The 56892-nt window shown below is 52.5% G+C and carries 59 protein-coding genes (2 of these 59 cut by a window edge); 27 read left to right on the top strand and 32 right to left on the bottom strand.

Annotation, left to right across the window (positions count from 1 at the left end; all coding sequences use genetic code 11):
* The 12 genes from KNP79_RS11280 to recX form a co-directional block, all read right to left on the bottom strand.
* Positions 1-781, bottom strand: the 5' portion of a protein-coding gene (locus KNP79_RS11280; RefSeq protein ID WP_138859911.1) for an ABC transporter substrate-binding protein. 290 nt of this gene lie to the left of the window's left edge; only the first 781 of its 1071 coding nucleotides appear in the window; its start codon is at positions 779-781; its stop codon lies off the left edge, out of view.
* On the bottom strand, positions 778-1578 hold the full coding sequence (locus KNP79_RS11275) for an ABC transporter permease (protein ID WP_034780992.1): 801 nt from the start codon (positions 1576-1578) through the stop codon (positions 778-780). Before KNP79_RS11275 ends, KNP79_RS11280 begins: the two co-directional genes overlap by 4 nt.
* Positions 1575-2396 carry an ABC transporter permease gene (locus KNP79_RS11270; protein WP_034780994.1) on the bottom strand — a complete coding sequence of 274 codons (822 nt, stop codon included), beginning with the start codon at positions 2394-2396 and terminating at the stop codon, positions 1575-1577. Before KNP79_RS11270 ends, KNP79_RS11275 begins: the two co-directional genes overlap by 4 nt.
* Positions 2383-3489, bottom strand: a complete 1107-nt coding sequence (locus tag KNP79_RS11265; RefSeq protein ID WP_034780995.1) for an ABC transporter ATP-binding protein — start codon at positions 3487-3489, stop codon at positions 2383-2385. Before KNP79_RS11265 ends, KNP79_RS11270 begins: the two co-directional genes overlap by 14 nt.
* Positions 3490-3502: 13 nt before the next feature.
* A complete protein-coding gene (locus KNP79_RS11260) occupies positions 3503-4042 on the bottom strand; it encodes a helix-turn-helix domain-containing protein (RefSeq protein WP_215192396.1) in 540 nt (179 codons plus the stop codon).
* A gap of 165 nt (positions 4043-4207) precedes the next feature.
* Complete coding sequence (locus KNP79_RS11255; RefSeq protein ID WP_214797572.1) at positions 4208-4477, bottom strand: YfhJ family protein; 270 nt, start codon at positions 4475-4477, stop codon at positions 4208-4210.
* Positions 4474-4788, bottom strand: a complete 315-nt coding sequence (locus tag KNP79_RS11250; RefSeq protein WP_138859914.1) for a YfhH family protein — start codon at positions 4786-4788, stop codon at positions 4474-4476. The genes KNP79_RS11255 and KNP79_RS11250 overlap by 4 nt, the downstream gene beginning before the upstream one ends.
* 70 nt (positions 4789-4858) lie before the next feature.
* Positions 4859-6037 carry an RNA-splicing ligase RtcB gene (locus KNP79_RS11245; protein ID WP_034781001.1) on the bottom strand — a complete coding sequence of 393 codons (1179 nt, stop codon included), beginning with the start codon at positions 6035-6037 and terminating at the stop codon, positions 4859-4861.
* 9 nt (positions 6038-6046) lie between these two features.
* The gene (locus KNP79_RS11240) at positions 6047-8092 is read right to left on the bottom strand and encodes an ABC transporter ATP-binding protein (RefSeq protein ID WP_215192394.1); all 2046 of its coding nucleotides are present in this window, start codon (positions 8090-8092) and stop codon (positions 6047-6049) included.
* A 22-nt stretch (positions 8093-8114) separates the two neighbouring features.
* Positions 8115-9839: an ABC transporter ATP-binding protein gene (locus tag KNP79_RS11235; protein ID WP_214797574.1), complete on the bottom strand. Its 1725-nt coding sequence runs from the start codon at positions 9837-9839 to the stop codon at positions 8115-8117.
* 316 nt (positions 9840-10155) lie between these two features.
* A complete protein-coding gene (locus KNP79_RS11230) occupies positions 10156-11793 on the bottom strand; it encodes an L-lactate permease (RefSeq protein ID WP_052090274.1) in 1638 nt (545 codons plus the stop codon).
* A 49-nt stretch (positions 11794-11842) separates the two neighbouring features.
* Positions 11843-12655, bottom strand: coding sequence for a recombination regulator RecX (gene recX / locus KNP79_RS11225; protein WP_214708787.1), 813 nt, complete (start codon positions 12653-12655; stop codon positions 11843-11845).
* A gap of 158 nt (positions 12656-12813) precedes the next feature.
* Here recX and KNP79_RS11220 point away from each other — a divergent pair, with 158 nt between their 5' ends.
* From KNP79_RS11220 to KNP79_RS11200, 5 genes are all read left to right on the top strand, one after another.
* Positions 12814-13722 (top strand): TIGR01777 family oxidoreductase, encoded by a 909-nt coding sequence (locus tag KNP79_RS11220; protein ID WP_215192392.1) that lies wholly within the window; start codon positions 12814-12816, stop codon positions 13720-13722.
* Positions 13723-13735: 13 nt separating this feature from the next.
* Positions 13736-14887: an amidohydrolase gene (locus KNP79_RS11215; RefSeq protein WP_034781007.1), complete on the top strand. Its 1152-nt coding sequence runs from the start codon at positions 13736-13738 to the stop codon at positions 14885-14887.
* Between the two features lie 201 nt (positions 14888-15088).
* On the top strand, positions 15089-15655 hold the full coding sequence (locus KNP79_RS11210; RefSeq protein ID WP_034781009.1) for a GNAT family N-acetyltransferase: 567 nt from the start codon (positions 15089-15091) through the stop codon (positions 15653-15655).
* A gap of 169 nt (positions 15656-15824) precedes the next feature.
* Positions 15825-16514, top strand: a complete 690-nt coding sequence (locus tag KNP79_RS11205; RefSeq protein ID WP_021067764.1) for a response regulator transcription factor — start codon at positions 15825-15827, stop codon at positions 16512-16514.
* The gene (locus KNP79_RS11200) at positions 16511-17896 is read left to right on the top strand and encodes a sensor histidine kinase (RefSeq protein ID WP_214797575.1); all 1386 of its coding nucleotides are present in this window, start codon (positions 16511-16513) and stop codon (positions 17894-17896) included. The genes KNP79_RS11205 and KNP79_RS11200 overlap by 4 nt, the downstream gene beginning before the upstream one ends.
* A 24-nt stretch (positions 17897-17920) precedes the next feature.
* On the opposite strand, the gene KNP79_RS11195 is transcribed toward KNP79_RS11200, so the two are convergent.
* Complete coding sequence (locus KNP79_RS11195; RefSeq protein ID WP_034781013.1) at positions 17921-18208, bottom strand: hypothetical protein; 288 nt, start codon at positions 18206-18208, stop codon at positions 17921-17923.
* A 127-nt stretch (positions 18209-18335) separates the two neighbouring features.
* Between KNP79_RS11195 and KNP79_RS11190 the strand changes: the two genes are divergently transcribed.
* Positions 18336-18545: a hypothetical protein gene (locus tag KNP79_RS11190; protein ID WP_251131397.1), complete on the top strand. Its 210-nt coding sequence runs from the start codon at positions 18336-18338 to the stop codon at positions 18543-18545.
* 27 nt (positions 18546-18572) lie between these two features.
* On the opposite strand, the gene KNP79_RS11185 is transcribed toward KNP79_RS11190, so the two are convergent.
* The 3 genes from KNP79_RS11185 to KNP79_RS11175 form a co-directional block, all read right to left on the bottom strand.
* On the bottom strand, positions 18573-18980 hold the full coding sequence (locus KNP79_RS11185) for a cytidine deaminase (RefSeq protein WP_034781016.1): 408 nt from the start codon (positions 18978-18980) through the stop codon (positions 18573-18575).
* 95 nt (positions 18981-19075) lie between these two features.
* Positions 19076-20452 (bottom strand): 23S rRNA (uracil(1939)-C(5))-methyltransferase RlmD, encoded by a 1377-nt coding sequence (gene rlmD, locus KNP79_RS11180; protein ID WP_034781018.1) that lies wholly within the window; start codon positions 20450-20452, stop codon positions 19076-19078.
* Entirely contained in the window at positions 20449-20658 is a 210-nt protein-coding gene (locus KNP79_RS11175; RefSeq protein WP_016510454.1) for a hypothetical protein, read from the bottom strand. Before KNP79_RS11175 ends, rlmD begins: the two co-directional genes overlap by 4 nt.
* An 85-nt stretch (positions 20659-20743) precedes the next feature.
* Here KNP79_RS11175 and yfkAB point away from each other — a divergent pair, with 85 nt between their 5' ends.
* The 3 genes from yfkAB to KNP79_RS11160 are packed head-to-tail and all read left to right on the top strand — an operon-like array spanning position 20744 to position 23286.
* Positions 20744-21850: a radical SAM/CxCxxxxC motif protein YfkAB gene (gene yfkAB, locus KNP79_RS11170; RefSeq protein WP_214797577.1), complete on the top strand. Its 1107-nt coding sequence runs from the start codon at positions 20744-20746 to the stop codon at positions 21848-21850.
* A gap of 53 nt (positions 21851-21903) precedes the next feature.
* Entirely contained in the window at positions 21904-22098 is a 195-nt protein-coding gene (locus KNP79_RS11165; RefSeq protein WP_021067771.1) for a hypothetical protein, read from the top strand.
* Between the two features lie 45 nt (positions 22099-22143).
* Positions 22144-23286 carry an MFS transporter gene (locus KNP79_RS11160; RefSeq protein WP_138859923.1) on the top strand — a complete coding sequence of 381 codons (1143 nt, stop codon included), beginning with the start codon at positions 22144-22146 and terminating at the stop codon, positions 23284-23286.
* 41 nt (positions 23287-23327) lie between these two features.
* Here KNP79_RS11160 and KNP79_RS11155 read toward each other — a convergent pair whose 3' ends face one another.
* A complete protein-coding gene (locus tag KNP79_RS11155) occupies positions 23328-23630 on the bottom strand; it encodes a hypothetical protein (RefSeq protein WP_128123764.1) in 303 nt (100 codons plus the stop codon).
* A gap of 138 nt (positions 23631-23768) precedes the next feature.
* Entirely contained in the window at positions 23769-24704 is a 936-nt protein-coding gene (locus tag KNP79_RS11150) for a DMT family transporter (RefSeq protein ID WP_034781029.1), read from the bottom strand.
* A 199-nt stretch (positions 24705-24903) separates the two neighbouring features.
* Between KNP79_RS11150 and KNP79_RS11145 the strand changes: the two genes are divergently transcribed.
* The 4 genes from KNP79_RS11145 (at position 24904) to KNP79_RS11130 (ending at position 29377) form a co-directional block, all read left to right on the top strand.
* Complete coding sequence (locus tag KNP79_RS11145) at positions 24904-26811, top strand: heavy metal translocating P-type ATPase (RefSeq protein WP_215192390.1); 1908 nt, start codon at positions 24904-24906, stop codon at positions 26809-26811.
* Positions 26812-26930: 119 nt separating this feature from the next.
* Positions 26931-27857, top strand: a complete 927-nt coding sequence (locus KNP79_RS11140) for a carbohydrate kinase family protein (protein ID WP_034781033.1) — start codon at positions 26931-26933, stop codon at positions 27855-27857.
* Positions 27858-27923: 66 nt separating this feature from the next.
* A complete protein-coding gene (locus KNP79_RS11135; protein ID WP_034781346.1) occupies positions 27924-28361 on the top strand; it encodes an NUDIX domain-containing protein in 438 nt (145 codons plus the stop codon).
* A gap of 68 nt (positions 28362-28429) precedes the next feature.
* Positions 28430-29377, top strand: coding sequence for a YihY/virulence factor BrkB family protein (locus KNP79_RS11130; RefSeq protein WP_034781035.1), 948 nt, complete (start codon positions 28430-28432; stop codon positions 29375-29377).
* A 41-nt stretch (positions 29378-29418) separates the two neighbouring features.
* Here the strand turns inward: KNP79_RS11130 and KNP79_RS11125 are convergent, their stop codons facing one another.
* On the bottom strand, positions 29419-29970 hold the full coding sequence (locus tag KNP79_RS11125) for a beta-class carbonic anhydrase (protein ID WP_034781037.1): 552 nt from the start codon (positions 29968-29970) through the stop codon (positions 29419-29421).
* Between the two features lie 19 nt (positions 29971-29989).
* Positions 29990-30889, bottom strand: a complete 900-nt coding sequence (locus KNP79_RS11120) for a 1,4-dihydroxy-2-naphthoate polyprenyltransferase (protein WP_214797579.1) — start codon at positions 30887-30889, stop codon at positions 29990-29992.
* A gap of 166 nt (positions 30890-31055) precedes the next feature.
* On the opposite strand from KNP79_RS11120, the gene KNP79_RS11115 reads away from it, so the two are divergent.
* The 6 genes from KNP79_RS11115 to menC are packed head-to-tail and all read left to right on the top strand — an operon-like array spanning position 31056 to position 38159.
* The gene (locus KNP79_RS11115; RefSeq protein ID WP_034781040.1) at positions 31056-32441 is read left to right on the top strand and encodes an isochorismate synthase; all 1386 of its coding nucleotides are present in this window, start codon (positions 31056-31058) and stop codon (positions 32439-32441) included.
* A complete protein-coding gene (gene menD / locus KNP79_RS11110; RefSeq protein WP_214797580.1) occupies positions 32438-34087 on the top strand; it encodes a 2-succinyl-5-enolpyruvyl-6-hydroxy-3-cyclohexene-1-carboxylic-acid synthase in 1650 nt (549 codons plus the stop codon). Before KNP79_RS11115 ends, menD begins: the two co-directional genes overlap by 4 nt.
* A complete protein-coding gene (locus tag KNP79_RS11105) occupies positions 34087-34863 on the top strand; it encodes an alpha/beta fold hydrolase (protein WP_214797644.1) in 777 nt (258 codons plus the stop codon). Before menD ends, KNP79_RS11105 begins: the two co-directional genes overlap by 1 nt.
* Positions 34864-35688 carry a 1,4-dihydroxy-2-naphthoyl-CoA synthase gene (gene menB, locus KNP79_RS11100; protein ID WP_021067784.1) on the top strand — a complete coding sequence of 275 codons (825 nt, stop codon included), beginning with the start codon at positions 34864-34866 and terminating at the stop codon, positions 35686-35688. It abuts the gene before it with no gap.
* Positions 35689-35737: 49 nt separating this feature from the next.
* The gene (menE, locus tag KNP79_RS11095) at positions 35738-37108 is read left to right on the top strand and encodes an o-succinylbenzoate--CoA ligase (protein ID WP_214823838.1); all 1371 of its coding nucleotides are present in this window, start codon (positions 35738-35740) and stop codon (positions 37106-37108) included.
* Positions 37092-38159: an o-succinylbenzoate synthase gene (gene menC / locus KNP79_RS11090; protein ID WP_214797582.1), complete on the top strand. Its 1068-nt coding sequence runs from the start codon at positions 37092-37094 to the stop codon at positions 38157-38159. The genes menE and menC overlap by 17 nt, the downstream gene beginning before the upstream one ends.
* Before the next feature lie 49 nt (positions 38160-38208).
* Here the strand turns inward: menC and map are convergent, their stop codons facing one another.
* The 5 genes from map to KNP79_RS11065 all read right to left on the bottom strand — a co-directional run bounded on the left by map (position 38209) and on the right by KNP79_RS11065 (position 43074).
* The gene (map, locus tag KNP79_RS11085) at positions 38209-38958 is read right to left on the bottom strand and encodes a type I methionyl aminopeptidase (protein ID WP_138859932.1); all 750 of its coding nucleotides are present in this window, start codon (positions 38956-38958) and stop codon (positions 38209-38211) included.
* An 11-nt stretch (positions 38959-38969) separates the two neighbouring features.
* A complete protein-coding gene (locus tag KNP79_RS11080; RefSeq protein WP_371743433.1) occupies positions 38970-40145 on the bottom strand; it encodes an EAL-associated domain-containing protein in 1176 nt (391 codons plus the stop codon).
* A gap of 53 nt (positions 40146-40198) precedes the next feature.
* Positions 40199-40450, bottom strand: coding sequence for a hypothetical protein (locus KNP79_RS11075; protein ID WP_034781064.1), 252 nt, complete (start codon positions 40448-40450; stop codon positions 40199-40201).
* A 100-nt stretch (positions 40451-40550) separates the two neighbouring features.
* Entirely contained in the window at positions 40551-42059 is a 1509-nt protein-coding gene (cshA, locus tag KNP79_RS11070; RefSeq protein WP_131485905.1) for a degradosome RNA helicase CshA, read from the bottom strand.
* Between the two features lie 163 nt (positions 42060-42222).
* Complete coding sequence (locus tag KNP79_RS11065) at positions 42223-43074, bottom strand: CvfB family protein (protein ID WP_034781077.1); 852 nt, start codon at positions 43072-43074, stop codon at positions 42223-42225.
* A 287-nt stretch (positions 43075-43361) separates the two neighbouring features.
* Here KNP79_RS11065 and KNP79_RS11060 point away from each other — a divergent pair, with 287 nt between their 5' ends.
* From KNP79_RS11060 to KNP79_RS11040, 5 genes are all read left to right on the top strand, one after another.
* Positions 43362-43511, top strand: a complete 150-nt coding sequence (locus KNP79_RS11060) for a hypothetical protein (protein ID WP_021067792.1) — start codon at positions 43362-43364, stop codon at positions 43509-43511.
* A 128-nt stretch (positions 43512-43639) separates the two neighbouring features.
* Complete coding sequence (locus tag KNP79_RS11055) at positions 43640-43882, top strand: hypothetical protein (RefSeq protein WP_215192388.1); 243 nt, start codon at positions 43640-43642, stop codon at positions 43880-43882.
* Between the two features lie 85 nt (positions 43883-43967).
* Positions 43968-44228, top strand: a complete 261-nt coding sequence (locus tag KNP79_RS11050) for a hypothetical protein (protein WP_034781079.1) — start codon at positions 43968-43970, stop codon at positions 44226-44228.
* A gap of 94 nt (positions 44229-44322) precedes the next feature.
* Positions 44323-45024, top strand: coding sequence for a lysophospholipid acyltransferase family protein (locus tag KNP79_RS11045; protein ID WP_034781080.1), 702 nt, complete (start codon positions 44323-44325; stop codon positions 45022-45024).
* Positions 45021-46913 (top strand): ABC-F family ATP-binding cassette domain-containing protein, encoded by a 1893-nt coding sequence (locus tag KNP79_RS11040; RefSeq protein ID WP_215192386.1) that lies wholly within the window; start codon positions 45021-45023, stop codon positions 46911-46913. Before KNP79_RS11045 ends, KNP79_RS11040 begins: the two co-directional genes overlap by 4 nt.
* An 86-nt stretch (positions 46914-46999) precedes the next feature.
* Here the strand turns inward: KNP79_RS11040 and KNP79_RS11035 are convergent, their stop codons facing one another.
* From KNP79_RS11035 to KNP79_RS11015, 5 genes are all read right to left on the bottom strand, one after another.
* Positions 47000-47635 carry a response regulator gene (locus tag KNP79_RS11035; RefSeq protein ID WP_034781089.1) on the bottom strand — a complete coding sequence of 212 codons (636 nt, stop codon included), beginning with the start codon at positions 47633-47635 and terminating at the stop codon, positions 47000-47002.
* Positions 47632-48660, bottom strand: coding sequence for a sensor histidine kinase (locus KNP79_RS11030; protein WP_034781091.1), 1029 nt, complete (start codon positions 48658-48660; stop codon positions 47632-47634). The genes KNP79_RS11035 and KNP79_RS11030 overlap by 4 nt, the downstream gene beginning before the upstream one ends.
* Complete coding sequence (gene liaF / locus KNP79_RS11025) at positions 48657-49349, bottom strand: cell wall-active antibiotics response protein LiaF (protein ID WP_034781097.1); 693 nt, start codon at positions 49347-49349, stop codon at positions 48657-48659. The genes KNP79_RS11030 and liaF overlap by 4 nt, the downstream gene beginning before the upstream one ends.
* 86 nt (positions 49350-49435) lie before the next feature.
* Positions 49436-50107, bottom strand: a complete 672-nt coding sequence (locus KNP79_RS11020; RefSeq protein ID WP_138859937.1) for a PspA/IM30 family protein — start codon at positions 50105-50107, stop codon at positions 49436-49438.
* A 22-nt stretch (positions 50108-50129) separates the two neighbouring features.
* Entirely contained in the window at positions 50130-50513 is a 384-nt protein-coding gene (locus KNP79_RS11015; RefSeq protein WP_034781108.1) for a lmo0954 family membrane protein, read from the bottom strand.
* 244 nt (positions 50514-50757) lie between these two features.
* Between KNP79_RS11015 and rsgA the strand changes: the two genes are divergently transcribed.
* Both rsgA and KNP79_RS11005 read left to right on the top strand, forming a co-directional pair.
* Positions 50758-51729 (top strand): ribosome small subunit-dependent GTPase A, encoded by a 972-nt coding sequence (rsgA, locus tag KNP79_RS11010; protein WP_215192384.1) that lies wholly within the window; start codon positions 50758-50760, stop codon positions 51727-51729.
* Positions 51730-51938: 209 nt separating this feature from the next.
* Positions 51939-53165: an NAD(P)-dependent malic enzyme gene (locus tag KNP79_RS11005; protein WP_215192382.1), complete on the top strand. Its 1227-nt coding sequence runs from the start codon at positions 51939-51941 to the stop codon at positions 53163-53165.
* A 39-nt stretch (positions 53166-53204) separates the two neighbouring features.
* Here the strand turns inward: KNP79_RS11005 and pflA are convergent, their stop codons facing one another.
* Entirely contained in the window at positions 53205-53921 is a 717-nt protein-coding gene (pflA, locus tag KNP79_RS11000; protein ID WP_021067805.1) for a pyruvate formate-lyase-activating protein, read from the bottom strand.
* A gap of 59 nt (positions 53922-53980) precedes the next feature.
* On the bottom strand, positions 53981-56227 hold the full coding sequence (gene pflB / locus KNP79_RS10995; RefSeq protein WP_034781115.1) for a formate C-acetyltransferase: 2247 nt from the start codon (positions 56225-56227) through the stop codon (positions 53981-53983).
* Positions 56228-56587: 360 nt separating this feature from the next.
* On the opposite strand from pflB, the gene KNP79_RS10990 reads away from it, so the two are divergent.
* Positions 56588-56892, top strand: partial view of a hypothetical protein gene (locus KNP79_RS10990; RefSeq protein WP_034781118.1) — the 5' portion only. It continues 118 nt past the right edge of the window; 305 of the gene's 423 nt are visible here — the first part of the coding sequence; its start codon is at positions 56588-56590; its stop codon lies off the right edge, out of view.

The raw sequence follows: 56892 nt of genomic DNA, 5'->3' as shown, positions 1-56892 counted from the left end.
AGAGATTCGTCCCTTCTTCCGGGATCACGTACGTCAACTCTTCGTTCTCGTACATAATCTCGGAAGCATCTCCAGACCAGACGACGGCCGCGGCCGCTTCGCGATTGGCCATGAGCATCTTGATTTCATCGCCGACGATCGCTTTGATGTTCGGCCAGAGCGTCTCGAGCTTTTTCTCCGCCTCGAGCAACTCGTCTTTGTCCGTCGTGTTGAGCGAGTAACCGAGCGAGTTCAGACCGAAGCCCATCACCTCACGAGTCCCGTCTGCGAGCAAGATGTCATTCTCGAGCGGCATGTCCCATAGGTCGTTCCATGACGTAATCTCACCGTCGACGAGCTCAGGGTTGTACACGATACCGACCGTTCCCCAGAAGTAAGGGACCGAGTACGTGTTACCCGGATCGAACGACTTGTCGAGGAAACGTGGGTCAATGTTATCGAAGTTCTCGAGCTTGTCATAATCGATCGGCAAGAGCAGGTCCTCTTCGATCATTTTACTGATGGCGTAATCCGACGGGACCGCAATGTCGAACGCCGTACCGCCTTGCTCGATTTTCGTGAGCATCGCCTCGTTCGAATCGAACGTCTGATAGATGACTTTCAAGCCCGTCTCTTCCTCGAACTCGCCAATCAAGTCTTCATCGATGTAATCGCCCCAGTTGTAGACGACAAGCGTGTTATCGCCGCCAAACCCTTGCGCCATATTGATTTGATACACCCAGAGCAAAAGAGCGGCACTGACGAGGACCGGCACCGTCAACATGATGACCAATTTTTTCATCGTCTTACCTCCTTCGCTTTACCACCGCGTTGGGCAAGTACATAATACCCAAGGACGAGAATGAGTGTGAACAAGAACAAGATGGCTGACAAAGCGTTAATTTCGAGCGAGATGCCTTGGCGAGCCCGTGAGTAGACTTCGACGGCAAGTGTCGTAAAGCCGTTGCCGGTCACGAAGAATGTGACGGCAAAGTCATCGAGCGAATACGTGAGCGCCGTGAAGAACCCGGCGAAGATGCCCGGTGTGATATACGGCAAGATGACTTTCGTCAACACGTCCCACGTGCTCGCGCCGAGGTCACGCGACGCATCGATGAGCGTCGGGCTCATCTCTTGCAGCTTCGGCAAGACCAAGATGACGACGATCGGCACCGAGAAGGCGATATGCGCCAATAGCACCGAGTAGAAACCGAGCTGAATCCCGAGCATCGTGAACAGGATGAGGAACGACGCCCCGATGATGACGTCCGGACTGACGATCAACACGTTGTTGAGCGACAAGAGCGACGTCTTCGTGAAGCGTTGCCGCGCCGTATAGATGGCGAGCGCGCCGATGACGCCGAGCACGGTCGAGATCGTCGCCGACAGCAGAGCGATGACGATCGTGTTCAAGACGATGACGAGCAGGCGGGTGTCGGTAAAGAGCGACTTGTACCAGTCGAGCGTGAAGCCTTCAAAGTTACTCATCGTCCCGCCACTGTTGAACGAGTAGACGACCAAGTAGATGATTGGTGCGTAGAGGATGAAGAACACCGCCATCAAATAGAGGTTGGCTAATTTAAATTTTTTCGGTTTCATCGACGCACCGCTCCTTTCGCGCCCCAGTCACGCGTGATGACCATGACGAGGACCATCGCCAAAATCAAGAACACGGCAATCGTCGAGCCCATGCCCCAGTTTTGCGTGACGAGGAATTGTTGTTCAATCGCCGTCCCGAGCGTGATGACTCGGTTTCCGGCGATGAGTCGGGTGATCATGAACAGTGACAATGCCGGGATAAAGACGATTTGAATCCCTGACTTCACGCCGTCGAGCGTGAGCGGGAAGATGACCCGGCGGAATGTCGTCCAGTTCGAGGCCCCGAGGTCACGCGACGCATAGACGAGCGACGGCGGGAGCTTTTCAATGGCGTTATAAATCGGCAAGATCATGAACGGGATGAAGATATAGACCGACACGAATACGAAACTAAAGTCCGTGAACAAAATCTGTTGTGTCCCGATGCCAATCGCCTCTAAAAATTGGTTCGTGATGCCATACGTCCCGAAAATTCCGAGGAATGCATAGGCTTTAAGCAATAAGTTGATCCATGATGGCAAAATGATGAGCAAAAGCCAAAGTTGCTTATGCTTTGTCTTCGTCAATAAATAGGCGGTCGGATACCCGATCAAGAGCGAGAAGAACGTGATCAAGAACGCATACCAGAAGGAAGACAACGTCATCGTCAAATATGTCGACGTGAAGAACATCTGATAGTTCTCTAAACTCAAGTTCCCTTCGATATCAAAAAACGAGTAATAGACGACGAGCAGGAGCGGCGCGATGACGAACAGCGCGATCCATAACCAATAGGTCGTCAAATAGACCGTCTTCGCGGTTTGACTAGTTTGATTCATGAGCGACCTCCTCATAGGACTCGAGACGACGGTCGAACTCTTCCTCCGTCTCCCCTAAGCGCATGACGTGAATCGCCTCGTCATCGAACGTGAGGCCGATTTTTGAGCCGACGACCGATTTTTTCGTTGAATGGACGAGCCATTCGTTCCCTTCTTGGTCATAGCAGCAAATCTCATAGTGGACGCCGCGGAACAGTTGCGAGTCGACATCGACGACGAGTTTCGCCGAGTCGACCGACGTCATCTCCAAATCTTCCGGACGGATGATGACTTCGACTTTTTCATTGCGATCAAACCCTTGGTCGACACAATCGAACGTCTTCCCGGCGAACGTGACAATGTTATCTTCTGGCATGACGCCCGGTACGATATTCGACTCTCCGATAAAATCGGCGACGAAACGGTTGATCGGCTCATCGTAAATGTCGGTCGGTGTCCCGCTTTGGACGATCTTCCCGTTATTCATGACGAAAATCTCATCCGACATGGCGAGCGCTTCTTCTTGGTCGTGCGTGACAAAGATGAACGTGATGCCGAGACGCTGTTGCAATTCACGAAGCTCATATTGCATCTCCGTCCGGAGCTTCAAATCGAGCGCCGAGAGCGGCTCATCGAGCAAAATGACTTCCGGTTCGTTGACGATGGCACGGGCGATGGCGACACGCTGGCGTTGCCCGCCTGACATCTCATCGATTTCACGTGACTCGTACCCTTTCAGGTTGACGAATTTGAGCGCTTGTTCGACTTTCGTCTTCACGTCCGCTTCTTTCATCTTTTTGATGCGCAGACCGAATGCGACATTCTCGAACACGTTCAAGTGCGGGAAGAGCGCATAGTCTTGAAACACAGTGTTCACTTGACGTTTGTTCGCTGGGACGTCGTTAATGCGCTTCCCGTTGAACTGGATGTCGCCTTCTGTCGCATCCGTGAAACCTGCGATCAGACGCAAAATCGTCGTCTTCCCACATCCAGACGGTCCGAGCAACGTATAGAATTTCCCTCGTTCAATCTCAAAGCTAATGTTTTCCAAGACGACGGTGTCATCGTAACGCTTCGACACGTTGTCAAAGCGGATAATCGTTTCTGGGTTCATTTCGGTTCCTCCCTTATAAATATGAATGGGTCGCGACGATCAAACATTCACTCTCGCCATCACAGTCGTTGACGAGCTGATGTGAATCCGAAGCGACGTAATATAATGTTTCTCCCGCTTTGGCGAAATACGTGTGATGGCCGAGCTTCAAGGCGACCCGCCCTGACAGGACGTAGACGAACGTCTCAGAACGGGAAGGCTCATAGCGCTTGAATTCCCCATGTTTGGAGAAGGTCAGCAAAATCGGTTCCATCTCTTTTTCGTTCGATTCCGGGATGAGCCATTCGGTCCGGTATTTTCGTTCCTCATCCACATACACGGTCCGGTCGTCTTCGCTAAAACTTACCTTTTGAAAGATCTCTTCATCGAAAAATTCTTTCGGTGAGCAACCTAGTACTTCTAACAAGTCGAATAATGTCTCAAGCGAAGGTGAACTCAAATCACGCTCGATTTGAGAGATATACCCTTTACTCAAATCCGTGCGTTCGGCCAGCTCTTCTTGCGTCAAGCCCTTCTTGACGCGGAGCCGTTTGATTTTTTGACCGACGTCCAAGTCACATTCCCTCCTTTCGGCCTCGTCTCAAGTTTAGTGAAAGATGATTCCAACTAAAGAAAGTTTATAAATACTTAACTATGAAACGAACTAATAGCGACCTTTATTATAACGGATTGTGAGTTGTTTGCAAGCAAAAAATCACGCCAATTATGGCGTGATTTTTCAATGAAGGTCGCGCTTTGACATCAAGTGCTTGAACTTCTCATTTTTCGTTTGAAACAAGTGGAGTTGCGGTCCGTACGCATCAATCTGTTGCACGACATACTGGAACGATTTTGCTTCTCCCGGATATGGTTCTCCGGCCCGGGCGAGTGTCGTCTCAAAGTCCTCCCACAGCACTTCGACCCACGTCAACGCCTCCACGTCGCTTAAGACATCATTTTTCTGTTTCAAGATGTGTGCCAAGCGCTCGTATTGTTCGGTCCGGTTCATGCGTTCACCTCCGACAGCTCCGAGAGCGGAATCGCATGCTCAGCCGTCTCGCCTTCGAATGTCCCCCAACCCATGACGCCGTTCACAAACTTCAATCGGAATGGACGGTCATTATAGTTGACGATATACGTCGCTCCCGGCTTGAACGAGTTCGGGTCGATCAAATAACTCTCAGCAATCGCAATTCGTCGCAAGACGACCTCAATCTCACTGACCATGCCCATCTGCTCGGCTTTCCGCTTCCGTTCATGGAGCGCCCGAATCTCTTGTTCGAGTTCATATTTTGATAAATCACTCAATCGTTTTTCCATTTCGCTCACCTCTCTTGTAGCGTATCAGATTTTTCGCGGAAAAGAAAAAGGCGAAACTGAATTCGCCCTTTCAGTTCGCCTTGAAGTTATACAGTGGTTTGATGACTTGATCAATCGTGACGGCCGGTTCGATATAGCGGACAATCTCTTTCATCGACTTATAGACGAACGGTGATTCGTCAATCGTCGACGGCCGGACCGAGCTCGACCAAACCCCTTCCATTGATCGTTTGAACTCTTTGAAGTCAACCCGTTTCCGCGCTGCCGAGCGTGACATGACCCGACCGGCGCCATGTGGACCCGAGTAGTTCCAATCCGGGTTGCCTTTCCCGGTACAGATGAGCGAGCCGTCGCGCATGTTCATCGGGATGATGACCCGCTCCCCGTTCCGCGCCGAGATGGCCCCTTTCCGAAGCATCATCGCGTCGTGATCGATATAATTGTGGACCGTATCGAATTGGTCGACGACGTTCCAGTTCATCGCCTCAACGATAACGTCGGTCATGGCGAGACGGTTGGCGGCCGCATATTGCTGTGCGATGCGCACGTCGTGCATGTAATCTTCCATCGCTTCCCCTTCGACGTAGGCGAGGTCGCGGAAACGATTCCGTGCCTCGCGCTCCGTCTCGAGATAGACCGAGATGTCCTGCTGCCGTCCCGTCGCCTTCATCCGTTCAATCTCGTCTCGAATGTCGACCGTCTTCATCATGTGCTCGACCGCCAACTGTTGATAATGGTCAGCGATTTGGACACCGAGGTGGCGTGAGCCGGAGTGGATGACGAGAAACGTGCGTCCGGCTTCGTCCCGGTTCACTTCGATGAAATGATTGCCCGAGCCGAGCGTGCCGACCGAGCGGAGGGCCCGGTCGAGCTTATAAGGCGCCCGCACATCCTCGAGTGGGAGCTCAGACGCGTACGGGTGTGCTGTATCCCGGATGTTCATCCCGCTCGGTACATATTGGCGGATGACGTCGTCGAGCCGTTGAAAGTCGATGCGCTTTACCTTGATTTCCGTACAGAGCATGCCACACCCAAGGTCGACGCCGACGAGGTTCGGCACGACCTTGTCGTGAATCGTCATCGTCGTTCCGACGACCGATCCTTTGCCGGCATGCATGTCCGGCATGATTCGAATCGAGGCGCCTCGCGTGAACGGTTGGTCGACGAGCGTTTGGATTTGGGCCCGCGTCGTATCGTCAATCCGTTCATTGAACACTTTGGCCCGGTTATGCTTTCCGATAATTTCCATAAGACCTCCTCAACTGATGGCTTGTTGTTTACTTTGCAACTCATGCATCCGGGCGTAGACCCCGCCATCAGCGATGAGTGATTGATGGTTGCCTCGCTCGATGATGTGACCGTGATCGAGGACGAGGATTTGGTCTGCTTCCCGTATCGTCGAGAGACGGTGCGCGATGACGAACGTCGTCCGCCCGTATGTGAGCGTCTTGAGCGCGTCTTGGATGAGCGCTTCTGTCTCCGAATCGACACTTGCCGTCGCCTCATCTAAGACAAGGATGGCTGGGTCGAAGACGAGGGCACGGGCGAAACTGATCAACTGGCGCTCTCCGCTCGAGAGCGAGGCGCCGCGTTCGATGACCGGCTCGTCTATTCCGTGTGGCAACTGTTTGACGAATCGCTCGGCTCCGACCGCCGTCAACGCTTGCCAAATCCGCTCGTCCGAGATCGTCTCGTCACCGAGCGTCACGTTCGTTCGAATCGAGCCCGTGAACAAGAACGGGTCTTGGAGCACGATACCGAGATGGGCGCGGACGGCTTGCGTCGGCAGTTTCGTCACGTCCATGCCATCAATGTTGAGCGTTCCTTCTGACGGGTCATAAAAACGCATGAGCAGGTTCATGATCGAACTCTTGCCGCTGCCCGTATGACCGACGAGCGCCACCGTCTCACCCGGTTCCGCATGGATATCGATGTGTTGAAGCACCGGTTTCCCGGCCTCATAGCTGAACGACACGTCCTCGAAGGCGACCTCGCCTTTAAAGCGTGCAATCCGTTCCGTGGACACGTCTTCCCCTTTCTCGTCGAGCAACTGGAACATCCGGTCTGCCGAGACGAGCGCTTGTTGGAGCGGGGACAGTTGGTTCATGATTTGTGTGACCGGCTCAAAGATCCGTGACACGTAATCGATATAGGCGTATAAAATCCCGAGCGTGAGCACGCTGCCCGTTCCAAGCGTCTGCGCACCGACGACCCAGATGAGTAAGGCGAGCGCCATGTTGCGGAAGAAGTTGACCAAGTTGTGCGACATGAGCGCATCCAGTTTGAGCAGTTTCCGTCTCGTTTGGAAGTTGTCGCTGTTTTTCTCGTTGAACTCGTCATAGACGAGATCTTCTTTGACGTACGATTGAATGATCGGCATCGTCTGGATGCTCTCATTCAATTGGGCGTTCATATCCGCGACGAGGGCACGGACACGGAAGTTGTTTCGGGTCGACAGGCGTTGGAACAGCTTAATCCAGACGATGACGACCGGGATGATGATGAGCGAGACGAGACCGAGGCGCACGTCCAAGAAGAACATGGCGATCAGGACACCAATCATCATGACGACGCTTTGGAAGACGCGTGCAAGCACGCCTAAATATAGGTCGCGAATCGTCTCAGTGTCATTCGTGACGCGGCTGACGATTTTCCCGATCGGTGTCTGGTCAAAGTAGCGGACCGGAATCGTCTGCAAATGTCGCATGACGTCGAGTCGCATCGTCTTGACAATCTTATGGGCCGATCGCTGGAGGAGCATCTGTTGCCCCCAGTTCAAACCGGCCGCGATAAGAAGCAAGACGACGTACAAGGCAGATAACATAAGCACGGCCTGAAGATCCGTCTCATAAAATTGAAACACATCGGTCGAGGAGAGCGGCACGATATTGTCGTACGTCGCTGATTCCTCGCTCCGTGTGATGGTGAGGACGCCGTCTTCGACTTCACGTACCCCACCACTCATGACAGCGTCTGGGACGAGATAGTATCCGTCCGTCGTCTGAACGATCGAGACAGGTCGGACGACGGTCTCTCCGTCGAGCCGTGTCTCTTTTTCATAGGAGTTGCCGTCAAAGTCGACACTCCCGCCTGACTCGACTTGAACCCAATCGCGCTCGATGGCGACGATATGGTCGTCGATGATAATTTTGGCGATATACGGTCCGGCTAGTTCGGCGCCGACCGCTAAAAATAGTAAGGTCAAACCGAGGAAAATCGAGCGTCTCACTTGTTTGGCATAGCCGACGAGTGAACGGATCGTTTTTTTCCTGCGGACTGGATCTAATTCGTATTGATCGATCATGAGAGATTCCCCCTTTCCCGGATTACTCCGACTCTCCTTGTCGAACGTATTGTTCATAATACCAACCGCGTCGTTCCATCAGTTGGTCATGTGTGCCCCGCTCTGTGACGCGACCGTCTTGCAGCACAAGAATCTGGTCGGCATGGGCGACAGCGGACAGGCGGTGCGCGACGATGAACGTCGTCTGTTCGGCCCGGCTCGTCCGGACCGAATCGATGATGCGTGCTTCCGTCTTGGCGTCGACCGCTGAAAGCGAATCGTCGAGCAAGAGGATCTCTGGGTCTTTCAAGAGAGCGCGGGCAATCGAGAGCCGTTGTTTCTGGCCACCCGAGAGCATGACCCCTTGTTCCCCGACGACCGTGTCGAGACCGTTCTCTAAATGCTCGATATCGGTATCGAACGCCGCAAGTCGAATCGCCGTTTCAAGGTCTTGTTCCGTCGCATCGTTTGAGCCGAACAAGATATTGTCACGGACCGTTTTCGAGAACAGCAAATGTTCTTGCGAGACGTAACCGCTCCAACCGCGCACGGTATCGAGTTTGATGTCGTGAATCGGGACCCCGTTGACGAGTAGCGAGTCATCGATTGGATACTCGCGGAGCATTTGACGCAATAGCGTCGTCTTCCCGGCCCCGGTCGGTCCGACGATGCCAATCGTCTCGCCACGCGACACGTGCAAGACGATGTCTTCAAGCGAGGCTCGGGTCGATCCTGGATATTGGAACGATAGTGATTTGAACGTGATTTTCTCCGGGACGCCGACTTCGACCGTGCCGGTCGAGACGACGTCCGGTGTCTCGTTCATCGTCGCCTCGATTCGTTCAAGGCTGGCCGTCCCCCGTTGCACGACGTTGATCAGTTCCCCGAACGCGTACATCGGCCAAATGAGCATCCCGAGATAGATGTTGAACGAGACGAGCTGTCCGAGTGTGATGTCGTTCGTGAACACGAGATACGTTCCGAACGACAAACCGATCAAATAGCTCAAGCCGACGAGCAGTTTAATGACCGGTTCGAACAAGACGTCGATTTTCGCGACGTGCATGTTTTTCGCCATCACGTCGTCGGTGATCGTGTCGAATTTCTTCGTGTCCGCCTCTTCTTGGACGAACGAACGGACGACCCGAAGGCCTGAAATCGATTCGACGACTTGGTCGTTCATCACGCCGAACGCGTCCTGTGCCGCTGTGAAGCGAGCATGGATTTGGCGTCCGAGCTTATTCATCGACCAGGCGAGAAGCGGCATCGGCAAGAGTGCGGCGAGCGTCAACTTCCAATCGATGAACACGCCCATGATTGTGAGGGCGATGAGCGTCATATTGAACGAGTCGACGAGCGTCATGACGCCGAACCCGGCCGTCCGTTCCACCGCCTTCAAATCGTTCGTCGCGAGCGCCATCAAATCCCCGGTGCGGTGCTGTTGATAGAAGCGCGGTGTCTGCCGGAGCAAGTGGCCGAAGAAACGGGCCCGCAATTTTTTCTCGAGCAGGAACGCCGTCCCAAACAGACGGGCGATCCATAGATATGAAAGGACGTATGATAAAACCATGATACTGAGCAATGATCCGACGATCATGACGAGACGTTCCGTCGTCAAGCTCCCTTCGCGGATGGCATCGATCGCCTGTCCGATAATCCATGGCGGCAGCATATCGACGACTCCGGTGATGATGAGCAGGATGATGGCGACGATATACGTCCGCTTCTGTCTTTTAATAAACCAATCTAGTTGTTTAATCAGTTTCATGACTGATTCCCCCTTCCGTCCTTTCCGCGCACGCAAAAAAAGCGCACGTCACCTGATTGTGCAACCAATCGGATGAAGTACGCTTCTGAGTCTTCAGTCTTTTGCATGGTCAGGGAAAGGACACTACCCCTATCCAGCTGCCAAATTACGCAGTCAAATACGAGTAGCCATATGATGTTGTGTGTGTGCGTTGTAGTGTTGGAATGTACTTCATCATGCTGGCTCCTCTCTGTTCATAGTTTGAAAATCTACTAAAACCTTAGCAGACTGTTCAGAAAATTGTCAATATTATTGTCGTAAATAATTTGTAACTTTTTTACAAGAAGAAGGTGGCGAGCATCAAGCCAACAAGGCCAGTCGCCGTCACGTAGTAAATCATCGGCATGAGCGTATAGCGAATGATCGTTCCTTCTTTCCCAAGAAGACCTGCGACCGAGGCGACCGCGACGACGTTCAACACACAAATCATGTTACCGGCGTTGGCTCCTGCCATCTGCATCGATAACGCGAGCGTCTCGTTCAAACCAACGGATTCGGCGACATTCGTCGTCAAACTTGAGAACATCATGTTTGAGAACGTGGCCGATCCGGAAACGAAGGCGCCGAGCGCCCCAATCCATGGTGCGACGAGCGGCCAGACACCGCCGAACGTATCGGCTGCAGCCGTGGCGAGTTCGACCGGCATCGAAGCCAGACCAGCTCCACCATTTTCTGAGTGAATGAAGATTCGAACCATCGGCACTGACGCAGCGAGCGTGATGGCCGTCCCGACGACACCGAGCGTCGTCGCTTTAAAGACCGAAGTCACTTGTGACCAGCTCATGTTGTGGAGGAAGAATGTCGCAATCATCGTCAAGATGAACATGAACCCTGGCGAATAGAACGGTTCCCACGACGTCGAGATTCCTTCGACCCCGATGATGTTTGGCAAGTCAATGCGGACGCTACGTGCCAATTCATTCAAGAATGGAACGGTCCGTGTCAACACGAGGAAAATCGTCAAAATCAAATATGGTGCCCACGCCTTCCACTGCGGAAGTTCACGTTTGCCTTTACCGACAGACGGCTTCTCAAGCGGCTGCTCGATCTCATCGGCATAACCGTCGAACGTCCACACCCGTTTTGGCATGAGGATCCCTTTGCGTGCCATTGCGACGAGGATGACGAGACCCGTCAACCCGCCGAGCATGCCCCCGAATTCAAATCCGAGGATGAGTGTCCAAATGTAGGCCGGGATACTGTAAACGAGTGCCGCGATAATGGCAATCGGGAACACTTCGAGCGCCGGCTTGATTGACTTCTCTTTACTGAAGAATCGGGTCAGCATCAAAATCAAGATAAACGGAATCAACAAACCGACGAACATGTCGATGAGTACCGTCTGTAAGACGACGCTTGTCAAAAACTCGATCGTTTCCGGTTGATTGACGTCAAGCGACAGCCCGTTCCCAATTCCGATTAAAGCTGGTGTGCCGACCGCACCGAACGTGACCGCCGAGACGTCGGCCGATAAAGCGATGACGACCGCTGCAATCGGCGGGAAGCCGAGGGCGATCAACAGTGGCGCCGCAACCGTAGCTGGTGTCCCGAAGCCCGAAGCACCTTCGATGAATGAGACGAACAACCAGCCGACGATGAGCACTTGAATCCGGGGGTCCGGTGTGATGTTAACGAATCCAGAGCGAATCGCGTTCATACCGCCGCCCTCTTTCATCGTATTCATCATCCCAATCGCACCGTACACAATCCAGACCGTCGTGACGGCGATCACGAGTCCTTGTAACGTCGCCGCCATAATCCGTGTCGCATCGAGTTGCCAGACGAAGAACGCCAGTCCTGCCGTCAATACGAGCGAGAGCGGCATCGCGACCGACGCCGGTAAACGCATAATGACCAATAATACGAGCACTGCCACAATCGGCATGAGTGCTGTAATCCATTCAAAAATCGTCAATGTAGACCCACCTTTTCAGATTTTTCCCCTACCGTAAATGAATCTCCCGTTATGACTCTTGTTCAGCGAGTCGATCTAAAGCCCGATCAATCACCTCATATGGAAAACCTTTGCGTCGAAGCTGCATCTTCATCCGCTGTTTCCGCTCATATGGGGCATATCCACTGAACTTCCGATTTAATTTTTCCGCCTGTGTCAAACAAGCCGAAAGTTCAACGTCCTCATCCTCGTTCTCCCAAAACGTGAGAATCGCCTCTGAAATGATATCAAACGTAAATCCCCTTTGCATCAGGGTTTGTTGAATTCTTTGTTGCACTTCTGTGGCAGAACGGCGATTTGTTTCCATTTGTTTCCTATTTACGAACTTTCCGGCCTTTTCAAGCTGGTCTTCGTGCGAAATTGCGCCGATGACTTCTTCAATGATGTCAGCGTCGATTCGAAGCTGGGTGAGTTCTCGTTTGATTTTGATCGGTCCGCTCGGACTCGTATTGAACTTCGTCTGGGTATAGGCTTTGGCAAATTCAGCATCGTTCAAGTAGCGCTGTTCGATCAATCGCTCGATGACGCGTTTGATGGCTGCCTCATCTATCTCTTTCTTCACGAGGTAGTCACGCACCTCTGAAACGGCACGCATTCGGTACGATAAATAATTGACGGCCGCTTTATATGCTTTTTGTTCTTCTTCGGCTTGAAGAACGTCACGGACGAAGTCGTCTTCGAGCTCCATCCCTTTCGTCAATTCATACTTAATGAAGACGTCGAGGTCGATGGCGAACGCAAACTCCTCACGCCCGTCCTTCTCGACGTACACGTTGAGCCGGTCTTTATTTTTCTTCTGGGTCGTAAACTTGGCAATTTTCACGAAATCCCTCCATTTCCTGCTTCTAACATATCACGTTCCCCTTTCGAGCAGGATTTTTGATAAGTTAGAAGAAAGGGTATTCACAATACGAACGGTCCGCTTTCTTTATGGAACCCATACCCGTTTTGAAATCGCTTCAATATACTGGAGGGAGACTTATGAAAATTGCAATCACCGGCGGAACCGGACTAATCGGTCGCCCGCTCGTCCGCGCGCTCGCCGAGGCCGGACATCAAGTCGTCGTATTGACGCGCCGCCCGCGCCCACGACAAGGAGGGATCTCGTTCGTTGAATGGTTGACGCCTGACAGCCATCCTGAGTCCGAGTTGCAAGACGTCGACGCCTTCATCCATTTGGCTGGCGCCTCCATCAACGATGGACGCTGGACACATAAACAGAAACAAGCCATTCTTCAAAGCCGAATCGACGGGACGAAAGAAGTCGTTCGGATCATTAAAAATATGAAACGCAAGCCGAGCGTCGTCATCAGCGGATCCGCCATCGGGATTTACGGGGAAGACCGTTCCATCACGTATTCCGAAGCGACCCCACTCCCGGACCGGACCAACTTCTTAGGAAACGTCTGTGTATTGTGGGAGAAAGAGGCGGCCCCGATCAAAGACATGGGAATTCGCCTCGTCACGATGCGGACCGGTGTCGTCTTATCGAATGACGGCGGTGCCTTCCCGCTCATGAAACTGCCGTACACGCTCGGTGTCGGAGGACGGCTCGGCTCAGGACAGCAATGGGTACCGTGGATTCATTTGGACGACCTCGTTCGCCTGTTTGTCCATATCATCGAGACGACTTCCATCGAAGGCCCCGTCAACGGCACGGCACCGACGCCCGTCACGATGAATGAGTTTGGAAAAACGCTCGGACGCGTGATGCATCGCCCGCCTTGGGCACCTACCCCAGCACCGCTCCTCAAGCTCGCGCTAGGAGAGAAGAGTGTCATCGTCCTTGAAGGGGCGAAAGTCGTCCCGACGAAAGCACTCAATCACGGTTTTCGCTTCCGTTACGAAACGTTAGAACCCGCTTTGAAACAACTACTTCATTTGATTTGAAAGGAGCTAGCACGTGAGTAATTTGTTAATTCGTAACGCCCACATTTATCCGATCACTGCCCCACATTTTTACGGAGATTTGCGCGTCAAAGACGGCAAAATCATCGAAATGGCAGACTTGCTGGACCCGCTCGACGGAGAAACGGTCATCGAAGCCGAAGGCAACTTCTTATTCCCAGGGTTTATCGATGCCCATACCCACCTCGGACTGTATGACGAAGGGACAGGTTCAGTCGGAAACGATGCAAACGAGACCGTCGAGGCGATGACGCCGCACGCTCGGGCCATCGACGGCGTCTATCCGCTCGATGAAGGGTTTCAAGAGGCGCTCATGGCCGGAGTCACTGCCGTTCAAGTCATGCCCGGCAGTATGAACGTCATCGGCGGGGTGACGAGTGTCATTAAAACGCACGGCCGCTTCATCGAGGACATGGTACTTCGGCGTTATGCCGGTCTCAAGCTTGCGCTCGGAGAGAACCCGAAGCGTGTCCACAGTATGGGGAGATCCGGTGAGTTGACCCGCATGGGGATCATGGGATTATTGCGTGAAGCGTTCCGGACCGTCGACTCGACGAAGACGATCGGCACGTTCGGCAGCCAGATGATTCAACTCGCCCTTGACCGCAAGATGCCAATCCGGGTCCACGCCCACCGCGCCGACGATATTTTATCGGTCGTCCGCTTCGCACAAGAGTTCGACCTCGATTATCGAATCGAGCACTGTACGGAAGGACATCTCGTTGCTGAAAAGTTACGCGAACTCGGTGTCAAACATGTCACCGTCGGTCCGACGTTCACACGTAAATCGAAAATTGAGCTCCAGAACAAAACATGGGAGACGTACCGAATTTTACATGAACACGATATGATCGTCTCGATTACGACGGACCATCCTTATACGCCCGTTCAATATTTAAATCTTTGCGCCGGTCTTGCTGCCCGCGAAGGACTTCCGGTCGACGTCGCACTCCGCGCCATCACGATCCATCCGGCCGAATCGCTTGGAGTAGACGACCGCATCGGCTCGCTCGAAATCGGCAAAGATGCCGACCTTGTCCTTTGGAGTCACTTCCCGCTCGACTACATGTCAAAGCCGATTATGACCATCGTCGATGGCCACATCGTTTACTCGACGAGCCGATCGAAAACACATCATGAGATGTGAGTGAGGCCAGTCGTGAAAGCGCTCTTATTATTTTTTTGTGAAGTTGCATTTTATTTACTTGCTTTTTCAAAAAAACTATATAAAATAATCTTGTAACTTCATAAAAGGGAGCAGCCAAGGCAAGTTCGAACAACGAAGCCAGAAGTATGCTTTCGTTACAACTATTCTTCAGCGGTCTGAAATAGGGGGAGGAATGTAAAGGTGCTCAAATTTCGTGAGCTTACCGACTGCGCGGAGTTGTTCGAACTGATGCAACACCCAGATGTCTTTCCGTATGTCCGTCAAAAGACGGTCCACTTTGACGAGTTTTTATTTAGCACGAAGCAAATCATCGAGCTAGAAGAGCAAGGAAACATCATCTCACGTACCATCACGAACGAGTTCGGTACCCCGATTGGGACGATCAGCTTGTTCGATGTGGAATCGGGCTATGGATTCCTCGGGACGTGGCTTGGCAAACCGTATCACGGCAAAGGTTACAATCAAGTCGCGAAAGAAGCGTTCTTCTCTGAACTTTTCTTCGAGCTTGACATGGAAAGTGTATTTTTAAAAATCCGTCAATCGAATGAGCGTTCGATCGCGGCAGCTGAGAAACTACCGTACGCTTTCTGCGCTAACGAGATCCGGTCTGAACTATTGACTGAAATCAACCAAGGGGACGTCGAATATGTCTTGTATGAAGTGTCGAAGTCGAGTTTCCAACTCTACTTGCACTCACTCCATGCGCCTGAATTCGACCATACCTATGAAGCACAGCTCGAAGCGTAAGCCAATTCTGACAAAGAATTGGCTTTTTTGTGGCGTTTTTGTGTGGATTTCATGAGGACAACTTTACGGCAATGAATATTTCTGTTCTAATTCGGAGAGATAGGTATGATAGAGGTATGAGGGAATTATCACACATCCTCGTTAACCGTTTTGTAAAGGAGAATGCCCAATGTCAGAACCAACGTTTCGCATCTTAGTGACCGATGATGAAGAACAAATGCGGGATTTACTCGTTTCGAACTTAGAGAAGGAAGGATATGAGACCGTCACAGCCACGAACGGCCTCGAGGCAATCGACTTATTGAAAGAACAGTCGTTCCACCTCGTCCTGCTCGACGTGATGATGCCTGAACTCGACGGCCTCACGGCGTGCATGCGCATCCGCGAGTTCTCGAACGTCCCGATTATCATGCTCACGGCCCGGTCAGAAGAACTCGACCGCATCCATGGCTTGAAGATCGGCGCGGACGACTATATCACGAAGCCGTTCAGTCCGCGCGAGCTGCTTGCCCGCATCGAAGCAACGCTTCGTCGGACGCATAACTTCTCGAAAGAACAAGAAGCGACGTTCGATACCGGAGTCTTGTCCATCGATATCGACGGCCGTGCGGTCAGCGTAAAAGGGAAAACGGTCAACTTGACCCGTAAAGAGTTCGATTTGCTCTACTTGTTCATCACGAATGAAGAGAAAGTCTTCTCACGTGAACAGTTGCTCGATCAAATTTGGGGCACCGAGTACCACGGTAACCTTCGGACGGTCGACACGCATATCAAGACGCTTCGCCTCAAGCTCGGTGAAGCAGGTGGCTACATTCAAACCGTCTGGGGGATCGGCTACAAGTTCGAGGCGACCGTATGAAGCAATACACGATCCGGAAGCGGATTTGGATCACCATCTGGACCGCTAGCCTCTTCTCCGCGTTCGTGTTCATCATCATGACGTTTTACTTGTACGACAAGTTCTATATTCAGACGCAGGAAGAACTGCTCATCAACCGCGGAGAGAAGCTCGTCACCATCTACAAGGCGGACGGCTTCTCTGACGCGTTTTCGGACAGTATGACGTACACGAACGAACTGACCGAGACGAAAGTGTTCCTCTCGTCGGTCAGGGAAGACAGTCTCGGCTCAGGCAAGACGTTTTTACGGGAACAAGACCTCGCCAAACTGCAAGACGGCTACGCGATCTCCGTCACCCGTAAACACCCGACCGAGGATGTGGATATCCTGATGTCCGCCTTCCCGCTCATCCGGGACGGCGAGCTCGATAATGCGCTCATCCTATATATGGAGTTAAGTAAAATCAGTGAGCCGTTCCAACCGATTCGGCTTATGATCACGTTCTTGCTCATCTTGATGATCGTGAACTTGCTCATCTTCGGGACGCAAATTATCGATACGATCATTCAGCCGCTCATACAAATGAAGCGAGCCTCGCAAGTATATGCCAAAGGCGACTTCTCGCACCGTATCCCGATTTATTACGATGACGAGATTGGCGAGCTCGCCGAGACGCTGAACCGGATGGCCGAGTCACTCGGTCTCGTCGAAGAGCAACGGAAAGAATTTTTGGCGAACGTCAGTCATGAATTGCGGACACCGTTGTCATATATTCGGGGCTATACGGAAATGCTCCAAGACCCGTCGCTCGACGAGAAAACGAAAAACCAATATTACGAGATCATCGAGAATGAGACGGAGCGCTTGCAACGGCTCGTCAATGACTTGCTCGACTTGGCCCAACTCGAACGCGACTCATATCCGATGACGAAAGAACCGGTCGTCTATTCGCAAGTACTCGAAGATGTGCTGTACCGTTTCGAGCCGATTGCCGGGGCGAAAGGCGTCACGATCGAGACGGACCTCGATTTCGACTTGATCATTCTTGGGGACCACGACCGGCTCGAGCAAGTCGTTGGAAACTTGCTCGATAACGCCCTTCGCTACACCGAAGCCGGGAAATCGATCCATGTGAAGACATATGCGACCACCGACAATGCCGTCACCGAGATTCGGGACGAAGGTCGGGGGATCCCGAAAGAGGATCTCGATCAATTGACGAAGCGATTTTACCGTGTCAATAAGTCCCGCACACGCGAAGATGGCGGGACCGGGCTCGGCCTCGCCATCGCCAAACACATCATGGAACGCCACGGCGGCTCGATGCACTTCACTTCAGAAGTTGGCAACGGAACGACCGTCACGCTCACATTGCCGCTCTTGCCGGATGAAGACATATAAAAAAGACAGCCGCGGCTGTCTTTTTTATATGTCTTTGCCTTTATAGGCGTCATCTGATTCATTCATGAGACGTTCCCGCTCGGCGTGCGTCTGTGGATAACCATTCGCTTGCCACTCGGCCCGATAGTTCGAATCGAGTTGAGTGAGGCCTTCCTCCGCCTCATCCTTATCCGAATCGACACTTTCCATCTTGTCCATCTTGCTCCATGTATCGTCATCTCGGTCCTGAGTCAAGAGTGCCGCCACTTTTGGTGCGACGAGCGCGGCCCCAGCTACCCCGAGTACGATTCCCATCAATACTTTCTTATCCATCCGAATACCCCTCCTTAGTCACTATGTACCGATAATTCCACTGTTCCGCAAAATCGAAACCCGTTTTCTAAAGCGTTTACACCCATTCAGGAAGTGGAATAACAGTCAAGACAAGGAGGCGATGAAGATGAAACAGTCAAAAGATACGTCCAAGCGACCGTTTGATAATCCGGATGCCGTCGATACGGACAAGGAGAGCATCTTCGACCAGGAAGGGATGGAAACGGTCGACCCGATCCCGGTAGAAGAGCTGAACCAGAAAGTGAAAGATGAAAAACATAAGCGGCACTCGAAGGATGACTCGGTCAGCGAGAAAAAATATGAGGGCAATAAATAAAAATGCGGACGAAATTCGTCCGCATTTTTATGTTAAATCGCTTGGCGAGAAGCCGTAAGGCAACATCTCTTCTTTCGTCATCACTTTCGTCTCCCCGGCCATGTTCGCGAGAATCAATGTAAAGTCGTCACTGGCAAACTCGGCGATAACTTGACGGCAAGCGCCACATGGCGAGATTGGTCCGTCCGTGTCGCCGACGACGACGACAGTCTCGATTGCCTTGCTGCCTTCCGATACCGCTTTGAATATGGCAGTCCGTTCTGCACACATCGACAAGCCGTACGAAGCGTTCTCGACGTTGCAACCCGAGATCTCTTTGCCGGTCTCGTCGATGACGACAGCCCCGACATTAAACTTCGAATAAGGAGTATAGGCGCGCGACCGTGCATCAATCGCTTTATGGACAAGCTCGTTCACTTTTTCTTGTGGGATCATCTGATGTTCCTCCGCTTCTTAACGTTTATCAAAGAAGTCTGACATCTGAACTATAACGTGAAAACATCGTTATTGCAAGCGTTTTCACAACCCCGTCAATACTTTTTCTTTTTCTTCTTCTCGAAGACGACAATTGACTCAACATGCGCCGTCTGCGGGAACATATCGTACGGCTGAATATAGTTGATCTTATAGTCGGCTTTCATGAGTTGATCCGCGTCACGCGCGAGCGTCTGCGGGTTACATGACACGTACACGATGCGTTTCGCTTTCGATGAAATCATCGCATTCAACAGTTGATGATCGACCCCTGTGCGCGGCGGGTCGACGACGATGACGTCTGGAATCCATCCGTCTTTCACCCAGCGCGGGATCCAATGTTCGGCCCGGCCTTCGACATAAGTCGCATGGCTGAAGCCGTTCTCACGCATGTGCGCGTTCGCATCTTCGACCGCTTCCGGGACGACTTCCATCCCACGGATCTCTTTTGCGTGCGGCGCGAGCCATAGCCCGATCGAACCGACACCGGCGTACGCATCGATGACGCGCTCTTCGCCCGTGAGTCCAGCCGCCTCGACGACTTCACGATACATGATTTCTGTCTGAGCCGGGTTGAGCTGGAAGAACGCGCGCGGTGACAAGTGGTAATGGACGTCATCGAGTTGCTCGTCCATCTTGTCTTGACCGGCGATATGGACCGTACGGTAACCGAAGATGACACCCGAACGGTTCGAGTTGATATTAATGTGGAACGATACGACGTTCGGTAACGCCATGATGCGATCGCTCAATTCATCTAAACGCGGGACGTCCTCGTTCCCGACGACGAGCACGACTTGGACATCATCTGTCTTGTAGCCTGAGCGGACGATGACGGTACGGGCGAAACCGACGTCACGGCGCGCATCGTATACCGGGATGTCGAGCTCGTTCAAAATACGGACGATGGCGTTGTTAATGTTCGTCGTGTCGCGCTGCTGTACCATGCAGTGTTCGATTGGCACGAGTTCGTTTGTGTTCGGTTTGTAGAGACCCGACACGATCTCGCCGCGACGCGTCGAGAGCGGGAATTGCGACTTGTTGCGGTAGTACCAAGGGTTGTCCATCCCTTTCGTCGCACGGATATCCGACTTGTCGACGTTCAGTTTCGTCTTCTGACGGAAGGCGTTGCGGACGATTTCTTCTTTATAGTCCATCTGTAGGCGCGGACTCATATGTTGAATCTGGCAACCGCCACACTCGTCATAAATCGGACACGGCGGTTTGACCCGGTCCGGTGAATCGTTGTCGCGCTTGATGACGCGTGCCTCGGCGTAGTTCCGTTCGACGCGCGTAATCTCGACTTTCGCCTTCTCGCCTGGTAATAAGTTTGGGATGAAGATGACCATCCGATCAATCGTCGCGATGCCCTCTCCGTTAATGCCTAGCCGTTCGGCTTGGGCGCTAGTGTATTCTCCTACGATCAGTTTCAATGTGTTTCATCCTTTCGAGATACTTGTTCTAAATCTTTGGCGTAACGTACGACTTTCGCACGTAAGGAATCAATATCAGCTAACAATCGATGCAAATCCTCTGGCGTCGTGAATTCGTCCAACGTATTGACTGATAAGCACAGTAATTCCGTTCTCGATTTTAACACGTTCATTTTTCCTGCCGTATCTGTTCGTGATTTACCCATCTCGTGATCGCTCCTTTGGTTCGTGACAAAGAGTTGTTATTATAGCATACTATTTCGTGTGACTTGATGAAAAGGTGGAATTGATATGCAAAACATCTCGACAACGTTTGATCCATGGGAAGCCTACCTCGATCAAACCGAGTTCGGTCGCCTCGTCCTTTCGAACGTCGAAGTGACGACGACCAAGCTATGCAATATGCGCTGCGAACATTGCGCGGTCGGCTATATGCTCGATCAGACGGAAGAACCTGAAGTCCCGCTCGACCTATTGATTTCGCGCCTTGATGAGATCGAGCATTTACGGGCGTTCTCCATCACAGGCGGCGAGCCGATGCTGTCGATGAAGTCGGTGCGGAACTACGTCGTCCCGCTCTTGCGTTATGCGAAAGAGCGTGGCGCCCGGACGCAAATCAACTCGAACTTGACGCTCCCACTCTCTCGCTACCATCTTATTACCCCTTACCTCGACGTTTTGCACATTTCGCATAACTGGGGCACAGACGCCGATTTCTTAGAGGGCGGTTTCGCGATGATGGACCGGAAACCGAGCGCGGAGGCACGTTTGAAGATGCTTCAGACGATGAAAGACAATGCCCGGGCGCTCACCTCCGAAGGCATCATCGTATCCGCCGAGACGATGATCAACAAGCGGACAATCCCGCACTTGAAAGAAATCCATGAAGAGATCGTCGCACTCGGCTGTCAGCGTCATGAAGTTCACCCGATGTACCCCGCAGATTTTGCTAGCGCGCTCGAGTCGGCATCGCTTGCCGACACCCGTCAGGCGATTCATGACCTGCTCGACGTCCGGGACGAGAACGTCTGGATGTTGTTTGGGACGTTGCCGTTTTATGCCTGCTCCGACGCGCCAGAGGACCGCGCCTTGTTGAAACGACTCCACGAGGCGAAGAACGTCACCGTTCGGAACGACCCAGATGGCCGCTCACGCCTCAACACGAATATCTTCGATGGCCAGATTATCGTCACCGACTTCGGAGACGAGCTCGGCACGCTCGGCACACTGTATGATACCTCGTTCCAAGACGCGTATGAGGCGTGGACGAACAGCAGTCTGAACGCCACACTGTCATGCCACTGCCCCGCCGTCAAGTGTCTCGGACCGAACGCGCTCGTCAAGCAAGCGTATTACCCGGACGTGAACTTTCAAGAACGTGTCGCCGAGCCGTTTTAATTGTTTCATTTCGGGAAATGTTCAGTATATAAACTGAATCGAGGTGTTTAAAGATGACAGCCATCTATGTATTCATGATCACCGTCATGGCCATCATCATTTTCGGTGGTGTGCTCAGCATCTTATTGACAGCCGCATTCGTTTCAGACAAAGTAGACCGTGATGAAGTATTCAGTCAAGGCAGTTGGGATGATGAACTCTTACACTTGAATCATGTACCTCAACCGATTGACGAACCAAAAAGCTGAGACCTTTCTCAGCTTTTTACTATGTAATGAATAATGAGGTGAACTATGCAACGGTTTCGGTTTTCGATTTTATTACTCGTCGTCTTTATTTCTGGTTTGATTCAAGGCGCGCTCATCCCGCTCTTGTCGACGCTCATCGAACGGGACGGCAACCCGGCCTGGTTGAACGGGTTGAATGCGACGATGCTCTACTTGGGCGTCATCGTCTCTGCGCCACTACTCGAACGGTTCGTCCGCAAGTACGGGTTTCGGCCGACCATCGTCCTCGGCATCGTCTTGACGGCGCTTGCCACGTTCTTCTTGCCGCTCTGGCCGTCACTGCTCATGTGGGCACTCATGCGTTTCGTCATCGGATTTGGGGATTCGGCGCTCCATTACGGATCCCAAGTGTGGGTCACGTCTGCGAGCGAGAAGCGAAGTCTTGGCCGGGCGATGGCGTATTACGGGATGGCGTTCAGCCTCGGATTCGCGGTCGGCCCGCTCATCGCCCCGCTCGTCGACCTCCACTTTTGGCTGCCGTTCCTCGTCTTGATCGTCTTCTGTCTCGCATCCTTGTTCTTGATCTTCAAGGTCGACAACGAGTACCCTGAGGCTGAGAAAGTGAAGACCGACTCGAAAGGACGCATCCGCCTCGTCCTCATCGGTGGCGGATATACACTCTTACCTGCTTTTACATACGGGTTCCTTGAGGCGAGCTTGAATGCCAACTTACCGATTTTCACGGTCCGCAACGACATCGGGCTGACGCAGACGAGTACGCTCATCACGACGTTCATCGTCGCCTCGATTATCGTCCAGTTACCGCTCGGCCGCCTCGCCGATCACTTCGGAAAGAAACGCATCCTGCAAATCGTGTTGACACTCGGCACGCTCGTCTTCGCCGTCGCCAACCTCGCCGTCGACCATTACGCCTGGCTGCTCGTCTTGTTCGCTCTTGCCGGGGCCGGTCTCGGCTCCACGTATTCGCTCGGTTTGGCTCATATGACAGAAGTGTTGCCACGTTCGTTGTTACCGACCGGCAATATGCTCTATAGCATCTCGTTCAGCGTCGGTTCGATCAGCGGACCGATGATTGGCGCGTTTTGGATTGCGTTACCGAAAGAAGTGTATTTCTTGATGTACACACTTATTCTCGGCATCTTGGCTGTGAGTCTGTTCACAGCGAAAGCGAAGCCAATCGACGCATAAAAGGGTGAGTCTCGACGGAGACTCACCCTTTTTCGTATCACTCATTCCTTGATTGGACCGAGACGAACGTCATTCCGTTCGAACGCGCGCATGAACACTTCATCGAGCGCGAACGGTTCTGTCTCTAGTGAGGCCAGCACGTCCGACTTGATTGTGACTTCAATGACGCGATCATTGATATGCCACTTCGTCTGGATGTCCTCCCCTTGCCTCGTGGCACGCGCGTCTACTTGGTCGTGATGCTCCTTCAATCCGCGACTTACGCACTTCATCACGTATTTGACGTACTCGTCCCGTGGTTGACGCGAGATGAGTATATTTCGGACAATCGGATTTCTTGCCATGGCACAATCCTCCCTTCTATCAGATTCGCACGCAAGTCTTTACAACGAAGACCGATTTTCAACTGAAAGAATTCAGAATTTTTAATATATTTTGCCATGGGAACAAGATTCCGTCAACCGTGCGTCAGCTTTGTTTGATCAACGGGCCGAACGGTTGACTCGCCCCTGGAAATAAGTCGAGAGATAGATGCCCGCGATGACGAACAATAATCCGACAAGCGCGTTCCACGGGATCGTTTCACCGAGTAAAACGCTCGATAAGACGACACCGAATAAGGGAACAAAAAACATATAAAGTGATACCCGGCTGACCGGATTATATTTCATGAGTGTGTTCCATAACGTGAACCCGATTGCAGACAAGAGCGCGAGATACAGCAAGAAGAAAAGCGTCGTGACTGTGTAAGGAAGGAACACATCCCCTGGCGCGAGCACATAGCCGACGACGAGAAGACCGAGCGAGCCGAAGACCATCGCCCAAGCCGTCATCGGGGCGACATCATGTGCGCGTGAGTAGTCTTTCGCAATCAAGTTCCCGAACGCCCCTGAGATCATCGCCATAATGAGCAAGATCTCGCCAATCCCAAATCCTATCTCTGCGTGCGCTGTCGGCCAGTTGGCGATGACGATCCCAGAGAACCCGAGTGTGAGGGCAATCCCCTTCAATCGGTTGAGACGATCATCCTCATAACGGAAATGGGCAAGCGCCATTTGGAAGAATGAGGTCGATCCCGCGATAATCGAACCTTGCACCCCGGTCGAGATGGAAAGCCCGATATAAAAGAACAAATATTGTAAGAATGTCAAAAATGCCCCTAAATGTGCATACGCCTTCAACTTTTCCGCGTTTAATCGAATCGGCCGTTTGAAGACGAGGCGGCTAATCACGAGCAAGAGCAGTCCGGACAATAAAAAACGTTCGCCGGCAAAAAACAACTGCTGGCCGTACTCGTGTTCTTGAATATCGAGCGCCTCGTAGCTCAGTTTAATGAACGGGAACGCGCTCCCCCATAAAAACGTGTTGAATAGCGCGAGGAACGTGACCGTCCAAGGGCGTTGAAATACATTCTGCATGACACAAAAACTCCTTAATCTTTTAGTTTGTGAGTTATTACGATTGGTGCTAAAATAGACTTACATGATAATCATTATAAATAAGGTTATGAGCCGAAACTAGTATTAAATCCAATCATATCAACAATAGATAATGATAATCATCCTCAATTATTATCATTTAACTGATATATATTCTCATTTAGAAAGAGGTGCTCACATGAACACATCAACCGTCACACAGGAAAAAAGCCACGTCTTCAAACGGGCCAACTGGTTCGAACATATCGAGCTCATCATGGCGCTCATCAGTGGTGTATTGATTGTACTCGCATATATCGCGGAAAGACAAGACGGAGCTCCTGCGCTCTACGTCACCCTCTATTTGACCGCCTTTTTAATCGGCGGATATGCCAAAGCGAAAGAAGGTCTGACCGATACGTGGGAAACCCGTTCGTTGAACGTCGAACTGCTCATGATCATCGCGGCCATCGGCGCCGCGGCCATCGGCTATTGGATGGAAGGTGCCATCCTCATCTTCATTTTCGCTTTGTCCGGTGCACTCGAGACGTACACGATGAACAAAAACGAACGCGCTCTCGAGTCATTAATGGAACTGCAACCTGAACAAGCGACGCGATTGAACGCTTCGGGCGGCCTCGAGGTCGTCCATATCGACGACCTTCGCGTCGGAGACCACATCTACGTAAGACCCGGCGAACGCATCCCGGTCGACGGTCGGATTTTGAAAGGCAGTGCCTCGATCGAGGAAGCCGCCATCACCGGTGAATCGATTCCGGTCGACCGAAACGTCGGCGACGAGGTATACGGCTCAAGCGTCAACTTGAACGGTGTCTTGACGTTAGAAGTGACAAAACTCGCCACGGAAACGTTGTTCCAAAAAATCATTCAAATGGTACAGCAAGCGCAAGAAGAAAAATCACCGTCCGCCCAGTTCATCGACCGGTACGAGGGACGCTACGTTCAAGTCGTGCTCGCCTCCGTCACCGCAATCATCTTGCTCGGACCTGTGTTGACGCCGTGGTCGCTTGAGACGAGTATTTACCGCGGTATGATCTTACTCGTCGTCGCTTCGCCGTGCGCCCTCGTCGCAGCCATCACTCCGGCCGCACTCGCCGCCATCGCTTCGTCCGCCAAACATGGGATTTTGTTCAAAGGCGGCGTTCATATCGAGAACATGGGCCGTTTGAAAGCGATCGCCTTCGACAAGACCGGCACGCTTACAATCGGTAAACCAGAAGTCCAATCGGCATTGATCCATCCAACCGTTGAGAAAGAGCACGTCTATCGCATCGTCAGCTTGATTGAAGAACATTCGATGCACCCGCTCGCCGAAGCGCTCGTCCAATTCACAGGGAACTACACAGGAACGATGGAACACTTCAAAGACGTGACCGGGTCCGGGATTGAAGCGACGATCGATGGTGTCGCCTATCGGGTCGGCAAACAAAAATTCGCCGATCTGAGCGGAGATTTCTTCCGCGACGATGTCGAACGTTTAAAAGCTGCCGGCCATACGCTCGTGTTCGTCAGCGATGAAGAGAAGACGATTGGAGCGTTCGCGCTCCGGGACACACTGCGCCCTGAAGCCAAACAAGCGATCGAACGACTCAACCATCTCGGTATCGCGACGATCATGATCACGGGCGATAACGAGGCGACAGCCCGCGCCATCGCCACTGAGGCCGGGTTGACCCGTTACATCGCCGAATGTCTCCCAGAAGAGAAGGTCGAGCAGATTAAACAATTAAAACAAGAATACGGTAGCATCGGCATGATTGGCGACGGCATCAACGACGCCCCTGCCCTCGCGACAGCCGATGTCGGGATCGCCATGGGTGAAGGGACAGACGCCGCCCTCGAGACGGCCGACGTCGTCTTAATGAAAAACGACCTCCGTCGGTTGAGCTCGGCCATCAAACAGTCCCGTAAATTGAATCGCGTCGTCCTCCAAAACGTCGTGTTCGCCTTAGGTGTCATCCTCGTGTTGATTGCGACGAATATCTTCGAACTGCTCGTCATGCCGTTCGCGGTCGTCGGCCATGAAGGATCGACCATCCTCGTCATCTTGAACGGGCTTCGTTTGCTCAGCACCTCGTGGGAATGACAAAATTCGACACTCATTCAAACCGTCGTTGAAAGCCGTTAGTAATTTCGCTATAATTGAAACAATGTGTCTAATGAGACCGGAACTGATAGGAAGATTGGCTAAAGGTGGTACAGTATATGAATACGATTGCAGTAATCGGCAAGGTGTTTGTCGATATTAAAGGAACCTCGTTCGCCCCGCTTCATAAAGATGCCAAGAACGTCGGTGACATCGCGTTCTCGAACGGTGGGACCGGCCGAAACGTCGCCCAAAACTTAGGTGTTCTCGGGAATGACGTCCGTTTCGTGTCGACCGTGACGAACGATCAAATCGGGATGGGTGTTCTCGAAGAACTCCGCGGTTTGAACGTCAACGTCGATCACGTCGATTTGCTCGATGACAATGGGATGGGCATGTGGCTTGCCGTCATGGATAACAACGGCGACCTGCAAACGTCAATCTCGAAGCAACCGGACGAAGCGATGATGGAAGAATGTATCCTCCGTCGCATCGATACGGTGTTCGCTGAAAGTGAGGCGGTCGCGATTGACCTCGACTTGTCGGTCAATGTATTGAACGAGACCATTGAACTGTGCCGCGAAATGAAGCTTCCGCTGTATGGCGTGTGCGGTCATCTGTCGGTGATTGAACGGAACCGTCATTTACTCCAAGGTTTCACCGGCTTCATCTGTAGCCGCGAAGAAGCGGAGATTTTGTCTGATATGTCCATCGTCACTGTGGACGATGCGTTACGCGTCGCCGAAGTGCTCGCAATGAAAGGAGCTCCGCTCACAATCGTCACGATGAGTGAGCTCGGCGCCGTCTATGTCGACTTACGCACGAATGAACAAGGTCACGTCCCGACGACGAAAGTGAAAGTTGCCGACTCGACCGGTGCGGGTGACTCATTCTTCTCCGCTGTCATCTCTGAGTTGATGAAACGTCACCCGATTGAAGATGCGCTCCGACTCGGGATGCGCGTCGCTGGGAAAGTCATCGCCTCGCACGATAACGGCCTGACACCTGACATGTACGCCTCACTTGAACAACCAGCAACAGATTAACCAAAACGCATCGGCCGCGAGTCGATGCGTTTTGTTCACGATACGAAATCGAAAGGAACGATTCCATTGGTCAGAACGAAATTACGCAGTGCCATCATCCTCGTGAATGAACATGACGAAGTCGCGCTCATTCGCCGAGAGAAAGAAAACCTTTTGTATTATGTGTTTCCGGGCGGCGGTGTCGAATTCGGTCATACGGCTGAAGAGACGGCCGTCCGTGAAGCGTTCGAAGAGCTCGGCGTCCACGTCGAACTTGAAGGCGTGGCCGCACATGTCGCCTTCAATGGAGAGTTGAACCCATACTACTGGGCCCGGATGACCGGTGGTGAGTTCGGGACCGGGACAGGTGAAGAATTTCAAGCAGAGCAAACGAACGGATCGTATACGCCGATGTGGGTGAAGCGAAGCGCGCTCAGCCATTTGCCGGTACGACCACCGTCACTCGCCGACTTGCTGTCGAATGAAGCCGAGCGATTTTTCAATAAAACGCTGGCCGAAGACTGATTTCATGTGTAGCCTCCTGACATTTCGGGAAAGAAAGTTTCTAACGATAACGTTCAGGAGGCACATATATGGATACTACAGAAGTAAAAGAAAAAAAGAATTGGTTCGCCTTCGGGAAAGAGTTGCTTCGTCGCTTCAAAGAACATGATGTTCAAGATTACGGCGCGACACTCGCTTTTTTTTGGTTCTTATCGATTTTCCCGGGTATCATCTTCATTCTCGCGTTGCTGTCGTTCTTTGACATTTCTCAGGCGTCGTTCCAAGAGCAGTTGAACAACTTGGCGCCCGGGGCTGCCGCGACTGAGTTTTTGACCGGTATCTTCGACGCCATCGGTGAACCGCGCGGCGGACTCCTCTCGATCGGTGCGATTTTAGCCATTTGGTCGGCGGCCAAAGGGGTTGAACGCTTGATCAATATGGCGATTCACGCGTACGGGGAAGATAACGAACGTAATTTCTTCGTCAGCAAAGGCATCGCCCTCGGGTTGACGTTATTACTCGGCGTTGGCATGTTACTGCTCATCGTCTCGAACGTGTTCGGTTCGCAAATCATCGATTTCGTGGCCCGTTTCATCCCTATTTCGGGGGCTGACGTCATCTTGATCAATGTGTTCCGCTACGTGTTGACGACCGTCATCTTGATTTTTACGCTGTCAATTTTCTATAAAATCGCCCCGCAGCAACACGTGTTCTGGAAGAGCACGATTCCTGGTGCGATCTTTGGCGTCATCGCCTGGCAAATTGTCTCCCTCGGCTTCAGCCTGTATGTTTCGAACTTCGGCAATTACGATTCGACGTACGGCTCACTCGGAGGAATCATCGTCACGTTGCTTTGGTTACAATTGACCGGCATGATCATTTTGATCGGCTCAGAAATCAACGCTACTTGGCAACGTTTCTTCAAAACGCCGAGCGAACGTGAGTACGAGAAAAACTATAAGAAAAATAAAAAGTCCAAATCAAAAGATTCGGACGATGACGACTATAAAGATATTCCCGTCAACACATACGGGTAACGAAAGAAAGGCGGTCTCTCCAGAAGAGACCGCCTTTTGCATTATGCTTCGACGACGTCGAGACGACCGGTCGCAGGGTCGATGACGAACCCATGGACGTTCGTGCCCGGCGGCAAGAGCGGGTGGTTTTTGACGAGGTTGACCGAGTTGACGACGTTCGCTTCGACCGAGTCAAACCCGTGCAACCACTTCTCCAAATCCATCCCTGACGACTTGAGTGTTTGAAGTGTCTGCGGTTCAATGCCGCGACGTTCCATTTCTGCGATGACCGCATTCGGATCGATCGCCGCCATGCCGCAATCATAATGACCGATGACGATGACCTCTTCGGCCCCGAGCGCATACAACGCGACGAGGATCGAACGCATGACCGATCCGAACGGATGTGACAATACGGCTCCCGCATTTTTTATGATTTTGGCATCCCCGTTTTTTAGTCCGAGGGCTTGAGGCAACAACGCCGTCAGACGCGTATCCATACACGTTAAAATGACGATTTTTTTATCGGGAAACTTATCCGAGACAAATTGCTCATATTGTTTCTCTGTTACGAATTTTTCATTGAACGCTAGCATTTCTTGAACGACTGACATGTGGTTCCCTCCTCTTAATTCACGCGATTAGCCGCGCGACCATTAACCCGATGACCATCCAAGCGCCAAACAACGTGTTCACTTTTGCGGTCATCGCCATCGCCGGCATGAGTTCAGCCGGTTCACGCTTGACCCAAAAACACTTCACTGCCCGTACCATGATTGGAATTGTCAGCAATGACAACAGCACCCACGGCGTCACGCCAAACCCGAATACGGCGACGAGGATGCCGACCAATGCCGCGATAAAGAATCCGGCCAAGACGAGAACGGCACGACGATGTCCGACGAGACAGGCGATTGTTTTGCGCCCATTCACTTTATCATTATCCAAATCACGAATGTTGTTCGCGAGCAAGATCGCCCCGATCAAAAGCGCCATCGGAAACGATACGAGCAACAGTTCTGTCGTCACCGTCCCGATTTGGATATATCCCGAGATGCCGATGATGACATAACCCATGAATAGGCCAGCGACGATTTCCCCGAACGGCGTGTAGGCGATCGGGAGCGGACCTCCCGTGTACAGGAATCCGACGACCATCGACAGCACACCGATCCAAATTAAATGCCAACTCGTTGAAGCCGCAATATAGAGCCCGAGCACAGCCGCCACCCCATACATACCGAGCGCGATCCCGAGCACTTGTCCGGGTGTGAACCCATCACGTACGATCGAGCCACCGATTCCAATGGAACCTTCGTGGTCGAGTCCACGCTTGTAATCATAATATTCATTAAATAAATTCGTCGCGATTTGAATCAAGACCGAGGCGATGAGCATCGCTAAGAACAATCCCCACTTCAACTCGACTTGCCCGAGGACGATGAACGTCCCTAACAGCACCGGTATAAAGCTCGCTGTCAACGTATGCGGGCGAATCATGCGCCAATACGCACCTTTCTCTCTCTTCTTCATGCACTTCCCTCCCTTCGTTAGTTTACGTCTCTTTGAAAAAACCTGTCAATGCCCGCCGCTCGGACGGCTCCCTTCACTTTCTCGAGCATTTGACGGCCAGTTCTGTCGTGAAGTCATGATACACTAAAGAATGAGAATTCCATTGGATTGAGGAGGCTTTTCTTTCATGCCAGATACTCAAACACACATTAAACAACGAATCGAACAAGCCCATAAACGGGCACGTGCTTGGCAACGACCGGTACTTGCCTCGTACACGTGGGAAATCCCTTCGTTCGACGCGTTCCATATTATTCAAAACACTGAAACGTCCCACTACTATTTTTCGACGCCAGACCGCTCCCTCGAGATGCTCGGATGTGCCGATGCGCTCGTGTTGACGGCTTCTGGTCCCGAACGTTTCCAACGTCTACAGTACGATTGGAGCCTGCACCGCCGGGACGTCGACGCAGTCATTTATGCGTTCTCGGGCTTTTCGTTCGACACGTTCGTGCGGCCCCAAAAAAATATGTGGGAAGCGTTCGGTGAAGCATCGTTGGTCGTGCCGAAATTTCTATATCGCCGCTCGGGCGACAAGCACACGTTGACCGTTTCGACGCTCGTCTCGGCCAAACGTTCGGTCGAACAATATTTGATTCAATTGGCCGATCAACTCGCCCAGTTCAACGCGCTACATGCGCCCGACGAACAAACACCGACTTACTCACAAGTCAAAGACGGCGTCGACCATTTCAAGTCGAGTTTCCAACAAGCTAAACTGAACATCACCGAAGAACGAGTCGAAAAGATCGTCATCGCCCGGGAAGAAATCTACCAGACCTCGGAAGAGGCGTTCCCGTTCGCGACGACACTGCGCCACTTGTCAGAACATCAGACGGGCAGTTACGTGTTCTTGTATCAGCCGAAGCGGGAAATCGGTTTTTTCGGAGCGACGCCGGAACGGCTCGTCAAGAAACAAGGACCGTACATTGAAACGGCCGCCATCGCCGGCACCATCAAGCGACCAGACACCGAGATCGAATCAGATGTAGCCAAACAGACGTTACTCCACGACGCCAAAAACCTCGAGGAACACCAAATCGTCGTGAAGGACATCAAGAACGCCCTCACACCATACGCGGCTACCATCAAGGCACCGGAGTCGCCGCGCATCTTGGAGAACCGGTCGGTGTTCCATCTGCACACACCGATTCAAGCAACGCTCGATACGAACGCATCCTTGCTGTCGATCATCGAGTCGCTCCACCCGACCCCGGCGCTCGGTGGATCTCCGAAACGGACGTCTGTCCGCTTGTTGCGCGAGATTGAACGGTTCGACCGCGGCTGGTACGGGTCACCGTTCGGTTGGCTGAACACGGACGGTGAAGGAGAGTTCGTCGTCTCGATCCGGTCGGCTCTTGTCCACCATCAATTCGTGGCGCTATACGCAGGCTGTGGAATCGTCCAAGAGTCTGAACTCGAAGCGGAGCTCGCCGAGACAGAAATCAAGCTCAGTCCAATCAAGCAAGCTCTCGGATTGGACAAAGTACGCGCAGGAGGCAATGAAGCATGAATGAACCGTTAACGGAGTGGGTCGCCGGTATGATGAACCGGCTCGTCGAACAAGGGGTCGAGGACGTCGTCATCAGTCCCGGCTCTCGCTCGACACCGCTCGCCATGGCCGCCTATCTTCATCCGAGCGTCCGACATCATATCATCGTCGACGAACGGTCGGCCGCCTTTTTCGCACTCGGGTTGACTCGTTCGCAATCATCGTTGCGCCCGGTCGCGCTCATCTGCACGAGCGGTACTGCCGCCACCAACTACTTTTCGGCGGTGGCCGAGGCAAATATCTCACAACTGCCGCTCGTTGTGTTGACGACCGATCGGCCGCACGAACTTCGGAACGTCGGGGCGCCTCAAGCGATCGACCAAGTTCGACTGTACGGCGACCACGTGAAAACGAGCGTCGACCTCCCCGTTCCTGAAGCTGCGAGCCAGCGCTACATGGAACAGACAGTGGCCCGGCTCGTTCGGGCGAGTATGCATGCGCCATTCGGCCCGGTCCATGTGAACATCCCGTTCCGTGAACCGTTGTTGCCGGATATCGAGCGCTTGACGTCACTCCTGGGCGGTGAAGCCGAATCCTCTGACCCGACCTATCTTAAACCGACAAGTCTCGACTTGAAACGGTTCAAACAAGAGATTGACGTCAATCGTCTCGCCTTCATCGTCGGACCAGGTACTCCGACATCATGGCTTGAGCCTCTCTATGCGTCGGCGCTGGCCCACCGTATTCCGGTCTTCGCCGACCCATTGAGCGGGATGCGCCGGTTTGACCATGTCTTGACGAACTATGACGCGTGGCTCGCTAGCGAGGATCGCACAGAATGGACACCTGATGCGGTCGTCCGGTTCGGGGCTGCCCCCGTCTCGAAACGGCTGAATCAGTGGCTTCACGACGTGCCATACGTCTTGATTGAGCAACCGGGATCGTTCCGCGACCCGTCGAACAGCGCCACGGTCGTGTACGGCGATGCGATTGATTATGTCGCCACCATCAACAAAGACTATGACGCCGACTTATTCGATCATTTCGCATTGTTCGAACGCGTCGCCGAATCCGCAAAACCTGCTTTGAGCGGAGAAAGTGCATTGACGCGTCATTTGCTGGCGTCTCGTCTTGATCGCATCTTCGTCAGCAATAGCATGCCGATCCGTGATATCGATACGACACTTTCAGCCGGTCAGTCAATCGACGTCCTCGCCAATCGCGGGGCGAACGGGATTGACGGCATCATCTCGAGCGCGCTCGGTGCCTGTCACGATACAGACAAGGCCGCTCTCTTGATCGGCGACTTGGCATTCTATCACGACAGTAACGCCCTGCAACTCGTCAAATCGCATCCTGGCACGTTCTCGATTGTCGTCGTCAACAATGATGGCGGTGGCATCTTCTCTTTCTTACCACAAGCCTCGATTGCACCACAAATGTTCGAGGACTTGTTCGGGACACCGCTCCACTTGAACTTGCGCGGATTTGCCGAGACATACGGACTCAGCTATCGCTTGCTCGAGCAGCCTGAAGATGTCATGACGGCGATTGAAGCAGGCGTTCAGCTGATCGAATTTCCGTCTGATCGCGATAAAAACGTGGCCGAGCATCGTCGTTGGACCGCTTCGCTCACGGACCGTTTGACGACGGAGAACGAAACGTGATGCGTTCCGTGCGTGGCGTCTCCTATGAGGTGCTCGAACGTGGGAGCGGCCGTCCCGTTTTGCTTCTTCATGGATTCACTGGGAGTGCGGCTTGGATCTCCCAGTTCCCTGAGCTTCCCGTCCGGCTCGTCGCCCCGTCGCTATTGCAACACGGCGGCACCGGACAGCAAGCGGTCGGGCGTGCCAAGATGAGTCAACAGATTAAAGACTTGTCGGCGCTACTCGATACGGACGAAGGTCCGTGGACGGTCGTCGGTTACTCGCTCGGCGGACGTATCGGGATGACACTCGCCGCCTATGATGATCGGGTCACCCATTTCATCGGCATTAGCACGACACCCGGGCTCAACATAGCGGCTGAACGTCGACAACGCCGGCTTCAAGACGAAAAGCTCGCCGAATTCATCGAGCGAGCAGGACTTGAGGCGTTCGTTGACCGTTGGGAACGTCTTCCGCTCTGGCATCAAACCGACGAGATGCGCGCCGCCCTCCGTCCTGAGCGGTTGGCCCAACATCCAGCCGCACTCGCGGACAGCCTCCGTGCCATCGGGACGGGTAGCATGCCGTCGCTCTGGCCGCTACTCGACCGTTTACCTCGCACCGATTTGATCGTCGGGGAACACGATGTGAAGTTTCAACAGATTGCTCGGAATATGCAGTTGATCCGTCCCGATATTGAAATTCATGAAATTTCGGACGCATCTCATGCTCCACATGTCGAGAATGCCCAACAATTTGGTACAATGATAGAGAAATTGATTTTAGGGGGAATTTAAATGGAATCAGTAGCAAACTGGACATCGGTCCGCACGTACGAAGATATCAAGTACGAGAAGTGGAACGGCATCGCCAAAATCACCATCAACCGTCCGGAAGTACGGAACGCGTTCCGTCCACTCACGGTAAACGAGCTCATCGACGCGTTCGCACGCGCCCGTGACGATAAAGAAGTCGGTGCCATCATCTTGACTGGTGAAGGCGATCAAGCCTTCTGCTCAGGCGGCGACCAAAAAGTACGCGGCCACGGCGGCTACGTCGGTGACGACGAGATTCCACGCTTGAACGTCCTCGACCTTCAACGCTTGATTCGCGTCATCCCGAAACCAGTCATCGCCATGGTAGCCGGTTATGCGATCGGTGGCGGACACGTCTTGCACGTCGTCTGTGACTTGACGATTGCAGCCGACAACGCCCGTTTCGGTCAAACTGGACCAAAAGTGGGCTCGTTCGATGCCGGTTACGGTTCAGGTTACTTGGCTCGCATCATCGGCCACAAGAAAGCACGCGAAATCTGGTACCTCTGCCGTCAATACGACGCACAGCAAGCGCTTGACATGGGACTCGTCAACACGGTCGTCCCACTCGAGCAACTTGAAGCCGAGACGATCCAATGGTGCCAAGAGATCTTGCAACACTCTCCGACGGCACTTCGCTTCTTGAAGGCAGCGATGAACGCCGACACGGACGGACTTGCAGGACTTCAACAGCTTGCCGGCGACGCGACGCTTCTCTACTACACGACAGACGAAGCAAAAGAAGGACGCGACGCTTTCAAAGAAAAACGCGACCCAGACTTCGGTCAGTTCCCGCGTTTCCCGTAAATCGACAAAGAGTAGCGACTTCGCTACTCTTTTTTTGGAGGTCCTGATGATGAATCGTTATGTGACACAACATCGACGTGACGCCATGGCACTCGTCACCGCGTCCGTCAGTTTGACCTGGGCCGAGTTAAGCGCGGAGAGTGCCCGTTTAGCCCACTTCTTGGAACGGGTCGCACCCAAAGCCCGCCATATCGGATTACGCGCTGCGAACAGCGCTGATTATGTCATCGCTGTCCATGCCATCCAGTTACTCGGAAAAGTGCTCGTTCCGCTCAACACGCGGTTGACGATGAGCGAACTGGCAGGACAAATCGAGACGGCCGATATCGATGTATTGCTCGTCGATGAACCGATTGACCTGTCAATCACCCAATTCGCGTTGACGTCACGAGATGAGGCGTCACTCGCTACACCGCACGAGTGGGCAGACGATGAAGTCATGTCGCTCATGTTCACCTCAGGCACGACTGGACGGGCCAAGGCCGTAAAGCAGACGTTCGGCAATCACGTCGCGAGCGCCGAGGCGGCCAAGACGCGCCTCGGTTACGGGACAAGTGACCGGATGCTCGTCGTGACGCCGCTCTTCCATATGAGCGGACTCGCGCAAGTGTATCGGAGCGCCCGTTTCGGTTCGCTACTATACGTCGAACCGAAGTTCGATGTCGCTCGTACACTCGAGTTGATTGCGACGGCAAGAATCACCCACATCTCGCTCGTTGCGGTCATGCTTAAGCGGCTCCTCGACGCAGGTCTCTCCCGCCATCAGTTGCAACTTCTGCTCGTCGGCGGCGGTCCCGTACCGCGTCCGTTGCTCGAAGAAGCCGAGCGGCGGCAGTTACCGGTCGCCCAGACGTACGGGATGACGGAGACGTGTTCGCAAGTCGCGACGCTGTTGCCAGCCGAGGCACTCGCCCACATCGGTTCGAGCGGTCAAGCAATCGCGCCGACCCAACTCCGTATCAATGCGGATGGGGAGATTGAAGTGAACGGACCGACGGTGACCCCTGGTTACTATAAACAGCCAGAGGCCGATGCTTGGACGCCCGACGGCTATTGGCAAACGGGCGACCTCGGCACGATGAAAGACGGTTACTTGTACGTCCATGACCGCCGCAGTGATTTGATCATCTCCGGCGGTGAGAACATTTATCCGGCCGAAATCGAGAGCGTGTTATTGCGTTGCCCGGGCATTCAAGACGTCGGGGTCGTCGGTCGTCCCGACCCGACTTGGGGAGCGGTACCCGTCGCCTTCACGGTCGGTACGTTCGATTTCGATGAGGCGATTCAGCTGCTGCACGACCATCTGGCATCTTATAAACATCCGAAAGCATGGATTGCCGTCGACGAGCTGCCTCGTAACGCCAACGGTAAATTGATGCGTCATCGCTTAAAGGAGGCTGACCATGATTCGTCGCGCTGAACTGTATATCGTCCCCCTCACGTTCAAACATCCGATTGTCACCGCCCACGCCGTGTTGACGACGAGACGGACGGTCATTCTCCGGCTGGAGACGGTCGACGGTGTTGTCGGCTACGGGGAAGGTGTCGCGTTCGAGACGCCATGGTATACGGCTGAGACCGTCCGCTCCGTCATCGATACGTCCGCTTTGATTGTCCAACTTCTGAAAGGGATGACGTTGTCTGCCACCTCGTTCGGTCCCCATGTCAGCTCGATCATCGGCCAACCGATGGCGAAAGCGATGTGGGAGAGCGCTCTATGGGAAGTGGAAGCGGCCCGCGCGAATCAGACATTAAAACAATACGTCCAAGCCGGCGATGCCGTGGCATGCGGCCGGACGATTGGCATCGGTCTGCTCAGTCAGACGTTGAACGCCATCGAGGCTGCGCTCGCGTCCGGATTCGACCGGATCAAGTTAAAAGCGTCCCCGCATGAACTGCTTCCTGCGCTCGGCGAGATTCGCAGCGTTTTTCCGGACGCCCCGCTCATGATTGATTTGAACGGAAGTGGCTCCGAGCAATCGCTTGACTGGTTCGAGGCATTGGACACCTACCGTCTCTTGATGATCGAACAGCCTTATCCGAGCACATATTGGGTCGAGACAGCGGACTTGCAGGCACGGCTCACCACAGCGATTTGTCTCGATGAATCGATCAGTGCCGCTCAAGACGTGGCGACGATGCATCGACTTCGAGCCGGTCGCATCGTCAATATCAAACCGGCCCGCGTCGGCGGCTGGAGCGAGGCGCTCGCGATTCGTGATAGCGGCACCCCCTACTGGGTCGGTGGGATGTATGAGTCCTCCATCGGCCGTTATCACACGCTCTTATTCGCCTCATTGAACGGAGCCGCCTACCCGGCCGATATGGCCGGGACGAGCGCTTACTTCGAGACCGATTTGCTCGATACCCCGCTCGAAGTCGAGAACGGACAATTGATGCTTCCCGACCAGGTCGCACCGGATTGGACGAAAATCGAGCAACTGAGCGAACAGACGATTCGACTCCTGTAAAAACTCCGCAAAAAAGGCGGCAGACTTCGCGTCTGCCGCCTTTTCATCGTTAACGGAATGTGCCCGTCAATACTTCATAGCCGTCTTTCGTGACGACGACCGTGTGCTCGAACTGGGAGACGAGGCTGTTGTTCGGGGTGAACAACGACCAACCGTCCTCTTCTGATTGATAGACGATTTCATCTTTTGTCGAGATGAACGTCTCGACGGCAATGACTTGTCCTTCCTTCAAGATGTCGTTCTCTTCACGGCTATAGTAGTTGGAAATCGTCTCCGGCTCACCGTGGAGCGTGCGACCGAGGCCATGGCCCGCCAAGTTACGAATGACCGTGAAGCCGTTCTTACGGGCATCGGCATAAATCGCTTTCCCGATTTGGTTGACCTTGACGCCCGCCTTCACTTTGCTGAGACCCGCTTCGAGCGATGTCAATGACACTTCGACCAACCGCTCGTGTTTAGCCGATTTCGGTGTGCCCGCGATGACCGTACGTCCTGTGTCGGCATAGTAGCCGTCCTTCACGGCCGATACGTCGACGTTGACCACGTCGCCGTCTTGGATGACGAGGTCACCTGGAATCCCATGGGCTGCGACTTCATTGATGGAGATACACGTATAACCCGGGAACTCATACATCGTGATTGGGGCCGAGGCGGCCCCTTCCGCTTCTAAAACACGCTGCCCGATTTCATCCAACTGTTTCGTCGTCATGCCTGGCTTGACTGCTTTCGCCATCTCATCGCGAGCCAAGGCGACAATCCGCCCAATCTCGCGCAATGCATCGTAATCATAATCTAACATCATTTTCCCTCTCAATCTAATAGTCGATTTTGATATAAGAACTCTTCAGATAAATCGGCAAACAAGAACATGCCGTCCGGTAACGGATAACTGAACGTCCGCGTCACTTCGTTCGAACTGAAGTCGCGATAATCCTCGGACAAGTAGCCCCGTCCGCGCACGTCCATCGCTGCCATCGTCCGAATAAAGTACGGACGGAAACTCCAATTATAGCCGCGATACGTGTTATCGACCGTCCAAGCGGACTGTGCCTGATAGACGTTTGCGCTCGTCTGGAACCCGGTTTGGTCCGTCAAATAGTAACGGACGAACGTCCCTTCGAGTTTCGGGGCAATATGGAGCAACCATTCATCTTTCTTATCGCGCGACCACTTCCCGCTTTGGACGAGGTCGTGGATTTGTTTATGGAGTTCGAACTCCAATTCATATAATCGCTTTAATCGCTCTTGATCGTGTAAGAAGAACGACGGTACTTCTTGCGTCAATACGCTCATACCTTTCGCTTCGCGCGGCGGCATCGCATCGCTTTGCCCGAGGAGACTTCCCATATAATAACGCCCGCCATGACGCCACGCATAACGCAACTGTCCGAGATGGTCGATCGATTTATAGAGGAGCGGAGCCCCGAGACGGGAAGCGATATATTCCATCGTCTGAAGCATTTGCGGATACGTGACCGATAACGTCTTCTTCTCGACCATCGTCGCCAAATCGACGAGCAACATCTCAGGCGCCACCGTCATGATGTCTTCGATGCTCGTTGACTCAGCGAAGTCGAGCGCGACTTTAACACCAGATGAACGATAATATTGGACGACTCGTGACAAGCGTGACACGTCGACGAGATCCGTCCCTTGAAGCGTCACATAAATGCGATGGAGCGGGAAGTTCAATTCTCGGAGCGGGGCCAAGAACGCCTCGCCTCCTTGTTCGAGAATCCACTCTGACCGACATCGGAACGTGACGAATTGCGTCGCATCCCTTAACTGTTCGGCCGCTAAACGCTCCATCCGTTTGGCGATATCGAGCTGATACTCGAGCGGAACGTCATCGTCGTAAAAGAATGGGGTGAGCGACTCGCCCCTGAACTGTCCATGGACCATATAACCCTCTACTTGGAAGGTGGCGGCTCCCAGGATTGGTTCAAATGTCACTTCGACTTCTTCTGGATTCATCATCACATCCACTGCGTCCAACTTGATCACCTCGTCTTTTTTCTAAACACGAAAGCGAGCTGGGTTCAGCTCGCTCGTGTATGCACATACATATAGGCACCGAAACAAGCAATGAAATATACGATACTCATCACACCGTAGCCGATTCCCATCTTCCCGCCCACGCCGATGGCCATCACAAGCCAAATCATCGCGCCGAACAGAAGCGTGGCGACCGGGATATATCGAAAATTCGGACGCTCGGTCCGCGTAATAATCGGTTTCAAAGCCAGGACGCACGCCACTAGTATGACGAGACCAAAACCTAGTTCAATCATCCGTTGACACCTCATTTTTCTGTCTCTACTCATTTAGTGTAGCATGACACCAAAAAAAAAACCGCAAATCCACTTAAGGAGATGCGGTTTTGGTTATTGATTAGTCACGCGGACGGCGTGGGCCACGGTCGTCTGAACGACGACGGTCGTCTCCACCCGTGCGTTTGCCACGGTATCCACCGCCGCCACCGCTGCGTCCACCACGGTCACCGCCGCCACGACGTTCGCCGCCGCCGCTGCGATTTCCACGGTATCCACCACGGTCGTTACGTCCACCTTGACGTTTGACGCGTACTGGTTCTGCATACGAGATTTCAACCGGAGTTGAATCTGGCTCTTTCGTCAATCCACGAAGTGCCGCTGCAAGAAGCTCGACTGCTTCGTATTCTTCAAGAAGCTCAGTCGCAAGTTGCGTGTAAGCTTTGAAGTCGCCCGCTTGAACACGTTCGATCAATTCTTCAGCTGATTGCTTTTGGTTGCCCTCGAGCACTTCTGCGATTGTCGGTACGTGACGACGGTTCATTTTCTTGTTCGTTACGCGTTCGATTGCTTTGACTTGACCGAATTCACGTGGCGTGATGAACGTAAGGGCTGTACCTGTTTTACCAGCGCGGCCTGTACGTCCGATGCGGTGCACGTAGCTTTCCGGGTCTTGTGGGACGTCAAAGTTGTAAACGTGAGTAACGCCTGAGATATCAAGACCACGGGCTGCAACGTCTGTCGCGACCAAGATGTCAATCGTGCCGTTTTTGAAACGACGGATGACTTGGTCACGTTTTGATTGCGTTAAGTCACCGTGAAGACCATCAGCCGTGTAACCACGTTTGATGAGTGCTTCTGTCACTTCGTCAACACGTTTCTTCGTACGAGCGAAGATGATGCTGAGTTCTGGCGAGTCGATGTCGATCAAACGGCAAAGCGTATCGAATTTTTGACCTTCGCGCAATTCGAGGAATTGTTGGTTGATGTTCTCAACTGTCATTTCTTTCGCTTTTACTTTGATGATCGTCGGCGACTTCATGAAGCGCTCAGCAATCTTCTTGATTTGTGGTGGCATTGTTGCAGAGAAGAGAAGCGTTTGACGTTCAGCCGGAAGGCCTTTCAAAATCATCTCGATGTCTTCAACGAAGCCCATGTTGAGCATTTCATCTGCCTCGTCCAAGATCACAGTTTGGATCTCGTCGAGTTTGATCGTCTTACGCTTCATGTGGTCCATGAGGCGGCCCGGTGTGGCAACGACGATTTGTGGGTTCTTTTTCAAACCACGGATTTGGCGGTCGATTTGTTGGCCACCGTATACTGGAAGTGCGTAAACGCGCTTCGCTTCACCGATTTTGTTCAATTCTTCTGCAACTTGAATCGCAAGTTCACGTGTCGGTGCAAGAACAAGTGCTTGGACTTGACGTGCCTTTGTGTCGATTCGCTCAATTGTCGGAATACCGAAAGCTGCTGTTTTCCCTGTACCTGTTTGCGCTTGACCTAATACGTCCACTCCTGTGAGTGCGACAGGAATTGTCTCAGCTTGGATCGGTGTAGCTTCTTCGAAGCCCATTTTGAGTACACCTTTTACTAATGCTTCACTTAACTGTAAATCTTGGAATTTTGTCAAATTATATTCTCCTTTTTTCATACAAAAAACGTCTGAGGTTTTGTTCTACAGACGTTTTTCCAATGTTTCCTCGTAGTCAACTTTACTAACTATAACGTATTTGTTTCTAAAATGAAAGAAATACATTCTAAAACTTTTCATAGCCACCTGGACATGAGTTATCTTATTTCAATTTATAGCCGTTGTCGAGTTTTTCAACTTGCTTTTCTTTCAGCAGTTTCCCGAGTGCGCGTTTGAACGCCGCTTTACTCATCCCGAACTCACGATCGATCACGTCCGGCGCCGTCTTGTCGCCATAAGGCATTTGGCCGCCGCGTTCTTCAATATAAGCACGGATACTTTCCGCGTCCGGGTCGATGGCTTCATATGCCCGCGGTTTCATCGAGACGAGTACCGTCCCGTCTTGTTTCACTTGCGTCACACGTACGGTCAATTGCTCACCGAGACGTGGCCAACGTGTCATCTCTGCTTCATGTAAGAAACCGAGTGATTCATTTTCGACCCAGACGTTCACACCGACTTCGCGTCGATTGACGACGACCGCATGGACATCTTGATTGCCCCATTCTTCTTTAGCGGGACGCGCCAACAAGTTCAAGTACGCATAGTGGGCCGGTTCCCCGAGAAGACGGCTCTTTTGATCGTACTTGAGACGAATGCAAAGCTTGTCCCCTTCTTTTGGCCAATACGACCGGTTCTCAGGAAGATCATCTAATGAGACGAGTACATCCTTTTGAATCCCGATATTGACGAACACACCGGTGTTATACCGGACTCCAGTCACTTCATACCACTCATAGTCATCGAACGTGACGCTCGGAATCGTCATCGTCGAAGCGAGACGTCCTTCTGAGTCGTGATACAGGAAGACCCGCACCGTCTGTCCGACTGTGACTTCTTCAGTTTGTTCTTTTCGATGAAGGAGTACCTCTTCGCGACCGTTTCCGATAAACACACCAAAATCAGCTGAACGTTCCGCGACCAAGTCTACTACTTCTCCTGCACGTAATGCCATACAATCCACATCCTTTTTCATCTATTACTGTCAGTATACCTACCTACACACGTTCCTAATCATATCACGTTCGATTTCCTTACTCCGTTCAATTGTGTCTAAACCGTGAACAAGATTGCCCCCTGTTTTGCTAAATAGGTCCGTATACTAGCTTCTATATTTCAAATTTTGTGACAATTTTGTGAACGTGCATTTTCCATCTAGTATCCACATTTTGAAAACGTTATTATTAAGGAAGTGTTGTTTAACGAATTAGGTTTCAGCCATGGCCGAACGGGGGATATAAAATGTTTGATGTACAATCTCGATCATTCGCGAAGCGCTTCATGAAAGGCTTATTGATTGCTTTCTTCGCGCTACTCGCTTCACTTAGCTTCATTTTTTCAAACGGAGTCGATACGAACGTATCTTCATCCGTCACGATGGTCCAAGAGTAAACGCCCTCTGGTGACAGAAGGCGTTTTTTTGTTTTGTTCCGACAAAAAAAGGGATTTTTTATGCATCTGTCGAACGAACATAACGTTCGGCTTTTATTATTGAATCATCTGGGAAGGGAGAGTCACTCATGCTATTTTATTTTCTCACCACGATTCTTTCGGTCGTCGGTTTGTCCGTCTCGCTCCAAACCGGTTTTTTCAAAGACCCGATCGGTACATTCCTGTTCGCCGTATTGCTCGCTATGGGCTTATCTTCATTTAAACAGTTGATCGCACAAACGAACGTCTTGCTCATCGAGCGCCGGAATCAAAAAAAGATCAAGCGCATCGTGGCGCGCATGCATTCAACTACGCGTAAACGTTCTACATAACGCTCGTCTTCCCCCTCCACTTTTGTTATTCTATTCTAGACAAGAAGAGCAAAACGGACTCAACCCGTAGGAGGCACAAACACGTATGAACGAAATCCCTTTATCGAACGAATGGCTATTACGTTATTCACCTGTCATGGAGCTTTGGCTAAAAGAAGACGGCATATTGCTCGTCGACGATGACAATCGCATTCGACTCACGCTTGAAATCGGCAGTGACCAAGTCATGCAGTTCAAGAGCATCGAACAAGATGGGGCTTACTTTGCTGTGGACCCGGTGAATAAACGAATCACGTTCGAACTCGAGGAAGAAGAAGAGGAAAGCGATTCTCGCTTCTGGGAATAAAGATTCATGCCGAAGAGTCGGATTCTCGTCAAGAGAGGAAGACTCTTTCTTCGTGTCCAGACTCATTACTGAACGATCGAGAGGAGAAATATGTATGATTCGCACCGCCATCTGGTTTATCGCCTTTTTCGCCGTCTTACCGCTGACACTTCCGTTCTATCCGAAAGCGAAGCGACTGACGCCCCCGGAACGTTATGGATACGTCCAAACCGTCGCCTATAAGTGGGCAAGCTTTCTACTACGAATCGCCGGCGCTCGCGTCCGTGTTCACGGCCAAGAGAACATCCCGAATGAACCGGTCGTCTACGTCGCGAACCACCAAGGGAACTTTGATGTCCCGATTATGATCACAGCGACGAAACATCCAAAAGCGTTTATCTCAAAAATCGAAGTGCAAAAGTTCCCAATCATTCCGCGTTGGATGGAACTGATGGGTTGTATCTTCATTGACCGCAGCGACCGGCGCCAGTCCATTAAAGCAATCCGTTCCGGCGTCGAGACGATCCAATCGGGACAGTCGATTATCGTCTTCCCGGAAGGTACCCGCTCAAAAGGAGGACCAATCAAAGAGTTCAAAGCCGGCAGCCTGACGCTCGCCACATCAAGCGGTGCCAAAATCGTCCCTGTCGCCATCAAAGGGAGCCACCATTTGCTCGAGACGACAAACCGAATCACACCGGGTACGGTCGACGTCACGTTTTTACCGGTCATCGATCCGGCAGACGTCCCGAATAAAGAAATTGCGGCGCTGGCAGAGACGATGATTCGCCGCGTCGTTGAAGGAGAAGAATCATGAGTTTATTAGCCATCGAAGGCATTCATAAAAAATTTGCAGATAAAGTCTTGTTCGATGACGTCACGATGACGATTCACCCAGGTAATCGCATCGGGGTCATCGGGGTCAACGGCTCCGGAAAGTCGACGTTCTTAAAAATCATCGCCGGCGTCGAGACCGCAGACCGGGGTTCGATGCAACACCCGAACGATTACCGGATTCGCTATTTGACCCAAACGGTCGACTTCGCCCCCGGGCAAACAATTTTAGACGCGTTGTTCACGAGTGACACCCCGTCCGTCCAGGCGTTGAAACAGTATGAGCTCGCGCGCCAAGCACTCGAGGCGAACCCGACGAGCGAACAATGGTTGGAACGCTTTATGAAAGCCCAGCAAGCAGTCGATGCAGCCGACGCATGGGAGACTGAAGCGAAGTTGAAATCGATTTTAAATCGGCTCGGTCTTCCGGACGTGACGGCAGAGATTAGCTCGCTTTCCGGTGGACAACAGAAACGGGTCGCTTTGGCCGCCGCCCTACTCGACGAAGCTGACTTACTATTACTCGATGAGCCGACGAACGAACTCGACGCCGATACGATTGCTTGGCTTGAGACGATTCTCGCTGATTACCGGGGGGCCATCCTGCTCATCACCCATGACCGTTATTTTTTGAATCGAGTCACGAATCATATCCTTGAAATCGCCGACGGGACAAGTTACTTCTATGACGGCAACTATGAGCTCTTCCTTGAGAAGCGTGCCGAACGAAAAGCTCGGTCGCATTCAATGGAGCAAAAGCGGCAAAACATCTTGCGTCGTGAGCTCGCTTGGCTGCGTCGTGGTGCCAAGGCACGGACGACGAAACAGAAGGCACGCATCCAGCGCGTCGAGGACTTGAAGCATCAAGAGACGCTTGCCGAGGATGAGGCGCTCGAAGTATCCGTCGGTTCGCGCCGCCTCGGGAAAAAAGTCATCGAGGTGGAGAACTTGTCCTTCGGTTATGACGATCACTTGCTCATTGAAGATTTCACGTGGTTGTTCGGACGCCGGGAACGGTATGGCATCGTCGGACCGAACGGGAGTGGGAAAACGACACTCATGAACTTGCTTGCCCACCGCCTCGAACCGACGAACGGGACGGTCGTCCACGGGGAAACCGTCCATCTCGGATATTATGGGCAACAAGTCGAATTCGAAGACACAACGCGACGCGTTATCGACGAGATCGAGCGCATCGCCCAAGTCATCTATACGCCGGACGGCGAAACGATCACGGCCAGTCAGATGCTCGAACGCTTCCTATTCACCCCGGACGCGCAATACAAACCGATTGCCAAACTGTCGGGTGGAGAGAAACGCCGCCTCGTCTTGCTTCGGATTTTAATGGACGAGCCGAACGTGCTATTTTTAGATGAACCGACGAACGATCTCGACACGGAGACACTGTCCGTCCTCGAGGACTATTTGGAGTCGTTCCCAGGCACGGTCATCGCCGTCAGTCATGACCGCTATTTCTTAGATCGGATCGCCGAACAGCTGATTGCGTTCGAAGACGGGACGATCAACGTTTATCATGCGGAGTACAGTGACTATTTGGCCACACTCCAAGAACAGACGAAGCAACAAGTGAAAAAAGAATCGAAAGAGAAGAAAGAGCGTGTCAAAGTCGATGTCGTCAAATTCACTTTTAAAGAGCAGAAAGAATGGGAGACGATCGAGGATGATATCGCCTCTCTCGAATCTGAGATCGAGGCAGCCGAGGCACGGCTCGCCGCAGCGGGTAGCGACCTCGGCAAAGTGAATGAACTGTACGCCGACATTGCCGCGTTGAAAGAAGCGCTCGATGCGAAGATGGAGCGATGGGAATATTTATCGGAGATTGATGAACAAATTCAAGCACAGAAGAACTAAAAACAAGGATCACGCGTCGGCGTGATCCTTGTTTGTCGTGTAGCCATGTGTGGACAATTCGAGTGCAGCGCTTGGAAGCACCCTGTTCATCCTTTACTGACGATATTATGTTGAAACGCATAAACGACGGCTTGCGTCCGGTCGTAGACGTCAAGCTTCGTCAAAATGTTGGAGACGTGTGTCTTTACCGTCTTCAACGAGATGTATAGTTCATCGGCGATGACTTGGTTCGATTTCCCTTCCGCCATCAATTGCAAAATCTCACGTTCCCTTGCCGTCAGACTCTCGTGCAACGTCTTTTCCGGATGTCGGAGCCGTTCGAGCATCTTGCCTGTCACTTGGGCGGCCATGACCGGATTGCCGGCTGCCGTTTGACGAATCGCGTCGGCGATCTCGTTGGCGTTCGCCGTTTTCAAGACGTAACTCATAGCCCCGGCCTCGATGACCGGATACACTTTCTCGTCATCCAAGAAACTCGTCACGACCAAAATCTTGGCCTCTTTCCAACTCGCCTTGATCCGCTTCGTCGACTCGACCCCATCGACAGGCTCCATCACTAAATCCATCAAGACGACATCGGGCTTCTCGGCGATGGCAAGCTCGGCCCCTGTCGCGCCATCCGATGCTTCTCCGACGACTTCGATGTCAGGCTGCGTCGACAGAAACGCCGAGACGCCGGCCCGCACCATCTCATGGTCATCAATCAATACGACTCGAATCATTCTAACCCCTCCACTTGTTGTTTCACACGCACTTCAATCTGAGTACCGACGCCTGGCACACTGACGAGTCGTAACGTCCCGCCGACCTCAGCCGTCCTCTCTCTTATCGATTGTAAGCCATATGAGGCGACTTGTGTATCATCGACATTAAAGCCGATCCCGTCGTCGTTTATTTTTAAGATGACCGTCTGTTGCACGGTCCGCATTTCGATTTCAAGTCGCTTCGCTTTCGCATGGCGAAGCGTGTTGCTAATCGCTTCTTGGACGATGCGGAACAGTTCATTCTCAGTATGTCGCGACAATTCGACTTCTTCGAGGCGCCATACGAGCTCGGTCGATTGTTTGCGTGACAGTTCTTCTAACAGGCGCTCGATTCCCGTCTTGAGCGTCATTCCTTCGAGCTCGACCGGACGGAGTTGCAACAGAAGCGAGCGCATTTCCGCCTGAGCAGTTTGTGCCATCACTTCGACCTGCTCGATTTGTTTGGCCGCCACGTCTGGTTTTGAAGTGATCGTCTGTTTGGCCGCCGTCGTCATCATCGAGATGGCGTACAGTTGCTGACTGACCGAGTCATGGAGTTCACGGGCGACACGGCGCCGTTCTTCGACGACTGCTTCGCTGCGCGCTTCCTCGACACTGACAGGTCGGTCCCCGACCCGTTTGGCCATCTCAATCATTTCCGTGCGTTGCTTAGAAATCCGGGCAATCCGTTCGAGTGTATCTCGATAAGGCGACAATGGACGGAATGTAATCTCTTTTTGATTCTCAAGCTTCCACAAGGCAATCGCCACTTCCCGGAAGTCGCGTCGCAAATAAAAATACGAACCGACCCCGAAGATGCTACCAATCAAGACGGCGATGACGAGGATAGACACACCGAAAGGCAACCCTTCTTCACGTGTGAACAAATCTCGGAGTGAAGTCGAGTCACCTATTAAAAATGCGATCGTGACGAACAGTGCCGTCAGTAGGCTGCTAAATAACTGATGCCAGACGACCGTCCTTGGATACGAATCCTTCTTCATACGGTCATCACCTCGACACTTCCGCTCATGAGCACGATATGGATGCGGACTTTCCGTGTTGCTGCTTGATAATCGTCCGAAGCCGTGTAAAAGCGACGGTTGAACACCGGTGAATAGTTCGACTCATCGACTTGAATCTTGCCGAATCCGATTGATGCATCAATCGAGTAATCGTAGCCGGCCGGAATGAGAATTCGGACGTCCCCGGCGAGTCCGTTCAATAGTAAGAACGTCTCTCCCTCCGGAATGATGGCGCGCGACAAGTCGAGTTCGACGTCACGCAACAAGAAGAATTCATTCGTGTCTTGAAGCACGTAGTGACCGCTCTCTTTCGTCCCGAACGAAAAGGCCTGTTCTTGCCGGATATGTGACTTGAACCGACTCGATTCGAGCGGACGATTCTTGTACAGTCGATAGCCGAACATGAGCAATAAACCTGACAATACAAAACCGAACGCCGCCGACGAGAAGATGAGCCCGACGAGCATGATACCGCCAATCCCGTAAAAGATATAGCTGACCGGCTGATTGCCTTTGCGGCTAAAACGACGCCCGATATACAGCAACAATAGCGGGACGACCATGCTGAAGAGGACGCTGTTACCACCCGTCGCGATATCGATAAATAGTCCAATGGCGAATAGAATGATCATAAAGCCGATGATTTGGCGTGTGTTCCAACGTTCCACATTGCTTCCCCCTCTCTAACAGTATGTAACATGAAGCAAAGAAGCGATGGCCCAACCATTCGCCGGACCATCGCTGAACCGTTGCGTCAGTCTTGTTTGAAACGACGCTCAAGTTCTTTTAGTTTTGCTTCGAAATCATCTTCGTCCGCTGGATCGATCTTCTCTTCAGCGGCCGGTTCTTGTTTCTTCTCTTCTGCTTTTTTCTCTTCTTCCGTGAATGGATGTGTCTTCGACGTCTCTGCCCCGAAGATTTGATCGAGCGCACCTTTCAATAAATCCAGGTTCTCACGCATTGCGAACTCATACCGTTTGTTTTGCATCTCATCGAGTTTCAGTCGCATCTCGAGAGCTCTGCGCTCGAGGGCATCGAGTTCACGTGCTCCTTCGTCGAGGAGACCTTCAAAATAACGATACTGCTCGCCGTAGTGCTTCGACTCGAGAGCTGCCCGTTCGGCGAGCTTGTCTTCGCCTGCTTGTTTGGCGAGTTCCGTCTGCTCGTAACGCTTATCGGCCATCTGCTTGGCGTCATCGCGTTTTGTAGCAAGTTCCTCGAGCAATGACTTTTGACGCTCAACGAGACGTTCGACTGACAGCGCCTCTTTTTCAGCACCGCGGATATGGCGGTTCAATTCGGCTTCCCCACTTGAGCGTGGAGCCGAACGTGGCCCCTCTTTATCTTGAAACTTCTTCATCTCTTTCGATAGTTCTTTCGTCAACTCGTTAGCTAAATCACGAAACTGGTCAAATGGTGTTTTCATCTTGATGTCCTCCTTTTGAATCTTAGCGACGGTTTACAAACTTCTGCCAAACTTGATCGAACGATTGAAAACTGCTGCGGCTCGCACGCGACCCGTCCGCATTGAAAATCTCGACGTCTTGTTTTTGGTTGGCATACATCATATACCCTTTAAACAATACCCATGCCACCACAATCCCGATCAACGCCCAAATATTCGATAAAATTGTGATGATCCCGATCACGGCAAGCGCGCCGTAACCGATTTTTGCGCCGACATGTGTCACGGCCATGAATCTGACTCCAGCCCACAGTGCTAAGAGCGCCCCCAAACCGAACATGATCATGTTCGGTAAAAAGCCGATTAGAACGAGAACTAAAGAGATCGCGGCCACAATGAACAATACTTGCTTCACCTGGCGATTCATCGATTATCCCTCCTCGTTAAGTACACTCTTATCATAATACGTTATTTTCAATAGTGCGACGAGCGGAAGGCTTGTTTTCCCTCGGTCTGTAGACTGAGATGATAGCGTTCTCAAATCGTGTGCTATACTAGATGCATCGAACAACGAAAGGATGATGTTTTATGAGCACCGTACAATGCGCAGTACACACTTTGTCAGCCAACAGGAGGGCGACTGTCCTCCACAACTAAAAGGAGGATTCTATTTGAATCAAACAACGACAACGGGACGTGTCACGGCACAGTTCCAACATATGTATACCATCACGACTGAAAGTGCGAACTATACGTGCAGTGTCACCGGGAAATTCCGACATGAGGCCGAAAGCGAGCGCGACTATCCGGTCATCGGTGACTTCGTCGAGTTCACCGTTCGTGAGCATGGTCAAGGCGTGATTCGGCGTCTCCTTGAGCGGCGCACTGTCCTGTCACGGGCAGCGGCCGGCAACGAGACGCGCGAACAATTGATCTGCGCGAACGTCGATTTTATCTTGATCACGATGGCGTGCGGACATGATTTCAACCTGCGTCGGCTCGAGCGCTATTCGCTCGCCGCGTGGGAAACCGGAGCCACACCGCTCATCATCTTGACGAAATCGGACCAAGTCGACAACGCCGAGGCGCTCGTCGATGAGCTCGCTTTGACGGTTCCGGGGGTCGATGTCTTCCCTGTCAGTTCACTCACAGGCGACGGCGTCGAGGCGTTGCGAGCCGCACTGCCGAGCGAAAGCACGATCGTACTCGTCGGCTCGTCCGGCGTCGGGAAATCGTCACTGACGAACGCGCTCGCCGGTGAGACCGTCGCCGAGACACAAGCCGTACGCGAGAGCGATGAGCGCGGCAAGCACACGACGACGCATCGTGAACTGTTCCGGATTGACGATTTGTTCGTCATCGACACCCCGGGCATGCGTGAGTTCGGACTTTGGGACGGGGCCGATCACCTCGACGACACGTTTCGGGATATCGAGGCACTCGCGGAGACGTGTCGATTCCGGGACTGTTCGCACGGCACCGAACCTGGTTGTGCCGTCCGAGCTGCCATCACATCTGGAACGCTCGATGCGAAACGCTATCAGAGCTTCGTCAAGCTCGAGCGCGAGCTCCGCTACGCGGAAAAACGGCAAGCGGAAGCGGCTCGTCTCGCCGAGAAGAAGAAACGAAAAACGAAAGCGTAATCTACGACAGGAGTCACAGAAAAATTGTGGCTCCTTTTTTGACCTTCCCACCCTAGCACCAAGTCTTATCATCAATCCGATATTTGTGAACAACCGTTCAGAAATAGTTCGCATAAATGCAGGCAAAACCCTCGAAAGAAAGCGGTTTCTCCGCTACAATGGATTCGTATTCGCACAGATGAAAATCGCTAGCACACAGGGAGAGACTTATGAAAACATTGAACGAACGCGCACTTGAGATGCACGCCATGCACCACGGGAAATTGGAAACGACACCGAAAGTCGACGTCGACACGAAAGAAGCACTCAGCCTCGCCTATTCGCCTGGCGTCGCCGAACCGTGCCGTCGCATCGCCGAGGATAAAGAGTTGTCGTATGACTACACGCTCCGCGCCAACACGGTCGCCGTTGTCTCGGACGGGAGCGCCGTGCTCGGTCTCGGCAATATCGGTCCAGAAGCCGCACTACCGGTCATGGAAGGAAAAGCCGTCTTGTTCAAAAGCTTTGCCGGGGTCGATGCGTTCCCCATCTGTCTCGACACGCACAACGTAGATGAGATCGTCCGGACGGTCGAACTGCTCGCACCGACGTTTGGTGCCGTCAACTTAGAAGACATTAAAGCACCCGAGTGTTTTGAAATCGAGGCCCGTTTGAAACAATCGCTCCCAATTCCCGTCTTCCATGACGACCAACACGGGACGGCCATCGTTGTGCTAGCAGGTCTCGTCAACGCACTGCGACTCGTCGACAAGACGATGCCTGAACTTCGGGTCGTCATGAACGGTGCCGGGGCTGCCGGCATCGCCATCGCGAAACTGTTGAAGCGTTTCGGCGTCGAAGACCTCGTCATCTGTGACACGAAAGGCGCAATTTACGAAGGACGCGTCGAAGGGATGAACCCGTTCAAAGATCAAATCGCCAAAGCGACAAACCGGAAGCAACATGAAGGGACGCTCGCCGATGTGCTTCAAGGTGCCGACGTCTTCATCGGCGTCTCGGCGGCCGGTGCCGTCAGCGAAGAGATGGTTCGTTCGATGGCTGTCGACCCGGTCATCTTCGCACTCGCGAACCCGATTCCGGAGATCATGCCGGACCTCGCGACAAAAGCCGGGGCGCGTGTCGTCGCGACCGGTCGTTCCGACTTCGCCAACCAAGTGAACAACGTCCTCGCCTTCCCTGGTATTTTCCGCGGGGCGCTTGACGTTCGCGCCACCGAGATCAACGAAGAGATGAAAGAAGCGGCCGTCCACGCGATTGCCGACTTGTTGACCGAGGAAGATCTCATAAACGGGGTCGTCATCCCGAGCCCGTTCGATGAGCGGATCGCACCCGCCGTCGCAGTCGCAGTCGCCAAAGCCGCCGTTGAGACCGACGTCGCCAAGCGTCCACTCGATGAGGCCGCCATCCGTCAGCACGTCAGTCAAAAACATTTGTAATCCAAAAACTGCGCAGACCGTCACGGTCTGCGCAGTTTTTTAAACGGTTCCTTGTAAGATCCCTTCCGCCCATTCGACTTCTTCCGTCGTCGGGGGTTTGATTCCTTTGAGCGGATAGTCGAGACCGAGTGCCTCCCATTTATAGACACCCATCTCATGGTACGGCAAAATTTCGACTTTCTCGACGTGGTCGAGCTTTTGAATGAACGCGGCCGTGCGGCGGAGCGCTCCTTCATCAAGTGTCCATTCTGGGACGAGGACGTGGCGAATCCACATTTTCGTTCCGCGCTCGGATAAATGTTCAGCAAGCGCGAGCGTGTTGACGTTGCTCCGTCCCGTCAGTTTCTTACACATGTCATCGTCGATATGTTTGATATCGAGTAAGACGAGATCCGTATGATCTAAGATGGCGTCCAAGTTAGGGGGACGAAGTGCACCCGACGTGTCGAGTGTCGTGTGGAGCCCGTGTTTCTTCGCTTCACGCAACAGCGCTTCTAAAAACTCTGGCTGCGCGAGCGGGTCGCCCCCTGAAATCGTGATACCGCCTTTTGATGCTTCCATGAACGGACGATAGCTGAGCGCTTCTTGAATGACGTCCTCGGCCGAACGATGGTTATTCTTTTTGAAATCCCACGTGTCAGCGTTGTGGCAATACAAGCAACGAAGCGCACAACCTTGTAAAAAGACGATAAAACGAATTCCCGGGCCGTCAACGGTTCCAAACGATTCGACCGAGTGTACATATCCCATTGTCATCGAAATGACCTCCTAACGAATGAGCGGCCTTCAGAAGAAGGCCGCCAAGCCTTGATTACTTACAATGAACCGTGGAACGTCCGGTTGATGACGTCGATTTGTTGTTCGCGCGTCAACTTGATGAAGTTGACCGCATAGCCAGAGACGCGGATGGTGAGCTGTGGATATTCTTCCGGATGCTCCATCGCATCGAGTAACGTTTCACGGTTGAAGACGTTGACGTTCAAGTGATGTCCTTTATGCTCGCCGCCCATATAGCCGTCAAGAAGTGCCGCTAAGTTGAGTTCACGAGCTACTTCTTCTTTGCCTAGTGCTTTCGGTACGATCGAGAACGTGTATGAGATTCCGTCTTGCGCATGCTCGAACGGAAGTTTCGCAACTGATGAGAGCGATGCGGCAGCACCTTTCGTATCGCGGCCATGCATCGGGTTCGCACCTGGGGCGAACGGTTCGCCGGCACGGCGTCCGTCCGGTGTGTTCCCTGTTTTCTTGCCGTAGACGACGTTTGATGTGATCGTCAAGACTGATTGCGTATGGAGCGCGTCGCGGTATGTTTTATGCTTACGCACTTTTTCCATGAACGACTCAACGAGTTCGACGGCGATTGAATCGACACGGTCATCGTTGTTTCCGAATTTAGGGAAGTCGCCTTCTGTCTCGAAGTCGACAGCAATACCTTGCTCGTTTCGAACCGGTTTCACGGTCGCATATTTGATGGCTGACAGACTATCTGCTGTGACCGAGAGACCGGCGATTCCGCATGCCATCGTCCGTAGGATTTCTGGGTCATGAAGTGCCATCTCGATCCGTTCATACGCATATTTATCGTGCATGAAGTGGATGACGTTGAGCGTGTTGACGTAGAGCTCGGCGAGCCAATCGAGCGTCCGGTCGAAGTCGGCATACACTTTGTCGTACGTGAGCACGTCTTCGGTGTTCATCTCCCAAACCGGTGCGATTTGGTCGCCGCTCTTCTCATCGCGGCCTCCGTTCATGCTGTAAAGGAGTGCTTTTGCCATGTTGGCGCGGGCACCGAAGAACTGCATCTGTTTCCCGATCTTCATCGGTGACACACAGCAGGCGATGCCGTAGTCGTCGCCAAACTCTGGAAGCATGAGGTCATCGTTCTCATATTGGATCGCAGACGTCTCAATCGACATCTTCGCGCAATATTGTTTAAATCCTTCTGGCAATTTCGTCGACCAAAGCACCGTCAAGTTCGGTTCTGGTGCTGGCCCGAGGTTTGAGAGTGAATGCAAGAAGCGGAATGAGCTCTTCGTCACGTTCGAGCGACCATCCTCACTCATCCCACCGATTGACTCGGTCACCCACGTTGGGTCACCCGAGAACAATTCGTTGTAGTCAGGCGTGCGCAAGAATTTGACGATCCGGAGCTTCATGATGAAGTGGTCGACGATTTCTTGAACGTCTGACTCGGTCAAACGACCTGCTTCGATATCACGTTCTGCGTAAACATCGAGGAATGTCGAGACACGTCCAAGTGACATCGCGGCGCCGTTCTGTTCTTTGACGGCTGCGAGATATGCAAGGTATACCCATTGGTACGCCTCTTGTGTATTTTCCGCCGGACGGCCGAGGTCAAACCCGTACGCCGCACCGAGTTGTTTCAACTCTTGGAGGGCCCGGAGCTGCTCAGACATTTCTTCCCGTGTCCGAATATCTGACTCTGATAAGAAACCGCCACGGTTCGCCAAGTCTTTTTTTCGTTCTGCAATCAAGAAGTCTAACCCGTACAAGGCAACACGACGGTAGTCGCCGATGATCCGTCCCCGGCCGTAAGCGTCAGGAAGACCTGTGATGATCCCTGACTTCCGCGCCGCCCGCATCTCAGGTGTGTACGCATCGAAGACACCTTGGTTATGCGTTTTGCGAATTTCCGAATAAATCTTTGTGATTTCAGGGTTCGGCTCGAAACCGTATGACTCAAGGGCAGCGTCGACCATCCGGATCCCGCCGTTTGGATGAATCGAACGTTTGAACGGCTCGTCCGTTTGAACGCCGACCACTTTCTCGAGCTCTTTGTTTAAGTATCCCGGTCCGTGCGAGACGATTGTCGACGGATTGTTTTGATCGACCGCCCAAACACCACCGCGTTCCCGCTCTTCTTTCGTCAATTCCATCACTTGTGCCCAAAGACGATTCGTCGCATCGGTCGGTCCGACGAGGAAACGATCGTCCCCTGTGTATTCGTGTCGGTTCAAACGGATAAACTCACCGACGTTCACTTCGTTCGTCCACTGCCCAGGTACAAATCCTGACCAGGCTGATTTAATTTCGGTTGCCATTGTGGGTCACTCCTCATAGTTGAGATAACTGCGTGCTTTCTATAAGTTGAGTGTACGTGAAAACGTGAACATTTTGTTTTACATTCTTGTGAAAGTTGTAACAATCTCATGAACGTTGGCATAAAGCCGTTTTTGTAAGCGCTTTAAATACTGTTATAATGCAAAAACCCTTCCTTCTGAAACAGATAAGTCTTGTTACCGCAGGATTCAACTCATTTCTGTATCATTTCAGATGGGATGTGACGATTTATACAGTTTTCGTAGTGATGTACCTCACACCTCGGGGATAGAACTTGAATTTTTGCCTTATATCGGACACAATGAAGGCAGAACATTGTAGAAGAGGAAGGGGTTCTTCCCATGACGTACGAATTATTGACAGCCGCTCACGATTTAAAGACCGGTGACCGCATCTCTCTTAAAGTAGAGGAAAACGGTGAACAACGTGACGGATTCATCACAGAATTTGAAGACGCAGGTTTTTGGATTCGGTTTGACGACGACATCGAAAACGAGGATTTCATCGACTACCGCGATAACTTGCTCGTTGCTCTCATCTCGCGCCCGATTGACGTGGCAGCGACGTATCCAGAGCTCGCTTCATACGAACGGTTGACGAAAGAATTGCAGTATCGTGTGTATCAAGGCTTCACCGTCGAAGGCGT

This window comes from Exiguobacterium sp. s7, from assembly GCF_018618195.1.
Taxonomy (GTDB): Bacteria; Bacillota; Bacilli; order Exiguobacteriales; family Exiguobacteriaceae; genus Exiguobacterium; species Exiguobacterium mexicanum_A.
This window is presented reverse-complemented; position numbering and strand designations above follow the sequence as displayed.

What these genes read in the sequence shown, in the direction of transcription:
- KNP79_RS11275 (WP_034780992.1), bottom strand. Translation starts at nt 1,578, where the DNA reads ATGAAACCGAAAAAATTTAAATTAGCCAACCTCTATTTGATGGCGGTG.
- KNP79_RS11270 (WP_034780994.1), bottom strand. Translation starts at nt 2,396, where the DNA reads ATGAATCAAACTAGTCAAACCGCGAAGACGGTCTATTTGACGACCTAT.
- KNP79_RS11265 (WP_034780995.1), bottom strand. Translation starts at nt 3,489, where the DNA reads ATGAACCCAGAAACGATTATCCGCTTTGACAACGTGTCGAAGCGTTAC.
- KNP79_RS11255 (WP_214797572.1), bottom strand. Translation starts at nt 4,477, where the DNA reads ATGAACCGGACCGAACAATACGAGCGCTTGGCACACATCTTGAAACAG.
- KNP79_RS11250 (WP_138859914.1), bottom strand. Translation starts at nt 4,788, where the DNA reads ATGGAAAAACGATTGAGTGATTTATCAAAATATGAACTCGAACAAGAG.
- KNP79_RS11245 (WP_034781001.1), bottom strand. Translation starts at nt 6,037, where the DNA reads ATGGAAATTATCGGAAAGCATAACCGGGCCAAAGTGTTCAATGAACGG.
- KNP79_RS11240 (WP_215192394.1), bottom strand. Translation starts at nt 8,092, where the DNA reads ATGATCGATCAATACGAATTAGATCCAGTCCGCAGGAAAAAAACGATC.
- KNP79_RS11235 (WP_214797574.1), bottom strand. Translation starts at nt 9,839, where the DNA reads ATGAAACTGATTAAACAACTAGATTGGTTTATTAAAAGACAGAAGCGG.
- KNP79_RS11220 (WP_215192392.1), top strand. Translation starts at nt 12,814, where the DNA reads ATGAAAATTGCAATCACCGGCGGAACCGGACTAATCGGTCGCCCGCTC.
- KNP79_RS11205 (WP_021067764.1), top strand. Translation starts at nt 15,825, where the DNA reads ATGTCAGAACCAACGTTTCGCATCTTAGTGACCGATGATGAAGAACAA.
- KNP79_RS11200 (WP_214797575.1), top strand. Translation starts at nt 16,511, where the DNA reads ATGAAGCAATACACGATCCGGAAGCGGATTTGGATCACCATCTGGACC.
- KNP79_RS11195 (WP_034781013.1), bottom strand. Translation starts at nt 18,208, where the DNA reads ATGGATAAGAAAGTATTGATGGGAATCGTACTCGGGGTAGCTGGGGCC.
- KNP79_RS11190 (WP_251131397.1), top strand. Translation starts at nt 18,336, where the DNA reads ATGAAACAGTCAAAAGATACGTCCAAGCGACCGTTTGATAATCCGGAT.
- KNP79_RS11185 (WP_034781016.1), bottom strand. Translation starts at nt 18,980, where the DNA reads ATGATCCCACAAGAAAAAGTGAACGAGCTTGTCCATAAAGCGATTGAT.
- KNP79_RS11175 (WP_016510454.1), bottom strand. Translation starts at nt 20,658, where the DNA reads ATGGGTAAATCACGAACAGATACGGCAGGAAAAATGAACGTGTTAAAA.
- yfkAB (WP_214797577.1), top strand. Translation starts at nt 20,744, where the DNA reads ATGCAAAACATCTCGACAACGTTTGATCCATGGGAAGCCTACCTCGAT.
- KNP79_RS11165 (WP_021067771.1), top strand. Translation starts at nt 21,904, where the DNA reads ATGACAGCCATCTATGTATTCATGATCACCGTCATGGCCATCATCATT.
- KNP79_RS11160 (WP_138859923.1), top strand. Translation starts at nt 22,144, where the DNA reads ATGCAACGGTTTCGGTTTTCGATTTTATTACTCGTCGTCTTTATTTCT.
- KNP79_RS11155 (WP_128123764.1), bottom strand. Translation starts at nt 23,630, where the DNA reads ATGGCAAGAAATCCGATTGTCCGAAATATACTCATCTCGCGTCAACCA.
- KNP79_RS11150 (WP_034781029.1), bottom strand. Translation starts at nt 24,704, where the DNA reads ATGCAGAATGTATTTCAACGCCCTTGGACGGTCACGTTCCTCGCGCTA.
- KNP79_RS11145 (WP_215192390.1), top strand. Translation starts at nt 24,904, where the DNA reads ATGAACACATCAACCGTCACACAGGAAAAAAGCCACGTCTTCAAACGG.
- KNP79_RS11140 (WP_034781033.1), top strand. Translation starts at nt 26,931, where the DNA reads ATGAATACGATTGCAGTAATCGGCAAGGTGTTTGTCGATATTAAAGGA.
- KNP79_RS11130 (WP_034781035.1), top strand. Translation starts at nt 28,430, where the DNA reads ATGGATACTACAGAAGTAAAAGAAAAAAAGAATTGGTTCGCCTTCGGG.
- KNP79_RS11125 (WP_034781037.1), bottom strand. Translation starts at nt 29,970, where the DNA reads ATGTCAGTCGTTCAAGAAATGCTAGCGTTCAATGAAAAATTCGTAACA.
- KNP79_RS11120 (WP_214797579.1), bottom strand. Translation starts at nt 30,889, where the DNA reads ATGAAGAAGAGAGAGAAAGGTGCGTATTGGCGCATGATTCGCCCGCAT.
- KNP79_RS11115 (WP_034781040.1), top strand. Translation starts at nt 31,056, where the DNA reads ATGCCAGATACTCAAACACACATTAAACAACGAATCGAACAAGCCCAT.
- menD (WP_214797580.1), top strand. Translation starts at nt 32,438, where the DNA reads ATGAATGAACCGTTAACGGAGTGGGTCGCCGGTATGATGAACCGGCTC.
- KNP79_RS11105 (WP_214797644.1), top strand. Translation starts at nt 34,087, where the DNA reads ATGCGTTCCGTGCGTGGCGTCTCCTATGAGGTGCTCGAACGTGGGAGC.
- menB (WP_021067784.1), top strand. Translation starts at nt 34,864, where the DNA reads ATGGAATCAGTAGCAAACTGGACATCGGTCCGCACGTACGAAGATATC.
- menE (WP_214823838.1), top strand. Translation starts at nt 35,738, where the DNA reads ATGAATCGTTATGTGACACAACATCGACGTGACGCCATGGCACTCGTC.
- menC (WP_214797582.1), top strand. Translation starts at nt 37,092, where the DNA reads ATGATTCGTCGCGCTGAACTGTATATCGTCCCCCTCACGTTCAAACAT.
- map (WP_138859932.1), bottom strand. Translation starts at nt 38,958, where the DNA reads ATGTTAGATTATGATTACGATGCATTGCGCGAGATTGGGCGGATTGTC.
- KNP79_RS11075 (WP_034781064.1), bottom strand. Translation starts at nt 40,450, where the DNA reads ATGATTGAACTAGGTTTTGGTCTCGTCATACTAGTGGCGTGCGTCCTG.
- KNP79_RS11065 (WP_034781077.1), bottom strand. Translation starts at nt 43,074, where the DNA reads ATGGCATTACGTGCAGGAGAAGTAGTAGACTTGGTCGCGGAACGTTCA.
- KNP79_RS11060 (WP_021067792.1), top strand. Translation starts at nt 43,362, where the DNA reads ATGTTTGATGTACAATCTCGATCATTCGCGAAGCGCTTCATGAAAGGC.
- KNP79_RS11055 (WP_215192388.1), top strand. Translation starts at nt 43,640, where the DNA reads ATGCTATTTTATTTTCTCACCACGATTCTTTCGGTCGTCGGTTTGTCC.
- KNP79_RS11050 (WP_034781079.1), top strand. Translation starts at nt 43,968, where the DNA reads ATGAACGAAATCCCTTTATCGAACGAATGGCTATTACGTTATTCACCT.
- KNP79_RS11045 (WP_034781080.1), top strand. Translation starts at nt 44,323, where the DNA reads ATGATTCGCACCGCCATCTGGTTTATCGCCTTTTTCGCCGTCTTACCG.
- KNP79_RS11040 (WP_215192386.1), top strand. Translation starts at nt 45,021, where the DNA reads ATGAGTTTATTAGCCATCGAAGGCATTCATAAAAAATTTGCAGATAAA.
- KNP79_RS11035 (WP_034781089.1), bottom strand. Translation starts at nt 47,635, where the DNA reads ATGATTCGAGTCGTATTGATTGATGACCATGAGATGGTGCGGGCCGGC.
- KNP79_RS11030 (WP_034781091.1), bottom strand. Translation starts at nt 48,660, where the DNA reads ATGAAGAAGGATTCGTATCCAAGGACGGTCGTCTGGCATCAGTTATTT.
- KNP79_RS11020 (WP_138859937.1), bottom strand. Translation starts at nt 50,107, where the DNA reads ATGAAAACACCATTTGACCAGTTTCGTGATTTAGCTAACGAGTTGACG.
- KNP79_RS11015 (WP_034781108.1), bottom strand. Translation starts at nt 50,513, where the DNA reads ATGAATCGCCAGGTGAAGCAAGTATTGTTCATTGTGGCCGCGATCTCT.
- KNP79_RS11005 (WP_215192382.1), top strand. Translation starts at nt 51,939, where the DNA reads ATGAAAACATTGAACGAACGCGCACTTGAGATGCACGCCATGCACCAC.
- pflA (WP_021067805.1), bottom strand. Translation starts at nt 53,921, where the DNA reads ATGACAATGGGATATGTACACTCGGTCGAATCGTTTGGAACCGTTGAC.
- pflB (WP_034781115.1), bottom strand. Translation starts at nt 56,227, where the DNA reads ATGGCAACCGAAATTAAATCAGCCTGGTCAGGATTTGTACCTGGGCAG.